At 69.9% G+C, this 57,671-nt stretch carries 34 protein-coding genes and 6 pseudogenes (2 of these 40 cut by a window edge); 19 read left to right on the top strand and 21 right to left on the bottom strand.

The window, feature by feature from the left end:
• Positions 1 to 497: the 3' end of an o-succinylbenzoate synthase gene (gene menC / locus A6A06_RS26215; RefSeq protein WP_073763890.1), read on the top strand. Its footprint begins 613 nt before the window's first position; the window shows 497 of its 1,110 coding nt (coding positions 614–1,110); its start codon lies beyond the left edge, outside the window; its stop codon occupies positions 495 to 497.
• 114 nt (positions 498 to 611) lie between these two features.
• Here the strand turns inward: menC and A6A06_RS26210 are convergent, their stop codons facing one another.
• The gene (locus tag A6A06_RS26210) at positions 612 to 1,895 is read right to left on the bottom strand and encodes a hypothetical protein (RefSeq protein ID WP_073763888.1); all 1,284 of its coding nucleotides are present in this window, start codon (positions 1,893 to 1,895) and stop codon (positions 612 to 614) included.
• A gap of 384 nt (positions 1,896 to 2,279) precedes the next feature.
• Between A6A06_RS26210 and A6A06_RS26205 the strand changes: the two genes are divergently transcribed.
• Positions 2,280 to 3,035: a LuxR C-terminal-related transcriptional regulator gene (locus A6A06_RS26205; protein ID WP_073763886.1), complete on the top strand. Its 756-nt coding sequence runs from the start codon at positions 2,280 to 2,282 to the stop codon at positions 3,033 to 3,035.
• A 112-nt stretch (positions 3,036 to 3,147) separates the two neighbouring features.
• On the opposite strand, the gene A6A06_RS42085 is transcribed toward A6A06_RS26205, so the two are convergent.
• Complete coding sequence (locus A6A06_RS42085; protein ID WP_199931159.1) at positions 3,148 to 3,312, bottom strand: hypothetical protein; 165 nt, start codon at positions 3,310 to 3,312, stop codon at positions 3,148 to 3,150.
• A gap of 1 nt (position 3,313) precedes the next feature.
• Here A6A06_RS42085 and A6A06_RS26200 point away from each other — a divergent pair.
• Positions 3,314 to 4,087: pseudogene (locus tag A6A06_RS26200) on the top strand (hypothetical protein); the annotation flags it as partial.
• Positions 4,088 to 4,241: 154 nt separating this feature from the next.
• Positions 4,242 to 5,876 carry a PucR family transcriptional regulator gene (locus A6A06_RS26195; RefSeq protein WP_073763882.1) on the top strand — a complete coding sequence of 545 codons (1,635 nt, stop codon included), beginning with the start codon at positions 4,242 to 4,244 and terminating at the stop codon, positions 5,874 to 5,876.
• 118 nt (positions 5,877 to 5,994) lie between these two features.
• On the opposite strand, the gene A6A06_RS26190 is transcribed toward A6A06_RS26195, so the two are convergent.
• Positions 5,995 to 7,107, bottom strand: coding sequence for a serine hydrolase domain-containing protein (locus A6A06_RS26190; protein ID WP_242440942.1), 1,113 nt, complete (start codon positions 7,105 to 7,107; stop codon positions 5,995 to 5,997).
• A 634-nt stretch (positions 7,108 to 7,741) separates the two neighbouring features.
• Between A6A06_RS26190 and A6A06_RS26185 the strand changes: the two genes are divergently transcribed.
• Positions 7,742 to 8,434 (top strand): response regulator transcription factor, encoded by a 693-nt coding sequence (locus A6A06_RS26185; protein WP_242440941.1) that lies wholly within the window; start codon positions 7,742 to 7,744, stop codon positions 8,432 to 8,434.
• Between the two features lie 99 nt (positions 8,435 to 8,533).
• Here A6A06_RS26185 and A6A06_RS42080 read toward each other — a convergent pair whose 3' ends face one another.
• A complete protein-coding gene (locus A6A06_RS42080) occupies positions 8,534 to 8,986 on the bottom strand; it encodes a hypothetical protein (RefSeq protein ID WP_073763880.1) in 453 nt (150 codons plus the stop codon).
• A 133-nt stretch (positions 8,987 to 9,119) separates the two neighbouring features.
• Here A6A06_RS42080 and A6A06_RS42075 point away from each other — a divergent pair, with 133 nt between their 5' ends.
• A complete protein-coding gene (locus tag A6A06_RS42075; RefSeq protein ID WP_242440940.1) occupies positions 9,120 to 9,884 on the top strand; it encodes an aldehyde dehydrogenase family protein in 765 nt (254 codons plus the stop codon).
• An 86-nt stretch (positions 9,885 to 9,970) separates the two neighbouring features.
• Here the strand turns inward: A6A06_RS42075 and A6A06_RS26170 are convergent, their stop codons facing one another.
• On the bottom strand, positions 9,971 to 11,284 hold the full coding sequence (locus A6A06_RS26170) for an MFS transporter (RefSeq protein ID WP_073763878.1): 1,314 nt from the start codon (positions 11,282 to 11,284) through the stop codon (positions 9,971 to 9,973).
• A gap of 65 nt (positions 11,285 to 11,349) precedes the next feature.
• Between A6A06_RS26170 and A6A06_RS26165 the strand changes: the two genes are divergently transcribed.
• Positions 11,350 to 11,811, top strand: a complete 462-nt coding sequence (locus A6A06_RS26165; RefSeq protein ID WP_073763876.1) for a MarR family winged helix-turn-helix transcriptional regulator — start codon at positions 11,350 to 11,352, stop codon at positions 11,809 to 11,811.
• A 71-nt stretch (positions 11,812 to 11,882) separates the two neighbouring features.
• Here A6A06_RS26165 and A6A06_RS26160 read toward each other — a convergent pair whose 3' ends face one another.
• Positions 11,883 to 12,986: a Gfo/Idh/MocA family protein gene (locus tag A6A06_RS26160; RefSeq protein ID WP_274535889.1), complete on the bottom strand. Its 1,104-nt coding sequence runs from the start codon at positions 12,984 to 12,986 to the stop codon at positions 11,883 to 11,885.
• Positions 12,987 to 13,287: 301 nt separating this feature from the next.
• Between A6A06_RS26160 and A6A06_RS26155 the strand changes: the two genes are divergently transcribed.
• Positions 13,288 to 14,328: a helix-turn-helix transcriptional regulator gene (locus A6A06_RS26155; protein WP_073763872.1), complete on the top strand. Its 1,041-nt coding sequence runs from the start codon at positions 13,288 to 13,290 to the stop codon at positions 14,326 to 14,328.
• 394 nt (positions 14,329 to 14,722) lie between these two features.
• On the opposite strand, the gene A6A06_RS26150 is transcribed toward A6A06_RS26155, so the two are convergent.
• A complete protein-coding gene (locus A6A06_RS26150) occupies positions 14,723 to 15,058 on the bottom strand; it encodes an ArsR/SmtB family transcription factor (protein WP_073763870.1) in 336 nt (111 codons plus the stop codon).
• A gap of 170 nt (positions 15,059 to 15,228) precedes the next feature.
• On the opposite strand from A6A06_RS26150, the gene A6A06_RS26145 reads away from it, so the two are divergent.
• Positions 15,229 to 16,371, top strand: coding sequence for an FAD-dependent monooxygenase (locus A6A06_RS26145; protein WP_073763868.1), 1,143 nt, complete (start codon positions 15,229 to 15,231; stop codon positions 16,369 to 16,371).
• Between the two features lie 72 nt (positions 16,372 to 16,443).
• On the top strand, positions 16,444 to 16,818 hold the full coding sequence (locus A6A06_RS26140; RefSeq protein ID WP_199931157.1) for a hypothetical protein: 375 nt from the start codon (positions 16,444 to 16,446) through the stop codon (positions 16,816 to 16,818).
• A 348-nt stretch (positions 16,819 to 17,166) separates the two neighbouring features.
• On the opposite strand, the gene A6A06_RS26135 is transcribed toward A6A06_RS26140, so the two are convergent.
• Positions 17,167 to 18,264 carry a transposase gene (locus A6A06_RS26135; RefSeq protein ID WP_073763866.1) on the bottom strand — a complete coding sequence of 366 codons (1,098 nt, stop codon included), beginning with the start codon at positions 18,262 to 18,264 and terminating at the stop codon, positions 17,167 to 17,169.
• Positions 18,265 to 18,565: 301 nt separating this feature from the next.
• Between A6A06_RS26135 and A6A06_RS26130 the strand changes: the two genes are divergently transcribed.
• On the top strand, positions 18,566 to 20,077 hold the full coding sequence (locus tag A6A06_RS26130; RefSeq protein WP_079194348.1) for an MFS transporter: 1,512 nt from the start codon (positions 18,566 to 18,568) through the stop codon (positions 20,075 to 20,077).
• A gap of 85 nt (positions 20,078 to 20,162) precedes the next feature.
• Positions 20,163 to 20,606, top strand: a complete 444-nt coding sequence (locus A6A06_RS26125; RefSeq protein WP_073764630.1) for a MarR family winged helix-turn-helix transcriptional regulator — start codon at positions 20,163 to 20,165, stop codon at positions 20,604 to 20,606.
• A gap of 174 nt (positions 20,607 to 20,780) precedes the next feature.
• Here the strand turns inward: A6A06_RS26125 and A6A06_RS26120 are convergent, their stop codons facing one another.
• From A6A06_RS26120 to A6A06_RS26110, 3 genes are all read right to left on the bottom strand, one after another.
• A complete protein-coding gene (locus tag A6A06_RS26120; RefSeq protein ID WP_073763864.1) occupies positions 20,781 to 22,088 on the bottom strand; it encodes a flavin-containing monooxygenase in 1,308 nt (435 codons plus the stop codon).
• 89 nt (positions 22,089 to 22,177) lie between these two features.
• Positions 22,178 to 23,530, bottom strand: a complete 1,353-nt coding sequence (locus tag A6A06_RS26115; protein WP_079194347.1) for a phytoene desaturase family protein — start codon at positions 23,528 to 23,530, stop codon at positions 22,178 to 22,180.
• A gap of 1 nt (position 23,531) precedes the next feature.
• A complete protein-coding gene (locus A6A06_RS26110) occupies positions 23,532 to 30,653 on the bottom strand; it encodes a hybrid non-ribosomal peptide synthetase/type I polyketide synthase (RefSeq protein ID WP_073763860.1) in 7,122 nt (2,373 codons plus the stop codon).
• A gap of 739 nt (positions 30,654 to 31,392) precedes the next feature.
• Here A6A06_RS26110 and A6A06_RS42070 point away from each other — a divergent pair.
• Positions 31,393 to 31,509, top strand: a pseudogene (locus tag A6A06_RS42070) (IS5/IS1182 family transposase); the annotation flags it as partial.
• Between the two features lie 152 nt (positions 31,510 to 31,661).
• On the opposite strand, the pseudogene A6A06_RS26100 reads toward A6A06_RS42070, so the two are convergent.
• Positions 31,662 to 32,119, bottom strand: a pseudogene (locus A6A06_RS26100) (transposase); the annotation flags it as partial.
• A 122-nt stretch (positions 32,120 to 32,241) separates the two neighbouring features.
• Positions 32,242 to 33,657, bottom strand: a complete 1,416-nt coding sequence (locus tag A6A06_RS26095; RefSeq protein ID WP_199931156.1) for a cation:proton antiporter domain-containing protein — start codon at positions 33,655 to 33,657, stop codon at positions 32,242 to 32,244.
• A gap of 390 nt (positions 33,658 to 34,047) precedes the next feature.
• Here A6A06_RS26095 and A6A06_RS26090 point away from each other — a divergent pair, with 390 nt between their 5' ends.
• From A6A06_RS26090 to A6A06_RS26065, 6 genes are all read left to right on the top strand, one after another.
• Positions 34,048 to 35,586 (top strand): amino acid adenylation domain-containing protein, encoded by a 1,539-nt coding sequence (locus A6A06_RS26090; protein WP_073763858.1) that lies wholly within the window; start codon positions 34,048 to 34,050, stop codon positions 35,584 to 35,586.
• Between the two features lie 4 nt (positions 35,587 to 35,590).
• A complete protein-coding gene (locus tag A6A06_RS26085) occupies positions 35,591 to 35,860 on the top strand; it encodes a phosphopantetheine-binding protein (RefSeq protein ID WP_073763856.1) in 270 nt (89 codons plus the stop codon).
• 74 nt (positions 35,861 to 35,934) lie between these two features.
• On the top strand, positions 35,935 to 36,891 hold the full coding sequence (locus A6A06_RS26080; RefSeq protein WP_073763855.1) for a chlorinating enzyme: 957 nt from the start codon (positions 35,935 to 35,937) through the stop codon (positions 36,889 to 36,891).
• A 77-nt stretch (positions 36,892 to 36,968) separates the two neighbouring features.
• A complete protein-coding gene (locus tag A6A06_RS26075; protein WP_079194343.1) occupies positions 36,969 to 37,622 on the top strand; it encodes a hypothetical protein in 654 nt (217 codons plus the stop codon).
• Positions 37,609 to 38,613, top strand: coding sequence for a DMT family transporter (locus A6A06_RS26070; protein WP_199931155.1), 1,005 nt, complete (start codon positions 37,609 to 37,611; stop codon positions 38,611 to 38,613). Before A6A06_RS26075 ends, A6A06_RS26070 begins: the two co-directional genes overlap by 14 nt.
• Positions 38,610 to 39,350: a thioesterase II family protein gene (locus A6A06_RS26065; protein WP_073763853.1), complete on the top strand. Its 741-nt coding sequence runs from the start codon at positions 38,610 to 38,612 to the stop codon at positions 39,348 to 39,350. Before A6A06_RS26070 ends, A6A06_RS26065 begins: the two co-directional genes overlap by 4 nt.
• 57 nt (positions 39,351 to 39,407) lie before the next feature.
• On the opposite strand, the gene A6A06_RS26060 is transcribed toward A6A06_RS26065, so the two are convergent.
• From A6A06_RS26060 to sbnB, 8 genes and pseudogenes are all read right to left on the bottom strand, one after another.
• Complete coding sequence (locus tag A6A06_RS26060) at positions 39,408 to 40,880, bottom strand: phytoene desaturase family protein (RefSeq protein ID WP_073763851.1); 1,473 nt, start codon at positions 40,878 to 40,880, stop codon at positions 39,408 to 39,410.
• Between the two features lie 37 nt (positions 40,881 to 40,917).
• On the bottom strand, positions 40,918 to 41,676 hold the full coding sequence (locus tag A6A06_RS26055) for a GNAT family N-acetyltransferase (RefSeq protein WP_199931154.1): 759 nt from the start codon (positions 41,674 to 41,676) through the stop codon (positions 40,918 to 40,920).
• Positions 41,673 to 43,556, bottom strand: a pseudogene (locus A6A06_RS44025) (condensation domain-containing protein); the annotation flags it as partial. The gene A6A06_RS26055 and the pseudogene A6A06_RS44025, both read right to left, overlap by 4 nt.
• A 21-nt stretch (positions 43,557 to 43,577) precedes the next feature.
• Positions 43,578 to 44,753 (bottom strand): annotated as a pseudogene (locus A6A06_RS44020) (amino acid adenylation domain-containing protein); the annotation flags it as partial.
• A 144-nt stretch (positions 44,754 to 44,897) separates the two neighbouring features.
• Positions 44,898 to 48,767 (bottom strand): annotated as a pseudogene (locus A6A06_RS44015) (condensation domain-containing protein); the annotation flags it as partial.
• Positions 48,757 to 55,227 (bottom strand): non-ribosomal peptide synthetase, encoded by a 6,471-nt coding sequence (locus A6A06_RS26045; protein ID WP_199931153.1) that lies wholly within the window; start codon positions 55,225 to 55,227, stop codon positions 48,757 to 48,759. The pseudogene A6A06_RS44015 and the gene A6A06_RS26045, both read right to left, overlap by 11 nt.
• Positions 55,224 to 56,723 (bottom strand): hypothetical protein, encoded by a 1,500-nt coding sequence (locus A6A06_RS42065; RefSeq protein WP_073763845.1) that lies wholly within the window; start codon positions 56,721 to 56,723, stop codon positions 55,224 to 55,226. Before A6A06_RS42065 ends, A6A06_RS26045 begins: the two co-directional genes overlap by 4 nt.
• Positions 56,724 to 56,790: 67 nt before the next feature.
• Positions 56,791 to 57,671, bottom strand: partial view of a 2,3-diaminopropionate biosynthesis protein SbnB gene (sbnB, locus tag A6A06_RS26035; RefSeq protein WP_073763843.1) — the 3' portion only. Its footprint extends 121 nt past the window's final position; the window shows 881 of its 1,002 coding nt (coding positions 122–1,002); the start codon falls outside the window, past its right edge; its stop codon occupies positions 56,791 to 56,793.

Genomic DNA, 57,671 nt, shown 5'->3' with positions numbered 1-57,671 from the left:
AACTCGACGACTTCGACCTCCTGCTGATCGAACAGCCGCTGCCCAACGACGACATGGCCCAGCACGTCGAACTGGCGAAGCTGCTGCGCACCCCGGTCTGCCTGGACGAATCCATCGAGTCCGCCGCCGACGCCGCGGCGGCCATCTCCCTCGGCGCCTGCTCCGTCATCAACATCAAGCCGGCCCGTGTCGGCGGCTATCTCGAAGCCCGCCGCATCCACGACCTCGCCCGCGCCCACGGCATCCCCGTGTGGTGCGGCGGCATGCTGGAGACCGGCATCGGCCGCGCCGCCAACGTCGCCCTGGCCGCCCTGCCCGGCTTCACCCTCCCCGGCGACACCTCCGGCTCCCGCCGCTACTTCGCCACCGACATCACGGAGCCGTTCGTCCTCGCCGACGGCCACCTCCAGGTTCCCACCGGCCCCGGCCTCGGCGTCGAACCGCTGCCCGACGTTCTCAACGAGGTCACCACCTCCAGCGAATGGATCGCGCTGTAGGCGACGGCGACGTACAGCGGGTGGCAACGGTGTACCGCGGGCGGCGACGGCGTACTGCGGGATCCGGGACACGCCTCCCGGGACCCCGCAGCTCCGTATGCGCGCGGTCGGCGCCTACTCCGTCAAGGACTTCGCGAAAAGCCCGTAGAGCTTCTGGTACGCCGCGTCCTGCGTCGGAATGAGCACCAGTACCCGAATGGTCAGGTTGCCCTTGGCCGGGACGATGTGGACGCCCTCGGGAGGCGAACCGAGAAGGACGTTCCCGTCGGAGCCGTCATCGATGATCAGCCCCCAGAAGCTGGTCTCGAATTCCGGGGCCAGGACCGAGCCGTCAGGCAGCTGCCCGAAGCCGACGTTCCAATGCTTCACATCGGTTTCCCCGGCATACATGGTGATGTCGTAGGAGTGGATGTACTTGTGGCTCTGCCAGTCCTGCCAGGAAGAGTTGAATTTCCATTCCACCTTGAGGTTCTTGTTGGCCGCCGTGAAGTTCACGGTGTCCGGTTCCGATTCCTGGCTCCCCTGGACGGCCTTCGCGGTCACACTGTGTTTACCGATCGACCAGCCGCCATCGGGGGCAAAACTCCACAGGTTGCTGGACACCTTGGCGGTACCGAGCTGGGTGCCGCCCTCGGTGAGCGTCACCGTGTCGGCGTTGAACGCGACCCCGTCGACGGCGACACCGCTGTCCACCTCCACGCCCTCCTTGGGCGCCCTGATGTCCACGACGGGCGTCGGCAGCGTGATGTAGAAACGCAGCGGCGCCTTGCCGGACAGCACGTCGTCGCGTACGGCGATGGCGGAGAGGTCGTGCTGGCCGAGCGGCCAGTCGGCGTCCGGAGCGTACTCCCACCTGCTGTCCTTGACCGGGCAGGTACCCAGCAGCCTGGACCCTTCGTAGAGCAGCACCTGCTGGACGTCGGGGGCCGCGTTGCCCTGGATCGCCTGCCGGCGGTCCTGGATCTGCGCGCTGGGCGCGGGGGCGGTGAACACCGGCAGCGGCACCGGCTTGTTGAAGGCGAGTGCGGACTGGGCCTGGTCGTTCCAGGTCTGGGTGGGACTCCCGGAGAGCGGGGTCCGCGTCAGGTCGGTGATCGAAGAGTTGGCGGGTACGGGCAGTTGGGAGCCGCCCTGGTTGGTCCTCGTGAAGAGAATGTTGTCCCGGTCGGTGTTGTTGACGACACTGCTCACACCGTCGTCGCTCTGATCGAAACCGTAGTCGCTGAAGTTGTTCGCCGTGCCACTGGCCGGGATGACGAGGATTTTGGTGCGCGGCCCGCCCCCGTTGTAATTGATGTCGGCGAACAAGGAGAAAGCGTTCTGCGGTGCGGCTTCCTTCCCCCGGCCGGTGATGACGTACGGTTCGTCGGCAGACTTGCCATTCCCGTTGAAGGTCATCGGCGTCCCCATCCGGTTGCTGGTTCGGTCAACGCAAGGCTGCCCGCGGCCTGCGGAACCGTCAATTACGGAAGACTTGTTCGACCATGTTCAGGCCATACGGGGCACTGGCTCGATTCCGGGTGCCGAACGGCCGGAAAGCACGGGGCACACAGATGCGGGAGACACATGGCGATGAGCTGCGCGAAGACGCGGCCACCCCGTTGATTGGCTGATCCCCACAGGAATCCGCGCTTCTGTTGTCCATTTCCCCAACATGTGACTGCGCGTCGGATCCGAGACTCGACCCATGACAGCAGTCACCCCCCGCCCCCTCCACGACGCCCCGGGGCTCCGGGCCGTCGCCGCCTTCGGCCCACCGGCCGCGGTGGAGTGTGCCTCGACATGAACGGGTCTTCCTCACGAGGCACCGACGTCGCCGTCCTGGCGTCCACGCCCCTCACCGTTTTCGGCATCAGCGCGCTGCTGAGCGCGCGGTCGCACCTGACCGTTGTCGCCTGCGCCCCCACCGCGGAGGAACTCTTCGCGCAGATCGCCCGCAGCGCTCCGCACGCGGTGATCGTCGAGACCTCCTCGGTCCCGGACGCGGCCCGCTTACGCTCCCTGATCGACGAACTGCGGCACCGCGCGGGCAACATCGTCGTCGTGGCCCTCGCGGAACACCCCCGTCAGGTGATCACGGTGCTACGGGCCGGCGCGCGCGGCTTCGTGCTCAAGGACTCCCCGTCCGACGAGATCGTCCGAAGCGTCGGCCAGGCGGTGGGCGGCTCGGTACCGGTCTCGCCACGGGCACTCCCTTACCTGGTCTCCGAGATCGTTTCCCCCACCCCTGCCCCCAGGCTCTCCCTCCGCGAGAGCGAAGTGCTCCACCTGGTCGCCCAGGGGCTCTCGAACCGGAGGATCGCCGAGAAACTCCACCTGTCCGAGGCCACGGTCAAAACCCATATGCGCCGCATCTTCCACAAGCTGGAGGTCGGCGACCGCGCTTCGGCCGTGGCCCGCGCGATGTCCCGGGACCTCCTCGGTTCGCTGGAGGAACGTCCTGCAACCAGGAGCGGGGCTTCCGAGGCGGCCGAGGCACCCGAGGCGCCCCAAGGCCCGGGAAACCGGCCAGGTTTTGAACCGGAGGGGGCGCTGTGACCAGGCAGGCCGACGGGCCGACGGGCATGCAGGCAGACAGATAGGCAAGCGGCCGGCCGCTGTACGGGACGCGCAGCCATGCGCCCCGTACAGCCGAACCGGCAGCGTCAGCTCAAGAAAGCCCCCAGAACTGCCGCAGCGCGCTGTCCGTAAGGACCTCCTGCGGTCTGCCTTCCCCGACGTTCCGGCCGTCCCGGAGCAGGATGCAGTGGTCGACGATCTCGCGGTCCTTGGCGGTGAGCCGCCGCCAGGCACCGCGGTGGGACCAGCGGCCCATGCCGGTCGGCCTCGGCAAGGGCAAGCCCGGGACGGAGACCTATACCTCGCCCTCTTCGCACCACGGAGTCGCGGTGGAGCTGACGAACGGCGAGCTGGTCACCACGCTGGGATCGGAGAAGGTCCGCAAGGGCATCGTCGTGCTCGGCAGGAACCGTGCGGAGATCACGCGGAACGAGGAGTGCCCAGCGGTGCACGGTGAAGCGACCGCCCAGGGCGAGGCGGTGGTCATCGGCTGCGAGGACGGTGTGCTGATCTACCGGAACGGGAAGATCACCAAGGTCGACAGCCCCACCGCGTACGGAAGGATCGGCCACCAGAAGGGGGCTGCGGACTCGCCCGTCGTCCTCGGCGACTACAAGCAGAACCCGGAAGCCGAACTGGAACGGCCCCGGAAGGTGTCTTTGATCAACACCGGGACCGGGCAGCTGAAGCTCGTGGACCTGGGCACCAGCTACAGTTCCAAGTCGCTCGCGCGGGGCCCGCGGAGCGAGGCCCTGGTGCTGGGCACCGACGGGCGGATCCACGTCATCGATCCGGAGACCGGCAAGGTGACCAGGACCATCCCCGTGATCGGCAGATGGAGCGAGCCGATGGACTGGCAGAAGTCCCGGCCGGAGATCTTCGTACGCGGCAGGACGGCCTTCGTCACCGACCCCGGGAACAAGCGGATCCATGCCGTGGATCTCGCGTCCGGGAAGACGAAGGCGACGGGCACGTTCGAGCAGCAGCCCAACGAGATCACGGGGGTGGCCGCGGGCGGCGGGCAGCCGTAGGTGGTGGAACGGGCAGCCGCAGGTTGTGGAAATGGACAACAGGAACGTACGTTCCTGTTGGGATCAGCCAGTCAACCAGGTGCTTTCAGGAAGCAACCTGGGCTGTCCGGGCAGCAGCCCGTTCGGATCCGGGCCGATGCGGTGAGGAGCATCCATGGACGCCTGTACCCTCGGCGACCTGATCGACATCGTCGGCAGCCCGCCTCTGCGGCTCCACACCGCCCCCGCCGGATTCGCCACCCCGGTCACCGAAGCCCTGCTGTACGACGCGCACGCCCCGCTGCCCCACGCGCCCGGCGCCCTGCTGCTCGCGGTCGGCGTGCGGGCCGCCGCGGCCGGGCCGCTGGTACGGGCCGCCGCGGAGGCCGGAATGGCCGGGGTCGTGGTGCGGGGCACGGTCGGGCCGCCGGTCAGCGAGGCCGAGGTGTACGGCATGGCGCTGCTGGCCATCGACGAGGACGCGGCCTGGCACCACGTACACCTGATGCTGGCCTCGGCGATCGGGGCCCGGTCCGCCCACGGCGCCGGGGTGGGGGACCTGTTCGCGCTGGCCGACGCGATTGCGGCGGCGACCGGTGGGGCGACGGCCGTGGAGGACCCGCGCCAGCGGATCCTGGCCTACTCCACCGTGCCCGGCCAGCCGGTCGACGAGGACCGCCGCCAAGGCATCCTCGGCCTCCAGGTACCGGGCAGCGTGGACAATTCGGAACAGGTCCGGCTGGTGTTCGCCTCGGACGGGCCGGTGCGGCTGCCCCCGCTCACCGCGGGCGATCTGCCGCGGCTGGCCACCGCGGTGCGGGCCAGCGGCGAGACCCTCGGCTCGGTCTGGGTGATCGACGGCGGCACGCTCGCGCCGGACGCCGAGGAGAGCCTGGCCCAGGGCGCGTCCACCGCGGCACTGCTCCTGCTGCGCGCCCGCGCGGCCCAGGAACTGGCCCGCCACCAGAACACCGACCTCCTGCGCCGCCTTCTGGACGGTTCGGCGGACACCTCGACGGCAGCACACCGCCTCGGGTGGGACTCGGTCCGCGTGGCCGCGTTCGTACTGGACTTCGCGGCGAGCGTGGCCGACGCCGAGCGGACCTCGCTCAGGCTGCTGGACGTCGTACGCCTGCAGTGCGAGGCGCGCTACGGGCGGCACGCGTGCGTCCTCCTGGACGGGGTGGTGTACGCGTTGCTGCCCGCGCCCGGGGAGAAGGGCGGGGGGCGCGCGCCGCAGGAACGGAAGACGGTCCACCAGCGGCACCGGCAGCTGGCGGAGGACATCGTGCGCCGGGCCGGACGGTCGCTTCGGGTGCCGGTACGGGCGGCGCTCGGCGAGGTCGCGCCGGACCTCGGCGGTGTGGCGGACTCGCGTGCGGACGCGGACCTGGTCCTGCGGCTGCTGCACGACGCCCTGCCGGTGGCCACGGTCGACGAGCTGCGTCCCCGGGTGACGCTGCTACGGCTTGCCGAAGTGATGCGGGAGCAGCGGGGGTTGCGGGCCGGAGCCTGGCGGCGGGTGCTGGCGGCGGATGCCGAGCACGGCACCGACTACGCCCGCACCCTGGTGTCCTGGTTCGACGCGGGCTGCGACGTGGCCGGCGCCGCGAAGCTGCTCTCCGTCCATCCCAACACCTGCCGCTACCGCCTGAAGCAGGCCGGGCGGCAGCTGGGGATCGACCTGGAGGACGCCGATGAACGGCTCGTTCTGTGGCTGCAGTTGAGGGCGCTTGCGGGGATCAGCGGGGCTGCCGGGGGTGGGGCCGTATCCAGCTCCAGTGCCGCGGATGCTCCTCGCGTTCCTTGAGGTGCGCCGACAGGCGTGACGCGCGCCGGGATCGAGTCACCTGGGCAGCACCGGCTTGCCCGCCCAGGTGACTCTTCTCAGGGGGTTCTCAGCGGCTCTTAGCGGCTCTCGGTGACTTTCAGCGAAGATCGCGGATGAGGTCGCCGATGATGGAGTCCACCTTGTCCGAGTCGAACGATTCCGAGCCGATCAACAGGGTCACGGCCCGTTTGCCGTCATCGGTGACTGCGTTCCGGAATTTGTGGCCGCTCTCCATATGGCCGCTGTGTCCCCAGGTGACGAATCCCGGGGCCTTCTCATAGCGCTCGACCCCCAGACCGTAGTGCTCGCCGGGGAAGCTGTCGGGAACGGTCCGCTTCATTTCGGCGAGCTGCGCCGGAGCCAGCAGTTTCCCGGCGAACAGCGCGCTCCAGAAAGCGGTCGCGTCGGCACCGGTGGAAATCAGCGCGCCTGACGCGCCGGCCCCGGAGGTGTTCCATTCGGTCTTGTCCGCCAGCTGCCCCGCCCGGTCCACGTAGCCCCGCATGTCGGGCTTGGGGATCGTGGTCCGGTCGCCGGGCCAGTAGGTCTCGCGCAGTCCGAGGGGCTCGATGATCCGCTGCTCGATCTCGCAGGCGATGCTGCGACCGGTGACCTTCGTGACGATCATGCCGGCCAGGTTGTAGTTGGTGTTGGAGTAGGCGAAGCCGTCCCGGTTCCTGTCATCGGGCGGGGGCAGCTTCAGCGTCTGCCGGACCGTCTCCAGGGGCTCCATGTGCTCCCAGCGGTGGGCTTCGAGGTCGTCCCATGCGTCCAGGTAATCGGGCAGGCCGCTGGTGTGCTGAAGCAGCTGCCGGATCGTGATCTTGCGTCCGTCGTAGTGCTCGGTGCGGATGAGGCCGGGCAGATGGTCGTCCACGGTGTCGTCGAGCTTGAGCTTGCCTTCGCCGACGAGCTGAAGCACGACCGTGGCCACCCACGTCTTGGTGTTGCTGGCAATACGGCTGTGCTCGTTGCCGACGACCTTGCGGCCCGTCTTGAGGTCGGCGAGGCCGATGCCGCCGTTCCAGACGCCGCAGTGCGGGCTTTTCACCGTCACGCTGATCCCCGATGCGCCGACGTGCTCCAGTGCCTTCAGCGCTGTCCGGATGGGTTGGGTGTCACACCGTGGTGTGGCGGCCGACGCGGTGGGCGCCGTCACCAGAGAGGCTGTGAATGCCAGGGCCACGACGGCACTGGTCCCGTATCGCATGGTGTCTCCTTTTAAGGTGCTGATGCGTGCCGCGGTCAGTCGGCCCTGGGGCAGCAGCCGGCGGCCACAGCGGCGGCGGTCCCGCGGCGGACGCGGTCGCCGGGGCTGCCCGTCGTACGCCTGCTGGACCGCACGCTCGCCGGAATGCGCATGCGGACAGAGTTGTGCCTGCCCCGGCTGATTGCATGCGGCGTCCGTCCAGAGATTCCGCGCATGATTTGTGCGTCAGGCCAAAGAGACGAGGACGCCCGGCGGTGGCGTTGCCCGTCCGGGGTACGTGATCGACGCAACGGCTCCACAGCGCGGGCGGCCGGAGCCGGAGACGCGCCTCCGCCGCAGGACGCCGCATCCCGGGCGCGCCCGGTCTCTCAGCCGTGTCCACCCGAAGATGGACACCGATATCCAACCCTGTGCCCCCCTTGATCCACTTCCGAACCTTGTTGAATCTTGAGATACGGCAGCTCCTCCGCCGTAACGCCGAGTGGCGTCGGCGGGCTGCCGGATCCTCGATTCGAGAGTTCTCGGATGTGTACGGTGCGCGCAGACGGGGGTTGGAAAGGATGTCGATCCCTTGAATGTTTCTGCTCTGGCGAATTCTCCGCAGATTCCGAAAGGCCACGCCGCGGTGGTCGCGGTGGGTGAATCCGACGTTTCCGGGCGGCAGGACGAGCGGCCGCCGTCCGACGGGCCGGGTGAGTGCGCGGCCGTGCTGGATGCGGCGCTGATGGTCCGGCAGGCCACGCGGGGTTTCTACCGTCACTTCGCGACGGCCGAAGCGGCTTTCGACGTACTCGCCGTTTCCTCCTCCGATTCCTCGGTCACGGCCCCCGACGCCTGCGGACGCGACTTCCGTGAACTGGTGCATCCCAGCGTGCGGCAGCCGCTCGTCCGGCAGTTCGAGCGGCTGCTGGCCGGCCGCTGCGACTGGTTCACCGCGCAGGTGGTGGCACTGGGGTCGAACGGTGACGCGTTCACCGGCAGCCTCACGGCCACCGCGGTGAGCGGCGACGCTGCCGAACCGGGCGGGGTTCTCGTCATGATGCGGTCGGGGCAGCGCGCGGAGGGCGCCGCGGTCGTGGCGCCGCGGAAGATCATGTTCAGCGCGGTCGACGCGCGGATTCTGGAGGGAATCGCGGCGGGCCTGTCCACGATTCCCCTGGCGTCCCGGTTGTATCTCAGCCGGCAGGGGGTCGAATACCACGTCACCGGACTGCTGCGGAAACTGAAGGCCCCCAACCGTGCGGCCCTGGTCTCCCGCGCGTACGCGATGGGGGTGCTGACGGTGGGAACCTGGCCACCCCGTGTCGTGGACGGCCTCGTCGAGTAACCCGCCCCGCCCCCCCCCGGAATACGCTCCGCCATCAGTCATGGAAAGGCCCCGGCTGATCCCGTACCGGATCAGCCGGGGCCCTGTTCCGATGTGCTCTCACTCGGGGCGCAACAGGTCCGCGATGACCAGGGCGACGACCTTGCCGCGCCAGTAGTCGTTGGTGTCGATGTCACGGAGCGACACTTCCACCGCCACCTGGGAGTCGTCCCGGCCGCTGTTCACGTCGAACTTCACGACTCCGCGCCCCCAGGGGCGTTCGTTGTTGGTGCCGTTTTGCTGCACGAATTCCACATCGAAGGACTGCAGGGCCACATCGATGACGAGATTCCGGTGGCCGTCCCTGCGAATTGCCTCGTCGAACTTGACCAACCGCTCGCTCGTGAACTTCTCGCCGGTGCCCCGCACGTCAATCTCAAAGGCGACCGTCCTGAATGCGAGTGCCATGGCATTGACCTTCAGAAAGAAATCGCGGGCACTTATGGCGATGATATCCTGCCAACGAGCGGCCAATATGGAGAAGTCCGTCAGCTTTGGAAAAGAAGAGTTCACGCCATCAAACTCCGGGCGCGAAATGCCGTGTTGCGAGCCGGCCGTGCGTGACGGGGATTCACTCGTGAGGCGGTGTAATGCGGGAGGGGGCTCTCGGGTACGTATACCGCGCCACCAGGGCGATCATCGCGATATGGATCGTGGCGGTGGAGCAGGCCGGTCGCGTCGATCACTATGCTCCGCCTTCGAACTGGGCGGCAAGGCTCCGCTGATCGTCTTCGACGACGCCGATCTGGACGTCGTGGTGCCCCAGCTGGTGATGAGCTGCATCCTGATGAACGGGCAGTTCTGCTGCACCGGTTCGCGTGTGCTCGCTCAGCGCGGCATCGCCGACGAGCTGCGTACCCGGCTGGCCGCCGGGCTGGAGGCGGTCGAGGTGGGACCCGCGGAGGATCCCTCCAGCCGGCTGGGGCCGCTGATCGACAAGGCGGGCGTCGTCAGGGGCGACCGCATGGTCGAGGAGGCCGCGTCGTCCTACGCCGAGGTCATCGTCAGGGGCGGCCCCGTGACCGACCCCGAGCTGTCCGGCGGCGCGTTCTACCGCCCCGCGCTGCTTGAGGTGGAGCGGCTCGACGTCCCCCTGGTGCAGCAGGAGGTGTTCGGCCCGGTCCAGACCTTCGAGGTCTTCGAGGACGAGGCCGACGCGGTCCGGCGGGCGAACGCCACGGAGTTCGGCCTCGCCGCTTCGGTGTTCACCCGCGACGACTTCCGGGCCCGCCGGGTCGGACGCGACCTGCGTTTCGGCGGGATCCGGGTCAACTGCTGGGGCGCGATGTCCGTGCACTTCGAGCAGGGCGGCGTGAAGCAGAGCGGATACGGTCTGCTGTGCGGCCCGTCGGCCATCACCGAGTTCCAGAACCTCAAGCTGTACGCGGCTGTCGCACCGCAACCGTCCTGAGCCCGAGTGACCCGGGCCCAGGACGGCCCCTGCCCGCCTCCCGGCTCCCGCCTCCCGGCTACGCCGTCCTTCCTCCGCGGCCCCGACTACCGCTTCCTGGCCGCGAGGAAGGGCGCGGCGGCCAGCACCAGCGCGATGGCGGCCGCCCCGATCAGCAGGGCGCTCCGGAAGCCGGGGAGGGTGGGCACGGGTATGCCGTCGTGTGTCCGGGTCAGCTGCGCGAGGACGGTGCCCACCACCGCGCTGGAGAGGCTGGTGCCCACGAAGCGCAGCATCGTGTTGAGCCCGTTGGCGGCCCCGGTCTCCGCGGCGTCCACGGCGTTCATGATCATGCCGGGCATCGCGGAGTAGGCCATGCCGATCCCGGCACCCACCACCGTAACCATGATCATGATCTGCCAGAGGTGGCCGAGCAGTACGGTGCCCGCCACGCAGCCCAGGCCTGTCAGGGCCAGGCCGCCCAGCAGGGTGGCGCGCGGCCCACGGCGGGCCGTGAGGCGTGCCGCGAGCGGCGAGACGGCCATCATGGCCAGGCCGAGCGGCGCCATGACCAGTCCCGCGAGGACGAGGGACGCGCCGAGGCCGTATCCGGTGCCGGTGGGCAGCTGCATGAGCTGCGGCAGCGCCAGGGACAGCGCGTAGTAGGCCACGCCGACGCCGACCGCGGCGATGTTGGCCAGCATCACCGGCCGGCGCACACAGGCGCGCAGGTCGACGAGGGGGTCCGCGCGGTGCAGTTCCAGGGCGACGAACCCGGCCAGCAGGATGCCCGCGCCCAGCAGCAGGCCGAGCGTCGCGGCGCCGGTCCAGCCCCAGGCACTGCCGTTGACGACGGCCAGGAGCAGGCACACCAGGGCCATGGACAGGGCGAGCGCACCGGGGACGTCGAAACGGCCGTCGGTGTCGGCGGGGGTGCGCGGCACCACCGCCATGACCAGGAGGGCGGAGAGGGCGCCGAGGAGGGCGGTGGCCATGAACAGGGCGTGCCAGTCGGCGTGTTGGGCGAGGAAGGCGGCTCCCGGCAGGCAGAGAGCGCCGCCGACGCCGACCGAGGAACTCATCATGCCCGTCGCGGACGGCAGGCGGTGTACGGGCAGCGTGTCCCGCATGATGCCGATGCCCAGCGGAACAGCGCCGATGGCCATGCCCTGCAGCGCGCGGGCGACAACCATCGGCACCAGGCTGGACGTGACCGCCGCCAGCACGGAACCGGCGGTCATCAGCACCAGGCAGGTCATCATCAAGCGACGCTTGCCGTACAGGTCTCCCAGGCGGCCGGTGATCGGAGTCGACACGGCTGCCGCGAGGAGGGTGGCCGTGGTGACCCAGGTCGCGTTGCGGGCCGAGGTGCCGAGCAGCTGCGGGAGCTGCGCCACGATCGGCAGCAGGAGCGACTGCATGATGGCGACGCATACGCCGGCGAAGGCCAGCGCGGCGATCGTGGCGGCCCCGAGAGAGACACCCCATGCCCCCTCGTCACCCGCAGCCCGACTCCGGGCGTGAGCACGCCCTGGACGAGCTGTCCCGGGCCGCCTACAGTCTCAGCGCGGCCGACGCGCGGCTGCGGGGGCGCGCCACCCGCACGCCCGGCGCGCTCTCCCTCACCCACGCGCGCGCCCTGCGGGCGCTCGCCCGGAACGGCCCTCTCTCCATCCGCGAACTGGCCGCCGCGACGGAGACCACGCCCCCCGGCGCCACCCAACTGGTCAACGGCCTCGTGGCCGCCGGATACGTCACCCGCGAACAGACTCCGGGCCGCAAGGCCGTCGCGGTCGCCCTCACCGCCAGCGGCCGGGATCGCCACGACGAGCGGCAGGCGATTCTGCAGCGCGCTCTGGACACCGCCCTCGCCGACTACGACGTGGCCGCCCTCGACTCGGCTGCGGAGGTGCTGCGGCAACTGTCGGCCATCTACGACCGCCTCTGAACCTGCCTGAGTCGGTCCGGCATCCACCCGGAACGCTCGTCGTCAAAGGTGGCCGAATAGCGGACAAGTGATCACATCGGTCGCCGGTCGACGTACTGACTGTGCTCCTCTTCTGGCGAGATCCCTCCTGCCCTTTGGCTTGAACCGCCTGCCGTGGAGTCGAACTGGCGGCGCATCGATTCCAGGATCGTGGTCACCGCCCGGGTGCGGGAGAGCCGGCATCTGCGCGGCGGCCGGCCGGTGCGGACGGCCTCGGTCATGTCGCGGTACACCTCGGTACGCAGTTCCGGGAGGTGCAGGGCCGGGCGGTCCACGGGCCCGTCGGCCCCGTCGGTGACGAGGCGGCCGTCCTCGATGATCAGGCTCTGGTCCACGTCGAGGACGGCGACCCGCTCGATACGGGTGGGGGACTCGCAGGTGAGGGAGAAGCTCAGTACGCCGCCGGCGGCGAAGCGCACCACTCCGGCCACCCGGCCCCCGGTGCTCCCCGCGGGTTCCTGCAGGCCCTCGACGTGGACGTCGGCCAGCGGGCCGAGCAACTGGCAGACGAGGTCGAGGTAGTGCGTGCCCGGACGCGTGATGATCCTGGACATGGCCTCGGCCGTACCGCACTGGGCGCAGTGCCCGGGGGGTGCGGGGGGCCGGTAGCGCGAGACCGCCACCGTGGCCGTGGCGCTGCTCCGCCAGCGCCCGTGCCACACGTCCGGCGGGAGGCCGTACCGGTAGGGCAGCATGACTCCGGCCGGGCGGCCGGTCCGTTCGGACAGGGCCACGAGCTGGTCCAGCTCGGCGGTCGAGTGGGTCGCTATGCCCTCCAGCAGCACCGCCTTGCCGGCTTCGAGGGCCTGCCGGGCAAGGCGCCGCTGGGTGCTTCCCGGGGCGGAGAAGGACACCAGCTGCACGGTGGTGTCGCTGAGCAGCTGTTCCCAGGAGAGGTACTCGGCGGTGGGGCCGGAGTGTCCGACCCCGGGGTTCTGCTGCAGGGTGCCGCGGAGCTCCGCGGCGTCCACGTGTGCGAGGGCTTCGACGTGCCGCTGGTTCAAGCCTCCGGGGCCGACCAGTGCAACACCGACTCGGTTCACAGGTACAGCCCTTCCGTAGTTGACTTCCTGGTGCGGCGCCACGGCAGGGTCGAGCCCGCCCGTGTCGCCGTGAGCGGCGATGGATCCCCGCATTGTTCTGGCTGCCGGGGGAGGCGAGCAGGGCTTTCGCCTACGGGGATCAGCCATGGCGCCAGGCCGCCAGATATACCGTGCGTCTCACCCGGAGCGGCTGGGCAGGTTAACAGTTGCCAACGGCAATTCATAGAAGCGAAATAGCGTATTACGCATTGTTGTTTGCAATTCAACATGAACGTGTCTGGATCCTGCCTTGTCTGAATGTGTGTGCCATGAAAGGTTCCATTCGGGTCATGATCGCTTGCTGAGTCCGTCCCCCACTGTCCGGGGTGGGCCGTGATTGTGGAACGGAGCGAGGATGGTGAGGGGAAACCCGACCCCCGAGGAGCTGCGGCAGCGGCTCTACGAACTCGCGTTACAGCAGGGAAGCTGGACGACGAGTGAGGCCGCCGTCCTGCTGGGCGCCGTGGAAGAGGAGATCGAGGAGGCCGCGGACAGTCTGGAGGGCGTCGGGCTGTTACGCCCCGCTCCCCGCAAGCCCAGCGGGTACGCCGTCGTGGCGCCGGAGGTCGCGCTGAGCCGGTTGTTCGCGCAGGAGGGACAGCAGCTCGCCCGGCACCAGGAGCAACTGGCGCACACCCGTGAGGCCATGGTCTCCGTCGCGCGGGACTACCTGGGCGTCCGGCCGTCCCCGGCCCGTACGCTGGCCGTCGAAGCGATTCCCACCACCGAGCACGAGGAGTCCTTCCTGGACCGCGCGGCCGACGTCGCACGGCAGGAGGTCTGGCTGATGCACGGAGGCCCCACGCCCTCGGCCGCGTCCATGGACGAGATGCTCCTGCGGTGCCTGGGCATGCTGAGTTCGGGTGTCGCCGTCCGCGCCCTCTTCCTGCACCAGCAGGCGGGCGACCGCCTGGTGTCGGGCCATGTGCAGGAACTGGCCCACGCGGGTGCCCAGGTACGTGTCGCCTCCCACCTGCCCCAGCGCATGCTGATCATCGACTGGGACCTCGCGCTCGTCCCGGTGGACCCGGAGAACAGCGCGCAGGGCTTCTGGGCCGTGCACGGCACCGAGCTGGTGCCCGCCCTGCGCGCCGCGTACGACCACTGCTGGATGGCCGCTTCCGCCGCCGGGTCGCACGCCGCGGAGGGCGCCTCGTCCCAGCGGCTGAGCGCGGTGGAGGAAGCGGTGATCCGGATGCTCGCCGAAGGCATGAAGGACGAGACCATCGCGCGCCGGGTGGGCGTCTCCTCACGGACCCTCAGCCGACTGATCTCCACCCTGCTCGACCGGCTGGGCGTACAGACCCGCTTCCAGGCGGCTCTCGAACTGAGCCGCAGGGGCTGGCTCGGCGATTCGGCAGGCGACGACGGCCTGCCACAAGAAGGAGCGGCCTGACCGGTCAGGCCGCGCCCGCCCGGCGGCTCCCCGCCGAGGTGCGCGGAAGGCTGCAGTGCGCCGGCGATGTCAGGCGCCTGGCTCTTCGCTTCACGGATCGCGTGGATCGGTGGCCCGGTAGCCGTCCCACAACGGGCCGCCGGCGCCGTCGAGCACCTCGTGAGCCACAGCAACAAGCTGTGCGGGCAGGGGACGAGCTCGCCCGGGGCCTCGGTACGTGTCAGGTCGTCGAGCAGGGCGGAAGTGCTCGGCGCCGATCACGAGCGCGGGACGGTGGCCGAAGCGACACCGGTCCCATTCGTGCCCGCGTCGTGCTCGGCTCCCTGCGAGCGGCGCGAGCTGGATTCGGTCGAGCTCGTGGCTCAGGGCCGACTCGGACTGCCCTCCGGTGTGCTCAGAGAGGAGCGGTGTCGGCCGGGGGCTCTGCTCCCAGGAGCGCGAGCAGCCCGGGGAATCTCTTCTCGATGTCCGCGCGTCGCAGTCGGATGCCCTTGCGGTTGCCGTAGTCGATCTCGTCGATGAGACCTGCCTCGCGCAGGACCCGGAAGTGGTGGGTCTGGGTCTGCTTCGAGACCGGAAGATCGAACGAGTTGCAGCCCCGCTCGCTGTCGCTGCGGTCGGCGGCCAGCTCCGTCATCACCGAACGGCGGTGCTTATCGGCGAGGGCGCGAAACACCTCACCCAGGTCGAGCGCATCGGTCTCCGGGCCGGCCAGGTTCTTCCCGGTCACACGGCACCCCCTTCAGGTACGACTTGCATCGTACCTGAAGGGCATGCTTCCCTGAGGTACGAAATTCTTCGTACCTTGGTCCGGTTGCACCGTCCCGTGCCGCCGCGCCCTCAGACCCGGCCCGGCACTCGCCGGGGACCTGGTCATCGACACTCCGAGAGGTCATCGTCATGAAGAAGCCCGAGGTGCTGATAGTCGGTGCCGGAATCGCAGGGCCCGCACTCGCGTACTGGCTCTCCCGCAATGGATACCGGCCGACGGTCGTCGAGCACGCCCGGCAACTGCGCTCCGGTGGTAGCGCGATCGTCGTGAAGGGGCCCGCGATCCCGGTCGCCGAGCGCATGGGCATCCTCCCGCAGCTCCGCGAGCTCGCCACCCGCAATCGGTCGCTGACCCTGCTCGACCCCGACGGCAGGCGAATCCTGCACCTCCCGCTCACCTCGGACAAGGCGCCGACGGTCGAGGTGACCCGAGCCGACCTGTCCGAGGTGCTCCACCGGTCGGCGCGGAGAGAGGCCGAGTTCTTGTTCGACGACACGGTCACCGCTCTCGACCAGGATGAAAGCGGGGTGGACGTCACCTTCCGGAGGTCCGCGCCACGGCGCTTCGACTTGGTCGTCGGTGCCGACGGGATGCACTCCACCGTACGGCGCCTGGTCTTCGGACCCGAGCGGCAGTTCGCGAGCGACCTGGGCCTGTACGGCGCGACCGTCCCGCTGGAACCCGATGCCATCGAGGACCCGAGCGAGATGACGATGCTGACCGTGCCGAACCGGATGCTGGTCCTCCACCCCTCGCGGACCACCCCGCTCGCGATCTTCACCTTCCGGGCCGCACAGCCGGCGCCCCACGACCGCAAGAACACCGCCCTGCACAAGCAGACCGTGGCCGACGCCTACGCCGACGTGCGGTGGCGGGCACCGGAACTCGTGGCGGCGTTCCTCGACCACCCGGCTCCGTTCTTCGACCCCCTGACCACCGTCCGGGTGCCCTCGTGGTCCCGCGGACGGGTCGTACTGCTCGGGGACGCGGCGGCGGCGACAGCCCTGCTGGGTGACGGGTCCAGCATGGCGATGGCGGGCGCGTACGCCCTCGCAGAAGAGCTCGCCGCCCATCCCGGTGACCACGCCCGCGCCTTCGCCGCCTACGAGTCGCGGCTCCGCCGCGAGGTAGGCCCGCGGCAGCGACGCGTCGGTCCGCTCTCCAGGCTGATGGTGCCCCGCACCCGGCCGGGCCTCGCGGTGCGCAACGCGGTGGGCCGCGCGGTCGGTCGCACGAACCGGACCGCCTCTCGCGAAGCCGCGAACCGGTAGACCGGGTCCGCACCGACCGCTCACCGGTCGGTGCGCAGCTCCGCGGCAGCTCCCAGCCGGGCCGGCGCCGCCATGTCCGACGAGCCCGGCTCGGCGTGGCAGGCCATCGCCGATGCGGCAGACCGGCTGCTGTCGCCCCACCCACCGTTCCCGGCGCTCGCCACGACAAGGGTGCTGCCGGTGGCTACGCCCCGCGACGCGGAGGTGAAGTCCTGGGCGGACAAGGCGTATCAAGGCGCCGACGGCATCATCCGGCTGCCCTTCCGCGGCCTGCGCCTCAACCTGCGGCAACGCCGGCACAACAGCACCCACGCCAGGATCCGCTGCCTCGACGAGCAAATGGCCGCCCTGAAGGGCTGGCGCCTCCCGCGGAAACTCCGCTGTAGCACCAACCGGGTCACAGCCACCGTGAAGACCATCCCCGACCTTCGTCACGCCCCAACCTGAGGTGGGAAAATGCTCAGCGCCTCCGGCCCGGCAGCACAGCGAGAGTCACGGCGCTTGTGACGGATCTCCGCGGCATCGCGACGCCCGACACTCCCCCAAGCTCTTCGCGCAGGGGGCCGCCACGCGCACGCACCGAACGCCGCTCCGTCCTCCACGGAGATCCATCAGAAACGCCCTAACCTGGATCTTGCATAAGGGTCCGTCAGCAAGCTGACGGACCCTTTCTGCTCGTTCAGAGCGGAGATTTCGGCTTGTGGGCATGCTGGTGGCCCGGCTGTCGCGTCGGGTGGGCGCCGGGTTCCACTGCTCCGGCGGGTGGAGCTGCTCACAGGGGCGGGAACGTGCAGGTCAGCCAGGGTTTGGGAGAGCGTGGAGCCGGTCCGGGGCATCGGTGATCACGTCGGTCCATGGCCAGTGCTTGGCGAGACGGGGGATGCGGCGGCGGCCGGTGCTGACGAGCTGGGCGGCGGCGGAAAACAGCCTCAGTCGCAGGCGGCGGGGCTCCCACAGGCGGGCGTTGCCGGTCATGGCGAGCATCGGCATCCAGGCCGGCAGGTCGAGGGCGATCTGCACGATCTCCAGCCAGATCTGGTTCTGCGCCGCATCGCGCAGGGGCAGGTTGCGCAGGCCGGTGGCGCGGGCGGCGCGGATACGGTCCTCGGCACGTGCCCGCTGACGGTGACGCAGCTCCAGTTCCGCGATCGGCGTGTGGATGGTGTTGGTGGCGAAGCGCGTCAGCCGCATCCCGTCGGCGTCGGCGAAGCGCAACTGGGCGCCGGGATGCGGCCGTTCCTCGCGCACGATCAGCCGCAGCCCCTTGGGCCAGCCGGTCAGGCAGTCGCCGGCCAGTTCGGTGACCCAGGCGCCGTCGCGGACCTCGCCGTCGGGTTCGCCGGACCCGCCCCGGCCATGGTCGACGAATCCCGTCAGCGGGTGGTGGCCGAAGGTCTTCTTCCAGGTCGCGGTGGCGTCCTGCTTCTCGGAGTGTGCCAGGACGAGGACGCCGTCCAGGTCCACGATCACCTGCCCGTCGGCGTCCGGCGCCGCCTCACCGGCCAACCGCCGGACATGTTCGCGGACTTCGGCACGGGCCATGCGGATCGCCACAAGGGCCCGCTCCCCGCCCGATGCAAGCTTGTCCATCAGCCGGGAGACCGTCGGGTCGCAGGCCACCGGCCCGAACACGGCCGGCTCGGCCCGCAGCATGGCGACATTGGCCAGGCAGTCCCCGCCCAGCGCGACCGCCAGCGCCACATCCAGCAGGATCTTGCCCGGATCGTGCACCGCCTGTGGCCGTCGCCACGGCGCCGGCGCCGCCGATATCGCCGTATCCAGACCGCTCTTGCGGACCGATTCCACCAGCAGCACGGCTCCGGCCCGGGAGACCACTCCACGACCGCCGCCCTCGACGCGGACAGACGGGTAGGGCCCGATGCGCTTCTTCACCTCGGAAGTGCTTCTTTCCTCGCAGCCAACAGGGCCCTCAGTAAGTCCTATCGCTGCAGGTCAGGAGCGTTTCTCACATGTGTGATCAAGCCTCGGACAGCGGCGGCGCATCCGGACCGGGAAACCCGGGGTCGCGCACTCCGGTCATGTCGACCGGCCGCCAGACCTTCAGTGGGCGGGCGAGTGGGCGTACAGTGGGAAACTGCGTGCGAATTGCATGCAGTTTTTTCAGGGGAGATCTGATGGGCGGCGACACCATGGCATTGCTCGGCACACGACGGCCCCACTCCGAGGTCCGGTGATGAGCGGGGTGCGTCGCAGCGCACTGATCGGGCCGGTTCTCGTACTGGCCACGCTGGTTTCGAGCATCGTCAGCTCGTTCGGTGCCCCGCTCATCCCCACTGTCGCCCAGGACTTCGATGTGTCGCTGAATGCGGCGCAGTGGTCGCTGACGGTCGCGCTGCTGGTCGGAACGGTCGGCTCACCAGTGCTGGGCCGGCTCGGGGACGGTCCCGGACGGCGGGCGACGCTGCTCGGCGGCCTGGCCGTGGTCACCGCGGGCGGTGTCGTGGCCGCGTTGGCCGACGGCATGGGAATGCTGCTGGTCGGCCGTGGGCTGCAAGGTGTCGGGCTGGGGCTGGCACCCCTGGCGATCGCGACGGCCAGGGACGCCCTGCCGCAGGCCAAGGTGGCGCCGACGATCGCGCTGCTGTCGGTCTCGGCCGCGGCAGGCCTGGGCGCCGGATACCCGATCAGCGGGTTGATCGCCGGGACATGGGGTCTCTCGGGCGCGTACTGGTTCGGGACCGTCGTGTCCGGCCTGACCCTGGCGTGCGTCGCCGTGATCGTGCCGCCGAGCCGGGAGCGGCACGACCCCGGCCGACTCGACTGGCCGGGCGCCGTTCTGCTCGCGCTGGCACTGGTCTCCGCGATGGTGGGCGTGTCCCAGGGCTCGGAGTGGGGCTGGGGCTCGCCTGCGATCACCGGATTGCTGGTGGCCGGGGCTCTGTTGCTGGTGATCTGGAGCGTCCAGCAGCTGCGCGCGGCCGGCCCGCTGGTCCGGCTGCGGCTGCTGCGCCACCCCTCGGTGCTGTCCGGGGACGCCTGCGCCCTGGTGCTGGGTGTCGCGATGTACATGGTGCTCACGGGGATGACGGAGTTCGTTCAATCCCCGCGCTCGGGCGGATTCGGGTTCTCCGCGTCCGCTCTGGTGGCCGGGCTCGTGCTGATCCCGCTCTCCGTCCTCATGTTCGCCAGCTCGCGCGTCCTGCCGAGCCTGGTGGCCCGCATGGGAATCAGGGCGGTGTTGACGCTGGGCTGTCTCGTCGCGGCACTCGGTTCCGGCTTCTTCGCCCTCTTCCACGGAAGTCTGTGGCAGGCCTTCGTGATGACCGGCATCCTCGGTGTGGGCCTGGGCACGACCTTTGCCGCAATTCCCGGCCTGATCGCGCAGTCTGTTCCGGCCCGGGAGACGGGCAGCGCCATCGGCTTCTTCCAGGTGCTCCGCTTCGTCGGCTACTCCCTGGGCAGCGCACTGACCGCTGCCGTCCTGGCCGCCCACCTCGGCGGCACAGGCCACCCGACGGAGGGCGGCTACACGTCGGTGCTGTGGACCTCCAGCGGCATCTGCGTCGTCGCCGCTGCGCTCGCCTGGTTCCTGCCAGCTGGTTCTCCCCAGCCGACGCCAATGGAGGAGACGCCGACGGAGTCCGATCGTGCACGGACCGGCGCCGACGACGGTGAGCCACGCGCCGGAGCGCAGCCCGAGCAGCTCGACGGTGCGCACGCGGGAGGGGCGAACGGTGGCCGGTAGGAGTCCACGACGTGCCCCTCGACAACGACTCTGCCGCGGCCCCCGGGAGGACACGATGTATGCGAGCCACACGTATCATGCCCCCATGGCGGACATAGCTTTGGCGCGGGATCTGGAGCAAGCACTGGGACGGTTGCTGTTGAGGCGGAACCGCAGCGCGCTGTACGACGCGGTCCTCGACGCCGCTCCGGTCGGGGTCGATCGCCAGACCTACCCTGTGCTCAGCGGTTTGGCCCGGCTCGGGCCGCAGACCGCGGCCCGCCTGGCCGACGAGGTGGGAATCGACCGCTCCGGAACGAGCCGCTATGCCGACCGGCTCGAAGCCACGGGGCTGCTCGCGCGCAGTCCCGATCCCAACGACGGGCGGAGCACGCTGCTTTCGCTGACCCCGAAGGGAACCGAAGCTGTGGCGTTGCTCCGGGACGCGCTCACCAAGCACCTCGCGGGCAGGATCCAGGACTGGCCCGACTGGCAGACGCAAGCACTCATCGACGGGATCCACCTGCTCGTCGACGCACCCCAGGGCTGACGGTTTCCCGGGACCAGAACCGAACTCCCCGGCCGTTGCCAGGGAGACCGGGGAGGACCGGGGAGGACGTGGGAGGACCCGACACGGGGTCGGGCCCTCCACCCTGCCGACCGGCTGGCGCGGCCTCACACGACCGCGCTCAACCGGTCGGCAGCTTCATCGGAAACGCCGGGGTCAGTACCGGGCTGACCACACACGCGCCGCCGCTTGGGGCGATTCGTGACGAAGCATGTTGTCCAGCTGGATTTGCCGGGCGACGAACTCGCCGTTGGTGCGCGTGGAGCCGATGAGGAGCGAACGCACCACCCTGCCCTCCGGCAGCCCCGCGTAGTACAGGCCGGACAGTGCACCCACCCCCCGGGTGTGAACGGGCACGCCTTCCTCGTCCAGCACGGCGGCGGGCAGGAGCCGGTAGTCGGGGACGAACCCCGTCGCCCAGACGATCGTCGAGATGTCGTTGTCGAGCAGATTCAGCTCCGGCCCGTAGCTCGACAGAAGGTCCGTATCGACGACGGTGGCGGGTGTCCGAGGGGGGGCCTCCAGCCCCCGCTCCGCGATCGCCGCGTCGATCGCCTTCAGCAGTTCCTGCTCGGCGCCGGCGGCGGCCTCCGCGATCTGCCGGACGTTCTCGTCCAACAGCAGGACGTCTTCTTTCGCGTTCCGCACGGAGCCGACGAGTCGCACGCCCTGCCTCGCGAGGATCGACAGGTTCAGGTCCCTCCCGCCGTCCCGGCCGCTGAGCACCGACGCCCCGGGTATGGAAGGTGAGAGGCCGCGTCCTACCGCCGCGGATTCGAAGTCGCCCTGGACCGAAATGAAGCGCAGCCAGTCGAGCACGCACAGGCCTCGGTAGAAGCGCGGCGCGGTCTTGTGCCGGCCGACGGCGAGGTACACGTCCCGGCCCGATTCCCGCAGGTCCTCGGCCACTTGCTGACCGCTGCTCCCGGCCCCCACGACGAGGACGGCGCCGTCGGGCAGGGACTGCGGATTGCGGTACTGGGAACTGTGGATCTGCGTGACGGAAGGGTCGATGCGGGCAGACAGGTCGGGTATGCGCGGGGAAGAGTACCCGCCCAGGGCCGCGACGAGGTTGCGGGACTCGATGGCCTCGTCGTCACCGTCGACATGGACGCGGAAACGCGCGCCGTCGTACGCGGGGTTGTCGATCGGGGCTTCGACGGATTTCACACGGGTTTTCTCCCGGACGCGAAGACCCATTTCGGAGACGTACCGCTTGAGCCGTTCCGCGACTTCACGCGCCGGCATGAAGCCCTCCGGGTCGTCCCCGTCGTAGGGGCGCCCGGGGAAGTCGACCAGCCGGTTGGGCGTGTTGACGTAGAGGCTGTCCCAGCGTCCGTGCGCCCATGCCTGGCCTATTTCGCCCTGTTCCAAAACCAGGGAATCATAGCCGAGCAGAGCGAGCGAGCCTGCTACGCCACACCCCTGCTGCCCGCCACCGATGATCAGTGTCTCGACGAACATATAAAGCCACTTCTCTCGTTAGTGTGCCTGATTTCTTCAGTCCTGCGGCGCCGTCTGCACGCGAACCATCGGGCAGTTCGCCCTGCGGGTCAGGCGGTACGGGCACGCCCGGCCTCCGGAGCGACCAGCTCGGCAGCCTGAAGACCGGAGAGCACGGCCGCACTCGCGTGGTAGGCGGGCGGGCCGACCGTGTTGCCGACGTGGTAAACGCCGGTCGCGGCGTCGCGGATGGCCGGCTTGCCCGTACCGGCGGGCAGGATGTCCTGGATGGAAACGCGCCGCAGACCGTGCTCGTTCATGAACTGCGTGGGCGAGACGAGCCGCTGGAAGACGATGGCGGAGGCGAATCCGGGAATCATCCTGTCCAGTTCGCCCGTGATGTAGTTCCGTACCGCTGTGCTCGTCGGCTCGTCGAGTTCCTCGACTCCCCGCGGATAGTAGAAGTACACGTTGAAGGACCGGTACGCCTCGGTGGCAGCGCAGGGGAAGATGTGGAACCCGAACCGGCCCGGGAAGCGTCCCGCGTCGAGGGCGGCCATGCTCCGGCCGAGCCCGGCCGGCAGGCTGCCGACGGTGTGGACGCCGGAAGGGAACGGCGCTTCGGGGCGCGTGGCGATATGCAGCGTCGCCAACTGCAGCCCGGAGCGGGGCTCGTTGCTGCTGAACCGCTCCTTCCCGGAGACGACGGTTCGCGTGTGGAATTCTCCGCGTGACGTCGTGACCGCCTTGCCCCCGTCGGTGTCGTGGATCCCGTGGACGTCGGTGTCGTAGTGAATGCTGCCGCCGAGCCGGGACAGCCGCTCGACCAGGGCCTCGGTGATCTGCTCGGGGCCCTCGACGGGGGTGATCAGGTTGTCGTACCCGTAGTCGGGGTTCTTGCTCGTCCCCTGCAGGAACCAGTCGAGCCGGTGCTTTGCGGGGTCGAGGCCGGATACGTACGACGGCAGCGTCCGGAAGTCCGCGTACCCGGGGTCGCGCACGGTCGCTTCGAGAAGCTGTGCCGCACTCTCGAACTTCTCATCGAAGCCCGGCCTGCTGACGGCCTCGGCCAGGCGGTCGCTGTCGGCCTTGTGGCGCGCCAGCGTTTCCTGGGTCTCGGGCGTCGGCGGGAGCACGTACTTTTCGTCTCCCACGTGCCAGACGGACGCGTGCTCGTCGAAGGTGAGGCTCACCCCGATCTCGGAGAGATACCGCCGCATGCTGGATCCGAAGTCGTTGCAGGCGAGCGTGAACTTGTACCCGTTGATGTGGGTGCTTCCGCACAGCCCGCCGGGCACGCTCCGCCGTTCGAGAACGGTCACCGAGCGCCCCCGCTGCAGGAGCGAGATGGCGCTGACGAGGCCGGCCAGGCCCGCGCCGATGACGATCACGTCAGGAACAGCCGCGTGATCACTCTGTTGTGCAGCGTCTTGCTGTGCCGGTTCTGCGTCGCGTGTGGTCATGTCAGCGCGCACCTTCCCTCTGAGTCAGGCGATCATTGAGCAGCTTGGTGATCTGACCGATCTGTGGTTCGTCCATCACCGAGAAGTGGTTTCCGGGGATGGTGTGCATCTCGATGCCGCCCCGGCAGTAGTGCTCCCACCAGGTGTCCGCGTGGGGATCGAGGACCGTGTCGCGCTCCTCGGCCCGGAAGTAGACGGCCTGCACGGGGCAAGGCTTCGGGTAGTAGCGCGCCAGCGCGAGGTTCGTCTGCATCACCACGCCCCTGATCAGCGGGTCTTCGGCGATCGCCGTTCGCAGAGCCGATGTGGATTCGGGCGCGATGCCGAGCAGCGTGTCGACCATCTTCTCCACGTCCTCGACGTCCTTGAGCGCGTGCGAGTCGTCCGAGGTCACGGTGTCGATCATGACGACCAGAGGCGTGTCGATGCCGCGTTCGATCAGCTGGTGCGCCATCTCGTAAGAGACCACTCCGCCGGAGGAGTGTCCGCCGATGATGTGCGGCCCTTCCGGCTGGACCGCCAGCAGCTCGTCAACGTAGCGCGCGGCCATCTCGGGGATGCTCTCGTACGGCTTCTCGCCCTCCTCAAGTCCGACGGCACGGAATGCGTAGACCGAGCGGTCGCTGCCGAGGTTCTTCGCGAACGCCTGGTACGTGAAGACCGTTCCGCCGATGGGCTGGGCCATGAAGACCGGCGTCCGGTCGGGCTTGCCCCGCTGCAGCTCGGTCAGGATTCCCGACCTCGCCTCGCTCTGGGCCGCGCCCTGCCCCGCGAGCTGTTGCAGGTGGCTGACCAGCTCGCCGAAGGTGGGATGCTCCAACAGCAGGTGCGCACCTACCGGGGTGCCGAGTTCCAGGCGCATCCGCGAGCTGAACTCGACGGCCAGCAGGGAGTGCCCACCCTGGTCGAAGAAGTTGTCGTCCTGCGCGGGATCCGCGACGCCGAGCAGGTCGGCCCACACGGTGGTGAGCGTGGTCGTGACCTCGGCGCCGTCGGTGACCGTCGTCGGCGGGCGCTCGGCCGTCGCCGGCGGTGCGCTCTTCTTCGCGGCGACCGCCTGCCGTTCGAACGGGTAGGTCGGCAGCTGGACCCGAGCGTGTGGTGCGTCGGAGTCGAAGGCTTCCCAGTCGATGTCGACGCCGTCGCACCACAGCTGCCCGACGGTCTCCAGCAATGTGTCCCGCTCGGTGCGTTCCGCCGTGGGCGCGGGCAGGGGCGACAGCGCGCGTCGGGCCGTCGCGGCCTGCGGGTGCAGTCGCGCGAGCGTGGCCATCGTCCTGCCCGGCCCGACCTCAAGCAGCACGGTGTTGTCGTCGCCCGATTCCAGGAGCGTCGCGAGCCCCTTCTCGAAAAGGACGGTCTGGCGCAGATGCTTCGCCCAGTACATCGGATCCGTGATCCCGGACTGCGGGAGCCACTCGCCGGTGACGTTGGACACGACCGGCACTCTCGGCGCGTGGCAGGCGATGGTGGCCGCCGAGCGGGCGAACTCGTCCAGGAAGGGTTCCACCAGCGGTGAGTGCAGCCCCGCCTTGATGGGGAGCCGCCGTGCTCGGATGCCGTCGGCTTCGAGCGTCGACCGGAACGCTTCGACCGCGTCCAGCGGCCCGGACACCGTATGGGAGCGGGGTCCGTTCCGCGCCGCTACGGTCAAGGGGTCGGGCAGCCGAGCGGTCAGGCTGTCGCCGTCCAGCGCTACGGCCAGCATCGCCGATTCGGGCAGCTCGTCGCACAGCTTGCCACGCAGGGCAACGAGGTGGGCCGCGTCCTGGAGAGACAGCATCCCGGAGACGCAGGCGGCGCTGTACTCGCCGAGGCTGTGGCCGACGCAAGCGTCCGGGCGGATGCCCCACGAGTCGAACAGGCATGCCAGCGCGTACTCCGTCGCGAAGATGGCCGCCATGTTCCTCGACGGGCGCAGGAGGAGTTCCTCGGCTGCTGCCGCGTCCTTGTCACCGGGGAAGACGAGTTCCCTGATGTCGATGCCGAGGCTTGTGGCGAACAGCTCCGCGCACTGGTCGAGCGCCGCACGGTAGACCTGATGGTTCTCGTAGACGTCCTGGCCCATGCCGACGTGCTGGGTGGTGACCCCGGGAAACATGAAGACCAGCCGGAGGGAGCTGCCCGGATCGGCCACCCCCGTGAGCGCCTGGTGCTGCTCCTCGGGGCGCAGGGCCGAGGCGGCCTCTTCCGCGGTCCGGCAGACGACGGCGCGCCGGTGCCTGAGTGCGCTCCGCCCGTGCCGCAGGGTGAAGGCGACGTTGTCGAGCCGGGGATCCTCCTTGCTCAGATGCTCGGCCAGCCCCTGGGAGACGGTGTCGAGAGCAACTGGTGTGCGAGCCGACAGCGGGATCAGCTCGCTCCGGGCGTTGTTGCGGGTCGGGCCGGGCGAGGGGGGTTCTTCCACGACGAGGTGGGCGTTGGTCCCGCCCATGCCGAACGCGCTGACCGCTGCCCTGCGCGGTCCCGGGCCTGCTTCGGGCCAGGGGATGGTGGTGTCGTTGACATAGAACGGGCTGTTCGGTTTGCCCAGCTCGGCGTTCGGACGCCGGAAGTGCAGCGTCGCCGGTATGACTCCGTTCTTCACTGCCAGTGTGGCCTTGATGAGGCCGGTGACCCCGGCGGCCGCGTCGAGATGCCCCAGGTTGCTCTTGGCCGAACCGAGGGCGCAGAACCCGGCTCGGTCGGTGTCGGCGCGCACGGCCTGGGTCAGCGCACTGACCTCGACGGAGTCGCCGAGAACGGTGGCGGTGCCGTGCGTCTCGATGTAGGAGATGCTCTCGGCCGTGACACCGGAGGCTTCCCAGGCTGAACGGACGACCTGGCGCTGCCCCTCGATGCTCGGTGCGAAGAAGCCGACCTTGAGGGAGCCGTCATTGTTGATGGCCGATCCCCGTATCACCGCGTGCACGGTGTCGTGATCTGCGAGGGCCCGGTTCAGGGGCTTGAGTACGACGATGCCGACGCCGTTGCCGGGCAGGGTGCCCTGTGCGTCCGCGTCGAAGGGGCGGCAGACGCCGTCCGGCGACAGGATGCCGCCGTCCTCGTAGCGGTAGCCCGCGCTCTGCGTCAGCCCCACGCCCCCTGCGAGAGCCATGTCGCAGTCGCCGTCGATGAGACCGCGGCACGCCATGTGGACGGCGACGAGCGACGTGGAGCAGGCTGTCTGCACGTCGACCGCGGGGCCGGTCAGGCCCAGCCGGTACGCGACCTGGGTGGCGAGGTTCTGCCACGGGTTGCCGTTGATGAGGCGCCGTTCGGACGTGCTGCCGGGCTCGGCTCCCGCGGCGGCGAAACGTTCCGCCCAGTCGCGGGGGAACGACGAGCCGCCGTAGACCCCGACACTGGGCAGTCCCTGCGTCTTCGGGCCGTATCCGGAGTCCTCCAGAGCAGCCCAGGCGGTCTCCAGGAACCGGCGCATCTGGGGATCCATGAGGTCCGCGTCCGCGGGGCTGAGTTCGAACAGCCGGGAGTCGAATCCGTCGCGGTCGGCGAGGATGCCGGCCGAGGGAACCCAGTCCGGTTCTTCGGGACCGTCGATGCCGTGCGTGATGCCTTCCCGGCCGTCGCGGAGCAGTGACCAGAGTTCGTCGACACTGCGCGCGCCGGGGAACTGTCCCGACATACCGATGACGGCGATTGCCCGGTCGTCGCCCGGGATCTCCGGCTCGGGCCGGCGTGGCGCGGCCGGGCGTGCTGCTGCCGGCACGTTTTCGACCAGGTCGGCGAGGTGAGCGGAGTACGTGCGCAGTGTCGGGTAGTTGAAGACGTCGATCAACGCCAGGTCGAGGACGTCGAACTGCTCGGTGACCCTTCGGTGGATCTCCGGGACGTGGAGTGAGGAGCCGCCGACGTCGAAGAGCGTGTCGTCCAAGCCGATGTCGGTGACGCCGATCGTCTCTTCCCAGATCGTCCTGACCGCCTCGACCAGCGCCGCCGTACCGCCCGAGATCCGCCGGTCCGGTGGCGTGTCCCGGGCCGGGCGGCCGGTCGTGCGGGTTGTCGCCGGACCGGTCTCCTCCGGCTGTGCCACCCAGTTCCCGACCTGGCGGTCCGGGGCTTCGACGCCCGATTCGAGCAGGCCGCACAGCCCGTTCAGGAGGCGGGTCATCGAGTCTTCGGCAAACAGGTCCGCGCGGTATTCCAGCTCCAGCCGGAGTCCGGGCTCCGCGTCGACACGGTTTGCGATCATGTGCAGCGTCAGGTCCCACTTCGCGCCGATGGGCCGGCCGTGCCGGTACTCGACGTCGATGCCCGCCGAAGTGAAGCTGCGGCGCTGCACCTCCTGCGACACGATCCCGACCTGGAAGATCGGTGTGGGGCCGGCTGCCCGGGAGCCTCCGAACTGGTCGACGAGGTGGGGGAAAGGGACGCCCTGGTGGTCGTGGGCGCCCAGTACGGTGCCCCGTACCCGGCTCAGCAGCTCTCGTACGCTCCCCGGGCCGGAGATGTCGCTGCGCAGCGGGACCATGTTGAGGAAGTAGCCGACCGTCCGGTCGAAGCCGGCCGGGCGGTTGGCCAGCGGGGCGCCGACCACGACGTCGCTGGTTCCCGTCCAGCGGGCGAGCGCCGCCTGGTACGCCGCGAGCACGATCATGAAGGACGTGAGGTGTTCCATGCTGCCCAGCTCGCGCATCCGCCGCACGGTCGTGGGCGAGAGGGTCGCCTGGACGACGGCGGCCGGGCCGGTGGCAGAGGCGGGCCGTTCGTGGTCGAGAGGCAGCTCCAGCTCTGCCGGCGCTCCGTCCAGTTGCCCGCGCCAGTAGGAGATGCTCGGCGCGAAGCCGTCGGTGCGGAGCTGCTGGTTCTGCCAGGCGGCGAAGTCCGCGAAGGGGCGGGCGGGTTCGAACTCGGGGTTCGCGTGCCCCGCCGCTGCGGCGTATGCCTGTGTGAACTCCTCGAACAGCACGTCCAGCGACCACCCGTCAACGGCGACGTGGTGGACGACCAGGACGAGGACATGGGTCTTCGGCTCCACCCGGAGCAGGGCCGCTCGCAGCAGGGGGCCGTGAGCCAGATCGAAGGGCTTGCGGGTCAGCTGCTCTACCAGATCGTTCTGGACCACTGGAGCATCTGTTCCCGACTCGGATGTCAGTTCGTGCAGTTCGAGGGGGATCCGCGTCGGCTCGCTGACGATCTGCTGCAGCTTCCCCTCGACCATCTGCAGATTCGTGCGGAGCGCCGCATGACGGCGGACGAGTTCGGTAAGGGTGTCCTGCACCTTCCCCGGCTCGACGGATCCGCGGATGGTCAGGAGGGCGGTCTCACTGTAGGCGCGATCCTCGGGCGCAAGCTGCTCCTGGAGCCACAACCCGAACTGTCCCGACGTCGCCGCGACCGGGTCGCTCTCGTCATGGGCGTCGATCGTGACCTGGTGGGCCGAGGTCGGACCCTTGCCGTCGGCTCGGTCTTCGATCAGTGTCGCCAGTTCCCTGACAGTGATGCCGCCCAGGACGCACGAGAACGGTAGGTCCGCGCCGTGGTTTCTGCGTATCCAGTCGACGATCCGGCCTGCCATCAGCGAGTCGCCGCCGAGGGAGTAGAAGTCGTCACCGGTACCGACGGGCGTGATCCCCATCAGCTCCTGCCAGTACGCGACCAGGCCGCGCTCGGTTTCCGTCCGTGGCGCGACGTACTCCGTCGACAGGTTCTGCCGGCTGTTCTCCGGCGCTGGAAGGGCGTTCCGGTCGACCTTGTTGTTGGGCGTGAGCGGAAAGCGTGGCATGGGCACGAACGCCGTCGGCATCATGTAGTACGGCAGTCGCTCGGAAACGTGCCGGCGTAGCTCGCTCGCGGCCGGTGGTTCGGCGCTCGAACAGGTTAGGTATGCGGCCAGTCGCTTCTTGCCGGGCTCGTCCTCGCGGAGGAGAACCACCACGTCATTGACGTCCGGGTGAGACGCGAGAGTGTTCTCGATCTCGTTGAGTTCGATGCGGTGGCCGCGCAGCTTGACCTGGTGATCCACTCGGCCGACGAATTCGAAGTCGCCCTCGGAGTTCATGCGGCACAGATCCCCGGTGCGGTACATACGGGCGCCGGGAACGAACGGGTCGGGAAGATAGCGCTCGGTGGTGAGCTCAGGGCGCCCCAGGTAACCTGCACCCACCGGAGCCCCGGAGATGTACAGCTCTCCCGGTTCGCCGTCGGCCACCGGCTTGCCTGAAGAGTCCAGCAGGTGGATCCGGGCGTTCCTGACGGGCCGTCCGAACGGTGGCAGGCCGCCGGCCGGCGGCTCCGAAGGCAGGAACTTCGTCGCGACACACACGGTGCACTCCGTGGGGCCGTAGATCTGCAGCACGTCGAACGGAATGTGCGGCGGCAGCCAGGTGGTGACCTGCTCGCCGCCCGTGACCAGGCACCGCAGGGCGGTCTCGGCCGGCCACTCCTCGGCGAGGCATGCCTCTGCCACTCTCGTGGTCAGGAAGCCGACAGTGATCTGGTTGTCGACGAACCAGCGCACCGTCGCGGCCGGCGAAATGACGACCTCGCGGTGAACGACGTACACCACGGCTCCCGCGGCGAGCGGCGCGAAGATGTCGAGGATCGCCGCGTCGAATCCGAGGTTGGTCGCATGCGCCATCCGGCTGTCCGCGTCGACCACACCGGATTCCAGGCACCACTGGACGAAGTTGCTGATGTTCGCGTGGGTGAGCAGCGCGGCCTTGGGGGTTCCGGTCGATCCGGAAGTGTAGAGCGCGTACGCGATATCGTCGCCCGAAACATCGACGGGAAATTCGGCAGACATTCCCGTCGCGTCTCGTGACGCGTGCATGTCAAGGAGTAATGCCTGTTCTGGTTCGACCCCGACCTTCTCCGCCACGTCCGTCGTGGTGACCGTGAGCGTCAGGCCGCTGTCTTCCCTGATGAAGGCCAGCCGGGAAACGGGCTGTTCGAGCGCGAGCGGCACACAGGTCGCACCTACCTTGAGGATCGCCAGCAGGGACGCCACAGCGTCGATTCCCCGAGGCAGGCACACCCCGACGAGATCGCCGCGCTGCACGTTCCTGGCCAGAAGCTCGGCGGCGATGGTGTCGCTCCGTCGGACCAGGTCGGCATAGGTCACCGACTCGGCTCCGTCGACTACGGCCGGATCGTCGCCGTTTATCGCTGCTTGTTTTTCCACCAGGAGATGGACTGGAGTGTCGGGGCCGGCCGTGGCCGCACGTCCAGGAGCCAACGGCAATTCATCGGCATCCTGAGTCCCCGTCATCTTGGTTTCCGTCAACGGTCGCTGCTCCGCTGCTCTGCTCATGACTGTTTCTCCTCTTCGTACCGTCTCAACAACGAACTACCGGGGATTGTCACTGGATTTTGGGGTGCTCCCCGTCACGTGTATCGCCGCCGGCCCGACACCGGGACATCGGCCACGCCGGGTGAGGTCCACCGTCAGCCGCGCGAGGCCGCGCCCTGCGAGGTGAGGCAAGCGAGCACGCGCTACGCCCTCCCGGTACCTGGCTCGCGATGATTTCCCTGTTGGCGTGTCACGCGAAGTGGCCTGGTCGGAAGGCTTGGTGGGTCAGCGGTCTGTGTGGGAGTGGTTACAGGAGCGGCCGAGGCGGCCGGCAAGAGTGGGCCCGAGGGGCAAGAGCACTCCGCCGCAGGTGCTTGTGGCCTGGCCGCCCGCCGCAGGTGCTTGCGGTGGCCTGGCCGCCCGCCACAGGTGCTTGCGGTGACCTGGCCGCCCTTTTGACCAGCACGTTCCTGTCCATACGACCCCCGTCATGTCCATGCGATGTGCACAGGTCGGAGGACACTAACACGCTTCGTGTGTATCGCACGCAAAATCCCGGAACGGGGAGCTGAACTGCCCAGTACGTCGGGTAGTTGGGAGTTGAAGCCTGCCGTCCGGGAGCTTGCCGGGCGGGGTGAACGTGCAGGCCCTCGCCGCCCCCTTCGGTCGGCTGCGGTGGGCCTCACCGGCCCTGCCCGGCGCCGTCCACGATGTCCGCGCGGCGCGCGAGCACGGCATTGCCGACGCTCGCCGGAGTCGGTGGCCGGTCTTGGTACCGTGGCCTGAGCTCGGGCAGGTTGAGGGCCCGAGTGTCGTCTCGGGTGGACGCCGGGTTCCACTGCTCCGACTGGAGGGTTCTCTCGTAGGGACGGGTGAATCCGCTGGTCAGCCGGGATCCGGCAGGACGGTGAGCCGGTCGAGATGGACGGTCACCGTCCCGTCGGCATCGGGCGCTTGCCGGTCAGCCAACTGCCGGACGCATCCCCGCGCTTTCGGACCGCGCGGAACGGATGGCCTTGCAGAGCTCGGTCGCCGGAGGCGGCGAGGGCGTCGATCAGGCGGGAGACCGTCGGATCCGACGCGACCGCCCCGAACACGGCCGGCTCGGCCCGCAGCATGCCGACATCGGTGAGGCAGTCCCCGCCCAGCGCCACCGCCATGGCGACGTCCAGCAGAATCTTCCCCGGATCGTGGACGGCCCGCGGCTTCCGCCACGGTGTCAGCGCCGCGGATATCGCGGTGTCCAAGCCGGCCTTGCGGACGGTCTCGACGAGTAGCACGCTCCCGGCCTGCGAGACCACCGTCCCGCCGCCGCCCTCGATGCGGACACGCGGGTACGACCCGATGCGCTTCTTCACCTGGAGAGTGCTTCTTTCCGTGCAGCCAACAGGACCCCAGGCACATCCCATCGTTGCAGGTCAGGAACACTCTCCGGTTATTTGATCAAGCCTTGGACACCCCACCTCGTGAAAGCGCGAGGCTAATCCCCTGAGTTCGATCTCGCTGGGAGGGCGGCCCGGGGCACCGGGGCACTGTCCCCCCTCTCGGAGCGGGCCGGCGATGGCTGAGCGGAGCTGAAGCCGAGGCCGCGCAGCAGGGGACTGGTCATGACCGTGGTGACCAGCGCGACGATGGTGAGGATGCCCAGGAGGGACTGATCGATGATCTTGGCCTGGTAGCCGATCTGCAGAACGACGAGTTCGGTGAGGCCCCGGGAATTCAGCAGCACCCCGAGGGCGAGAGCGGGACGCCACCTCATACCCGTCAGTACGGCGCACAGGCTGGGACCGATGATCTTGGCGGCGACCGCGGTGAACAGCAGTGCGGCAAGCGCGAGGAGCAGGGGGCCGTCCCAGCGCAGGATGCCGAGGTCGGTGGTGAGACCGAAACTGAAGAAGAAGAAAGGCAACAGGAGTGGGGTCACCGCGCCGGCCATGCGGTCCGCGACAGCGACGGCCCCCCGGTTCCCGGTCGGCCAGGCCAGCCCGACCAGCAGGGCGCCGATGAGCTGATGAACCCCTACGGCGGCGGTCAGGGCGGAGGCCGCCGTAACACCGACCGCCAGGAGAACGGCGGCTGTGGTGGAGAAGCCTTCCCCATGCTTGACGTGTTCACCACTCTCCCTTTCCGGCCATCGTGTCAGTGTCTGACGGAGCGGGCCGAGGAAGAAGGCGACCACCGCGACGGCCAGCAGGGTGTTGATGAGCAGCTGAGCAGGGTCCGAGCCGTGGGCCAGGGTGAGGATGGCGGCCAGCACCAGCCAGCTTCCCCCGTCGCCCACCGCGGCGGCGAACAGGCTCAACTGGCCGGGCTGCGTGTAGGTCAGTCTGAGGTCCTGCAGGATGCGGGCCAGTACCGGGAAGGCGGTGATGCTCAGGGCGCAGCCGAGGAACAGTACGAAAGCAAGGGGGTGCCCATCGTCGCCGTTGAGGGTGTCCAGCAGGGGCAGGGCGGCGACCGTGCCGGCGGCGAAGGGCACCAGGACGGACGCCTGACTGACCAGAAGTGCTTGCTTGGCCGCCCCCTTGAGGCGGACTCCGGCCAGTTCTCGGCCTACGCCGAACATGAAGAGCACCAGGCCCAGTTGGGAGAGCCCGTTCAGCATCGGCAGGACCGGTTCCGGGAAGAGCCAGTCGGCGGCGGCCGGGGACGCGCGACCGAGAAGAGACGGGCCCATGGCGAGCCCCGCGCAGATCTCGCCGATGACCGGGGGCTGCCCGAGACGCCGGGCGAGCACGCCTCCCAGCTGCGCGGCTGCCAGGACGACGGCAGCGCTGACGAAGAAGTGGCCGGTTGTGTCCAGACCCAGTGACGGCGGTGACCCGGACACCGGCCGGGCGTTCTCCGCCGTGACGCGGGCGGCGACGATTCCGATCAGAGCAAGCGGAAGGATCATCGTCGCGGCAAGAGCGGCCAACCGCCATTTACCCAACATTGTCCCTTTGGTTAAGGAGGTCATTTCAAGCCAATTCCCATCCGGTAGAGACAGAGGCAGTTCCCGGGCAAGTTATTTTCTGGCCAGCGCGAGATGAGGCCGAAAAGATGCTTTCTCCTGCATGGGGCTCATTGTTCAGCGGCGCACAGGCAGGGAGTAGATCGCACGGGTAAACCATTTGTGATCACATGTAATCAACATCACATGTACTTGCATCGGGCACGGGTTGGCCTTGATTGTGGAGCACTGCACAGACGTCGAGCCGCGTTGGACTGATGGATTCATCACACCCAATGGAGCGTTGTGGCAAAAGAGACCCCACCCCCCTCGCCGGCAGATGCAGAGCTTGAGTTGACCCTGGTCGACTTATTTTCCAAGGCGGCCACGGGAGCATTAGGCCGTATTGCCTTGCGAGTTGATGACGAAAAAATCTCTTATGGCCTCCTCTCGTCCTGGGCCGAGGGCGTCGCAGGACTTCTCCGTGACGTCGGGGTGAAAAGGGGCGACCGTGTGGCACTGCGCATGCCGACGGGCGCGAACGCCATAGCCGCCATGCTGGGAATCCTTCGGACCGGCGCCGCTTATGTCCCCCTGGACGTCCGCAATCCGCCCGATCGCAACGCGTTCATCGTCGCCGACAGTCGGGTATCTGCGCTGGTCGGAGATCCCGGGGACACCTTCGGATACACCGGCCCCCTGGTCACCGAGGAGAGCGTGGCAGCCCTGCGGGAGCACCGGGCGCCCGCGAAACCCGGGCCGGAGCTGCCGGGGCCAAAGGACGTCGCGTACATCATCTACACCTCCGGCACCACGGGCCGTCCCAAAGGTGTCCCCATCCGGCACGGCAGCGTCACGGCTCTCCTCGCGGCGACTTCCCGCCTGTTCCGATTCTCTGCGGACGACCGATGGCTGCTTTTCCACTCCATGGCCTTTGACTTCTCGGTCTGGGAGATGTGGGGGGCGCTTTCCACCGGCGCGGAACTGGTCGTCCTGCCGTACTGGACGGCCCGTACCCCGGGAAAGACCGCTCGGTTCGTTCGCGACCGAGGCATCACGGTGCTGAATCAGACGCCAACCGCCTTCAGCGCACTGACCGCCGCAGTCCTGGATGACGGCGCGGACCTGCCGGATCTTCGGTACGTCGTCTTCGGCGGCGAGAAGCTCACGCCTGCCGTGGTGCGCCCGTGGGGAAAGCGCTTCGGTCTGGAGCGGCCGCGCCTGGTCAACATGTACGGCATCACCGAGACGACGGTGCACGCCACGTTCCACCAACTGACCGAGGACGACCTGTCGGGAGACGATTCGGTCATCGGCAGGCCACTGCCCGGCTTCACCCACCGGATCGTCACCGAGGACGGACGGGACGCCGGCCCGGGTGAGCAGGGCGAACTGTGGCTGGCCGGGCCGCAGGTGAGCGAGGGGTACCACAACCGCCCCGAGCTCACCTCCGAACGCTTCACCCCGGGCCCCACGCTCGACCACGGCGGTCCGCCGCCCCGCTACTACCACTCCGGCGACCTGGTCAGTCAGCTGCCCGGAGGAGACCTGGTCTACCACGGCCGGGCCGATCTGCAGGTGAAACTTCGGGGCCATCGCATCGAGCTCAGCGACGTGGAGGCCGCAGTGCGCGCGCACCCCGACGCGGTTGACGCGGTGGTGTGGGTGCAGGATTTCGCACCGGGTGACAGTCGGCTGGTGTGCGCCTATACAGCACGAGCCGCCCAGGAAGACACCGGGCTCGACGCCCGTGCGCTGCGTCGCCATGTGAAGTCGGTCCTGCCGTCCTACATGCATCCCGCACATTATCTGGCGCTGCCGGAACTGCCGCGCACCATCAATGGAAAGGTCGACCGGGCCGCAGCGGTCCGGGCATTCGAGGAGAGGAGATGACGGAATGTCGGAAACCCTGAGCGATACCCCGGAGGCGAAGAGTGTCGAGGAGGTGGAGCAGGCGACCCTGAAATGGGTGTCCGAGCTGCTCGAAGAGCCTCAGGCGCGCCTGGAGGACAACTTCCTGGACCTGGGCGGGCACTCCATGCTTGCCCTGCAGCTGAGCCAGCGGGCGAAGGCCGAGTTCGGCGCTGAATACGACATAAAGGTGCTCTTCGAGGAGAGCATCGCGGACGTCGCTGCTGATCTGTCGGTCCGTACTCGGCGCGGCTGAACGGATAGACCCCTGCCTCTCCGGCACGGAAGGCACGATGAGCGGTAGATCAGCCAACTGAAGGGTGGAAACACGTGAGCACCAGTGCCAGGACTGACTTTCGACTCGGGGCCGACGAGCTGAAGAAATTTGAGCGCGACGGCTTCATCGGTCCCATCAAGATCTATGAGCCGGAAGAAATGGACGAGCGGTGGAACAGCATACGTCGCCAGCTGCCCGACCGGTCTCGTGCCATTTACCCCGATGACGCGCTCGGAGCCGTCACCAATATCTCCAACTACGACCGTCATCTCGACGTCGACCTGCTCTCCGAGCACATCATGAACGAGCGAATCGTCGACCGAGTGGCTTCGATCCTGGGCCCGGATGTCCTGTGCTGGCGCACCGAGTTCTTTCCCAAGTACCCGGGGGACGAGGGGACCGACTGGCACCAGGCGTCCACCTTCGCCAACGCCAGCAAGAAGCCGCAGATCATGTGGCCGTCCGAAGAGGGCCGGCCCGCCTTCGGCGGCACCATCACGGTGTGGACCGCTTTCACCGACTCGACGCTGGAGAACGGTTGCCTCCAGCTCATGCCCGGAACCCACCAGCACATGAACTACGACGAGTCGTTGGCAATGGACTACGACCCGAACGCGATCAACAGCCGCGAGAAGGACGGCGTCAAGCGCGGCTTCTTCGGGTACGACTACCGCCAGCTCCAGAAGGACCCCAACTGGACCCCCGACGAGTCGCAAGCGTTCCCGCTGGTGATGAAGAAGGGCGAGTGCGTCATCTTCTGGTCGACCCTGATGCACGCCTCGCTGCCGCATACCGGGAGCAACAAGGACTACCGCATGGGCTTTGCCGCCCGTTACGTGCCCACCCAGGTACATGTTTACCCCGGGACGGAGACCGTGGCCGAATACGGCGGTGGCATCCCGCTCGACAAGTACGGTGCAGTCGTCGTCTCGGGTGAGGAAACATACGGCATCAACCGCATCGCCAAGGAGAGCCGGACGGGCTACTCCTTCACCCCGCGCCGCTTCTGAGGGACTGTGATATGGCTGGGGCGGCCCTCTCTTCGGGCCGCCCCAGCACACCCCAACTGACTTACCCGGAGACTTCGTTGCAGCGTCACATCTATCTCGAGGACACGTACCGGTTCACTGTCACCACGCAGGTGGTCGACGCGGGAACCGGTGAGCTGGGCAGCTGGTTCACCCTGCAGGACAACATTTTCCATCCGCAGGGCGGCGGACAGCCGAGCGATATGGGAACGGTCGACGAGACGACGACGCGGCCCTTCAAAGCGCCCGAGGCCGACGAGCACGTCGTACGCCTCTCGTGTGAACGGCTCTTCACCATTGGCGACGAGGTCACCAGCTCCATCGACCCCGAGACGCGCCGCCGCCACGCCGCCCTCCACACCTGCGGTCATGTCGTGGACGGATTCGTACGGGAACTCGGCTTTCACCACCGGGTGAGCAACCACTTCCCGGGCCAGGCCCGCATCGAGTTCGACGCCGGCGACGACAAGCCGGACCTGCAGCAGCTCGCGGCGACCGTGGAGGAACGCACCCGGCAGGCCATCGACGCCGATCGCAAGGTGTACGCGAGTGAGCGCGGAGACCTGCGCATCATCGGCATCGACGGCCTGCACGAGGACCCGTGCGGCGGCACCCATATCGACTCGCTCGGACAGCTGACGGGATTCTCGCTGCGCTCGGTCAAGGTCAAGGGCGGCGTCCTGAAGGTGGGTTACGTCGTTGAGCACGCCTGACCGCGCCGCGGAGCGCTCCGCTGAGGTGTGCGTCGCCGACAAAACCGCGGTCGGCCCGCTGCCTGAAGCACCCGCCGCAAAGCCGGCCAAGACCTGGCTCACCGATATCGGGGTGCTGGGCGTGGCGATCGTGTGGGGCTCCACCTATGTGGCGATGCAGTGGTCGGGACGGTTCATCTCCGTCCCCGCCTTCCTGTTCCTGCGCTTCGCGATGGGCGCCCTGGTCATCACCCTGCTGTCCTTGCGCAGCTGGCGCAGAGTCACCCGGGAAGAGGTGTTTCTGGGCGCACTGTTCGGGTGCTTGCTCTTCGGCATCCTGTTCCTGGAGACACTGGGCGTTCGCTACACTTCCGCGTCCAATGCCGGGTTTCTGATCACCTTGTCGGTGATGCTCGTCCCCCTGATCGAGCGGATCTTCCTGCGGGTGCGGGTTGCGGGCGCCGTTTATCCACTCACGCTGCTTTCCCTCGTGGGCTGCGCACTGCTCACCCTCAGCCACGGGTTCTCGGTACAGGGCGGTGACCTGATCATCCTCGCTGCCGCGGTCATCCGGGCCGCGCAGATCGTGCTCTTCGGCTCACGGTCCAAGGGCCGCGAACTCTCACTCATCCGCGTCACCGGTATCGAGCTGTGGGTGGTCGCTCTCGGCGGGCTGCTGCTCTCGCTCGTCCGGCCGAGTCAGTCCTGGCACGAGGTGACACATCTACCGGGCAGCGCTTGGCTGGTCATCGCCTACCTGGGCGTGGCCGGCACTGCGTTCGCCTTCCTCACTCAGCTGTACGCCGCGCGGGTGTCCAGCCCCACGCGGGTGGGCCTGGTGCTGTCCACTGAGCCGTTCTTCGCCGCGGTATTCGCGGTCGTGCTTCTCAGTGAACACCTGGGCCCGGCCCAACTGGCCGGAGGAGCACTGGTGCTGCTGTCGGCCTATCTGGGGCGCTGGGTCGATGCCCGGCGGCGCACGTCCCCACCTGCACCGGAGGTCACGCAGTGAAACGCTATCCCCTGGTCATGCTTCATCATTCGGGCGGAACCGCCCAGGTCTTCGACGGGCTGGTCCATGCACTCCCGTCATGGATCGAGCCCATCCCGCTGGAGCTGCCGGGCCGAAGCCGTCGCTGGCGGGAGGACCCGGTCCGCACCGCCGAGGACGCCGTGGGCGATCTCGTTACGCGATTGGCGAAGGCCCAGGTGACAGGGGACTTCGCGCTCTTCGGCCACAGCATGGGCGCCTATCTCGGGCTTTGTCTTGCCGCAAGGCTGGAGCAGGCCCCGGGGCAGCCACGTTGCTCGACGTTGTTCGCCTCCTCGAACGCCGGCCCCCTCAACGCGCGGCCGCTTTTCGCCGGTGACCCGCTGGAGGCCGACGACGAGGAGGTGCTGCGCGTCGGGGCCCGTTTCGGCGGGCTGGCCCCGCAAATCCTGGAGCACGAGCAGCTGCGTCAGCACGCGACTCGCCTGCTGAGGAACGACTTCGCCGTATGCGACTCCTTTGTACGCACCTTGCGAGGTACGAAGACCGAAAGTCACCTGGTGGTGTGCTGCGGGACGGACGATCTCTTCACCGACGACCAGTTGGCCGCCTGGCGGCTGAGTTCCGCGGCGGAGACGGACATCGTGCGATTTTCCGGCGGCCACTTCTACCTCGTCGATCAGGCGGACGCAGTGGCCCAGGTCATCGCCGAGCGGCTGTCGAGCATATCGAGCGATTCGGTCCTCTCAAGGCGGTAGGACTGGACCGGCCGTCATGAACTCTCCGATGACGAATGGGCCTTGCTGTCGCGGCTGTTACCCCCGTCCGGGCGGGCGGGCGGGGGACAGCGGGGGCGCGGCGCGCAACCCGAACTCCCTGCGCAGTGCCGAGCGGGCGGCCAGGTAGCCGGACATGCCGTGCACCCCCGGCCCGGGAGGGGTGGACGCGGAGCACAGGTACACCCCGCGCAGCGGAGTGCGGTACGGGTCCCAGCGCGGCACGGGGCGGAACAGCGTCTGCTTCAGGGTCATGGCGCCCGCGGCGATGTCACCGCCCACGTAGTTGGGGTTGTACCGCTCCAGGGCGGCGGCGCTCATGGACCGCCGCTCCACCACCGTGTCGGCGAAGCCCGGCGCGTACTGCTCGATCCGTTCCGTCACCAGGTCGCCGGGGTCGGTCGGGTCGCCGTTGGGCACATGCGCGTAGGCCCACACGGGCCGGTATCCGTTCGCCCCGATACGGCCGGGGTCGGTGGCGGCCGGGTCCGCCACGAGGACGAACGGAGCCCCGCCGCGCCGGCCGCGCGCGGTCAGCGACTCCTGGCGGAAGATGTCCTGTTGCCGCCCGCCGAGATGGACGGTTCCGGCCCGGCCCACCATCGGGTCGGCCCACGGGACCGGAGCCGATACGAGGTAGTCCACTTTGGCCGCGCCGGGGCCGTAGCGGAAGGAACGCAGCCCCGCGCGGTAGCCGCGCGGCAGCAGCGGACCCGCTACCGACAGGAACTCCTTGGGGCCGATGTCGAGCAGCACGGCCCGCGCCCCCCGCAGTTCCCGCAGGTCGGTGATCCGCTGCCCGGTCGTGATCGTGCCGCCGTGCGCCGTCACGTCCGCGGTCAGCGCCTCGGCGATCCGCGCGCTGCCGCCCCGCGGCACCGGCCAGCCGGTGCCGTGCGCGAGGTGGCCCAGGAGCAGAGCGGTCGCGGCCGACGCGAGGGTGGGCATCCGGCCCACCACGTGGGCCGCGACACCGGCCAGCAGCGCCGCCGCCTCTTCCGTGGCGAAGGCCCGCCGGGCCAGCGGTGTGCCGTGCCCGAGCATGCCCCGTGCCAGCAGCAACGGCGCCAGCAGGTTCTCCGGGAGGCGGCGCTGCCCGTTGAGGACGAAATCCACCACCTGCCCGCTGTGTGCCAGCAGCGGCTCCATCAGGGCCCGCCAGGCCGGCCCGTCCCGCCCCAGGCCCGCGCAGGCGGCGTCCAGGTCGTGATGGGCGAGCGCGGCCCGCCCGTCCGCGAGCGGGTGCGCGTAACTGATCTCCGGCTGGAGCAGTTCCACGCCCCGCGCCCGCAGGTCGAACTCCCGGAAGAACGGGGAGGCGGTGGCCATCGGATGCACGGCGGAGCAGATGTCGTGCACCACGTCCTCCTGGAAGAGGGACGTGGTCCGCAGTCCGCCACCGGCCTCCGGCGCCGCCTCGTACACCTCGACGCGCAAGCCGGCCCGTGCCATGGTGACCGCTGCCGACAGGCCGTTCGGCCCGCTGCCGACCACGACGACATCCGCTGTCATGTGCCTTTGCCCTCCCTCTCCCGCTCTCCGGACCGGCTCAGGAGCCGGGTTCGTACACGAAGGGCTTCGTCCAGGTCACGACCTCGAAACCCAGCTTGCGCAAGGTGGGTTCGGAGGTCGGCAGCGCGTCCACGAAGACGTGGGTACGCCCCCGCTCACGCGCCTGCCGCAGCCTGCTGCCGACCAGTGCGGTGAACAGCCCCTGCCGCCGGTGCTCCGGGACGGTCCGGCCGCCCGCCAGCTCCGCGTAGCTGCCGCCCTGCCGGAAGTAGGCCCGGCCGCACGAGGCCGGCTTCCCGTCGACGTAGGCGATGTGGATGCTCAACGCCTCCGGGTCGTCCTGCAGTTCGGCGGCGAGCCGCTGCCGTTCCTCCTCGGCGTTCTTGCGGCCGAGCGCGCGGGCGATCTGTGCGTAGTCCGCCAGCCCCTGCTCGTCCGTCACGGGCCGGATGTCCCGGCCCGCCGCGTCGAAGGAGGCCAGGTCCGCGCCGTCCAGGGGCAGGACCAGCACGCTCTCCTGGTCGTCCGGCTCGAACCCGGCGGCGGTGAGCCGGCCGGCCAGGTCCGCCGGGGTGTCGTGGCCGTACAACTTCCATTCCAGGGTGTAGTTGTGCGACTGGGCCAGTGCGGTCTCCTCCCGGATGACGTCGTCCAGCTCCGCGGGAGCGCAGCCGGCGTACACGATCCGGCACTCGGAGCCGTCCGTCGCGTGCTCGCGGACGATGCCCCGTTCGGTGCTCGCCCCCAAGGCCCGGCGCTCCTCGTCGAGCCCCGCCAGAATGTCCTCGCTGTTCACGTGGTCGCGTTCCCTTCCCACGTCGGAATGTCGGCGATCGGGCGTTCCTCGATCATGGAGTCGAGAATAGAGCAGAGCCGGTCCAGCAGGCCCTGCGCGCGATCCTCGGTGAAGACCTCGCTGTTGTAGGTCAGGGCGAGTTCGAGTCCCTGGGCGGAGCGGATGAAGACGAACTGCAGGTCCGCCTCCTTCGAGCGGCGCGGCAGGTCCCGTGCCCGGAACAGGACGCCGCCCTTGTGCCGCGGCTCCTCCTCGCCGTCCAGCTGGTCCATCGCCACCATCACGTCGAACAGCGGGCTGCGGTCACGGCCGCGTTCCCAGCCGAGGTCGCGCATGATCCAGCCGTACGGGTACTCCTGGTGCTGGAAGGCCCGCAGCATGTCCTGCTGGGTACGGCCCAGGACGCTGCCCGTGTCGTCGCCGGGCAGCAGCCGGAACCGCAGCGGGACGGTGTTGACGTGGAACCCGATCTGACCTTCCAGGTCCACCCGGTCGCGGCCGCTGGTGTAGGTGCCCATGGTGATGTCCGACTGCCCGGTCTCGCCCAGCAGCAGGAGGCCGACGGCGGCGCGGGCGACCACGAACTCGGTGACGTCCTGCCGGCTCGCCAGGGAGGCGAACCGCTCGGCCCGGCCGGCGTCCAGGGGACGCCGCAGCCGGACACCGGCCAGGGCGCTCACCGGCGGCCGGGGGAAGTCGGTGACCAGCGGCACGTCGGGAGAGGCGCCGTCCAGCTCGCGCTTCCAGTACTCCAGGTGCGCGCGCCGCACCTGCGCCGTCAGCCGCTCGTCACGCCAGGCCGCGATGTCCTTGTACTGCACGGGGAGTTCCGGCAGCGCGGCCGGGCGGCCGGTCACCAGCGCGTCGTACAGCTCCTGCCATTCCCGGTGGAGCACGGCGGCCGAGATCCCGTCCGAGACCAACTGGTGCACCGACGTCAGCAGGGCGTACCGGTCCTCACCGGTGTGCAGCAGGTCGGCCCGCACCAGGGGCTCCGCGGTGATGTCGAACGGCACGTGGACGCGCGCGTCGACGAACTCCCGTACGGCGCCGTCCGGGTCGGGCCGGTCCGTCAGGTCGTGCACCCGGAACGCCGGGGTGAGCGCACCCGCCGCGTGCACGATCTGGACCGGAGGCTGGACGCTCGTACCGAAGGTGGTCCGCAGGGTCTCGTGCCGGTCCGCCAGGGCGGCGAAGGCGCGTTCCAGCAGGGCGGGGTCCACCGGGCCGTGCAGCTCGATGAGGTCGTTGCGGTTGAACGCGGCGCGCTGGGCGTGCGTGTAGCGCTCCTCGACGGTCAGCAGCAGGCGCTGGGTGGGGGCGGACGCGTACGTGCCGGGGCCGCCGAGGGACCGGATCGCCCCCTGCTCGCCGGTGCCGGTGGTCCCGTCCAGCAGGGTGGCCAGCCCGGCCACGGTGGGGTGGGAGAAGAACCGCTCCAGTCCCGGGTCGGCACCCAGCCGGCCGCGGACCCTGGCCAGCACCTGGATGGCGCGCAGCGAGTTGCCGCCGACGTCGAAGAAGCGGTCCGTCACCCCCACCGAGTCCAGCCCCAGCACCTCCGCCCAGATCTCGGCCAGCACCCGCTCGGCGTCCGTACGGGGAGCGACGGCGGCCGCGGTGCTCCGCTCGGCCCGCAGACCGGCGAGCGTCGGGCGGTCGACCTTGCCGTTCGAGGTGAGCGGCAGCTGCTCCAGCACGATGAACTCGCTCGGCACCATGTGGTGCGGCAGTTCGCGCCGCACGTGGTCGCGGCAGCCGTCCACCGTGCCGCCGTCCTCCAGGACGAGGTACGCGTGGAGCTGCTTGTCCTGCCCCGCCCCCGCGAGCTTCTTGACGACCACCGCCGCCTGTTTGACGCCGGGCGCCGCGTCCACCCGCCGTTCGATCTCTCCGAGGTCGACGCGGAAGCCGCGCACCTTGACCTGGCTGTCGGTCCGGCCGAAGTACTCCAGGTTCCCCTCGTCCGTCCAGCGGCCGTTGTCACCGGTCCGGTACATCCGCCGCCCCGGCTCGAACGGGTCCGTCAGGAACGCGCGGGCCGTCTGCTCGGGCGCGTTCAGGTAGCCACGGCTCACGCAGATGCCGGAGACGTAGATCTCTCCCCGCGCGCCCTGCGGGACGACCCGCAGATGCTCGTCCAGGACGTAGATCAGGGTGTTGGGCACGGGACGGCCCAGGGACACGGTCTCGCTGGTCACGGGCCGGTCCATCACGTGGTGGGTCACGTCGTCGGACGCCTCGGTCGGGCCGTAGGCGTTGACCACCGGAATCCGCGGGTACGCCCGCAGCCACCGGTTCACCTGACGGGGCAGGCACGCCTCACCCGTGACCATCAGGTACCGCAGGTGCTCCAGCGTGACCTGCCGGTCGGCGCGGTCCCAGGCGTCGAGCATCGCTTCGAGATAGGACGGGACCACCTCCAGAACGGTGACCTCCTCGGCCTCGACGCGCTCGGCGAAGCGGACCGGGTCGAGCTGGAGGGACTCCGCCGCGACGACGGTGCGGCCGCCGGCGAACGGAGCGGCGAACATCTGCCACAACGAGATGTCGAAGCTGTTGGAGGCGTTCTGGACGATGACGCTGTCCTCGGTGATCCCCAGGTCGGCGATCTTGGCGTGCAGGTGGTTCAGCATGCCGAGGTGTTCGACCATCACGCCCTTGGGCTTCCCGGTCGACCCCGAGGTGTAGATCACGTAGGCGAGCCCGGACTCGTCCGCGTCCAGCCCCGGATCGCTGCCGTCACCGTGCTGCCCGGTCTGCTCGGTCAGCTCGGCCCGGCGGCACCCCGCGGGGACGTGCTCCGCCAGCCCCTCCGGCGCCTGCCGGGGATCGAGGGCCACGACCCGCACGTCCGAGGACTCCAGCATCCCGCGGATGAAGGCGGCCGGGTAACTGGGATCGACGGGGAGGTACGCCGCACCGCACTTCCAGAGGGCGAGGATCGACTCCACCATCAGCACCGAACGGTCCATCACCAGCGCCACGACCTCGCCGCTGCGCACGTCCAGCTCGTCGGCGAAGTACCGGGCGAGCCGGTTGGCGCGGGTGTTGAGTTCGGCGAAGGTGCGCCGGCCGGCCGGGTCGGTGGCACTGGACAGGGCGAGCCGGTCGGGTGTCGCCGCCGCGAAGTGCTCGATGGCCCGGTGGATCCGCAGACCGCGGTCGAATTCCAGTTCCCGGTGGCCCAGGGTGCGTACCCGCAGCTCTTCACGGGCGGTCAGCAGCGGGAGCCGGCCCAGGGGAGTGTCCGGATCGGCCAGCGCCGTGTCCAGCAGGGCTTCGAACGCCTCCCAGAGCCCGTCCACGGTGGCCGGGTCGAAGAGCCGGGTGTCGAAGCGGACGGCCGCCCCCAGCGTCCCCTGCTGCTCGGCCAGCATGATGTTGAGGGGGAAGACGCTCGTCTCCAGGGTCACGTCGACCGGCTCGACGCCCAGCCCGGTGGCGGCCATCGCCTCCAGCGGCCCGGCCCCGGCACCCGCGAACTGCTCGAACTCGATCAGGACGTCGAACAGGTCCGGCGTATGCGTCCGCCCCCGCTCCTGGAGGTCGCGGACCAGTTCCTCGTACGGGTGGGACAGATGGCGCAGACCGTCGTTGAAGGTGCCGCGCACCTGCCGGTACAGGGCGTCGAAGCCCGCTTCGGCATCGACGCTCAGCCGCAGCGGCAGGGTCCGCACCAGCATGCCGACGAGCTGTTCCAGGGACTCCTCGCCGCGGTCCGCCACCGAGGTGCCCAGCACCAGCTCACCGTGCTCGCTGTAACGGGCCAGGACAGCGGCGAAGGCGCTGACGACGGAGGTGAAGGGGGTGCCGCCCCGGGACCGGGCGAAGGACTTGAGCCGCTGCCACAGGTCGGCGGGCAGGGCGTAGTCGCGGTACGCGCCGGTGTAGGCACGGCCTTCCGCGGAGCCGGCCCGGGTGGGCAGGGACAGCGCCGGGGGTACGGAGTCGAAGGTGTCGAGCCAGTACGCGGCGGCCTGCTCGCGCCGGTCCTGCGCGCGCCGCGCCTCCCGCACGTGGTGGTCGCGGTAGTCGGCGCCCACCGGCGGCAGCGCGGCCCGCGTACCCGCGACGGCGGCGGCGTACAGCTCGGACAGATCGCGCACCAGCAGCCCCAGGGACCAGCCGTCGGCCACGAGGTGATGGGTGCTGAGGCTGAGCAGGTGGCGCTCGTCCCGGAAACCGGTGAGCTGCACGCGCAGCAACGGACCGTTCTCCAGGTCGAAGGGGCGCGCCGCGAACTCCCGGACCAGGCCGACGGCCGCGGGGCCCTCCGGGAAGGCGGAGGACTCGGTGCGCACCTCGACGGCGACCGTCCCCGGACCGGCCGGTGCCACCTGCTGGACGAGCTGCTCGCCCTCCAGCCGGAACGCGGCGCGCAGGCCGTCGTGGCGGGCGGCCAGGCCGTCCACCGCTTTCTGGAGCGCGGCGGTGTCCACCGGGCCGGTGAGTTCGAAGCTCCGGGTGAGGTTGAAGGCGACCGAGCCGCCCTCGAACTGGGAGGCCAGCCAGACGTTCAGCTGGGCCGCGGAGGCCGGGAAGAAGCCGGGCACGGCCGGGGGAGCGGCCTCTTCGGCGGCTTCCTCCGCGACGTCCGGTACGGCCTCCGGCTCCGGGGCCAGGAGCGTGTCGAGGTGGCCGGTGAGGTCCTCGGGGGTGTCGTAGTCGAAGAGGGTCAGGACGTCGAGTTCGACGCCGAAGAGCTTCTGGACCCGGTTGACCACCTGCAGGCCGCTGATGGAGTCGCCGCCCAGGTCGAAGAAGGAGTCCGAGGGGGAGACGGCCTCCGTTCCGAGGACGTCCCGCCAGACTCCCGTCACCGTTTCCAGGACGTCGGAGGGGCGCGGCACGGACCCTTGCCCGGCCGCTCCGGCTGCTTCGGCCGACCCGCCCGGGGCGGCCACGGTGCCCCTCGCGGTCACCACGTCGGCGTCGTCGAGCCAGCAGCGGATCTTGTCGAACTGGTAGGCGGGCAGTTCGATCCGCCGCCCCTCGCCCGCGGTGCTCGCCCAGTTCCAGTCGGCGCCACCGGTGTAGAGATCACGCAGCAGGGAGGCGGGCCCCGCGGTCACGGACACCACCCGGTACCCGGCCCCGCCCCGCGCGGCGAGCGCGCCGGAGACGGTGGACAGGGGGCCGGCCTCGACGAAGAGCACCGGCTGGGCGCCCACCAGCTTTCCGAGCAGCCGGTCGACGCGCGCGTCCAGGTCGGCGGGTTCGGTCGGTTGCGCGGCACGTTCCGCGTGCGCCAGGCGCAGTGCCTCGGCGAGCGGAACCCGGCCCGCCGCGGCGTCGATCACGTGCTTGCCCGCGCCCTCTCCCACCACGTGGCGGAAGTCGAAGCCGATCTCGCGCAGCAGCCCGTGCAGGGCGTACTGGAAGGCGAACTGCCCGTCGGCTGACGTGCCGTCGGCTTCCGCGGCCCGCTCGCACTGTGCGTAGAGCTCGTCGAAACGCGGATGGGCGCCGCGGAAGGCGGAGACCTGACCGGCGTCGGCGGGGCAGCGCCCGGAGACCAGCAGAACGGTCACCGGGCCGGTGGCCGACGGATCGCCCGGCGGTTCGGCCAGGGCCCGGGAGAGCCCGCCGAGATCGTCGGCGGTCACCGCGTACCGGTACGGGTGGTGGTCGCGTCCCTCCGCCAGGGTGCGCTGGATGTCCGCGATCCGCAGCTGCGGATCGTCCTCGATACGGGCGCGCAGCGCGGCGATGTTGGCGGCCAGCGCGGTCGGCGTTCTGGCGGAGAACGGGAGCCAGTACCCGTCGGGCGGCGTGTCCGCGGGAGCCTCGCCCGGCGCGGGCGCCTCTTCCAGAATCGCGTGCACATTGGTGCCCATGACGCCGAAGGAGCTGATCCCCGCCCGTCGTACCCCGCCCGCGGGCTCCCAGGGCGTGAGCTGCCGGGTGACCGAGACGGCCGACTCCGAAAAGTCGATCAGAGGGCTGAGGGCCTCGGTGTGCAGGCTGGGGAAGAGCTGCCCGTACCGGAGCGCCAGCACGGCCTTCACCAGGCCGACCAGCCCGGAGACGCTCCAGGTGTGGCCGATGTTGCTCTTCACCGAGGAGAGCGCGACGGAGTGCTTCGCGGCGGCGGTCGGGCCGAAGGCCAGGTCGAGGGCTTCGATCTCGATGGGGTCGCCGAGCCGGGTGGCGGTCCCGTGGGCCTCGACGTACGAGACGGTGGCGGGGTCGACGCCGGCCTTCCGCCACGCCCGCGTGATCACCTCGGCCTGCGCCGCGCTGTCGGGAGCGGTGAGGGAACTGGACCGGTCGGCGACGTTGTTGGCCGCGATGCCCTTGATGACGGCGCGCACGGGGTCCCCGTCGCGCAGGGCGTCGTCCAGCGGCTTGAGCAGGACGGCGACCACGGCCTCGCCGGACCCGGTGCCGTCCGCCTCGGCGGAGAAGGCCCGGGTCTTGCCGTCCGCCGACCGGATGCCCAGGTCCAGGCCGCCGTCGTCCTGGACCGGATCGCCGAACAGGTTCAGGTTCACCCCGCCGACCAGCGCCATCTCGGCGTCGCCGAGCACCAGGTCGTTGACCGCGTGATGCACGGCGAGCAACCCCGACGAGCAGGACGAGTCGACCATGGCGGCCGGCCCGGACAGCCCGAAGAAGCGGGCGAGGCGGCCGGCCGTGGCGGCCACGTGCACGCCCATCACCATCGGGGCCTCGATGGTGCGGACGAGCTGGTGGTACGCGATCCGGGTGTCGCCCACGTACACCGAGACCCGGCGGCCGTTGAGGGCGGCCGGACGCTGGGCCGCGTCCTCCACCGCCTGGTAGGCGGTCTGGAGCAGCAGCCGGTGCTCCGGGGCCATCACCTGCGCCTCACCGCGGGAAATGCCGAAGAAGGCGTGGTCGAAGGAGTCGATGTCCTCGATGTAACCGTTGAGCTGGAAGTCCTCGTCCACCGGCATCGAGGTGCGGCCGCGGCGCCCGGCCGAGATCTCGCGGACGCTGTCCCGCCCCTCGCGCAGGTTCTCCAGGAACTGACGGGTGTCGTCGGCCTCGGGCAGCCGTACGGCCATGCCGACGACGGCGATGTCCCGGGCCCCGGCAGCCGCCGGGAACTGATCAGAAGTCATGCTCGGAAACCTCGTCTTCCGTGTGGTCCTGGGTCTCACGGGCGGCCGCCGGTTCGGCCAGCTGCGCCTGCAGAGCGATCGTGGGGTGGCTGAACAACTGCGCGACCCGGAAGGCGGCGGGGAACTCCTCCTCCAGCAGTGCGTGGAGCCTCAGCAGCTTCAGCGAGGTGCCGCCGAGCTCGAAGAAGACCTGGTCGACACCGGAGACGCGGCGGCCCAGGGCCGACTGCCAGGCTTCCTGGATGCGCAGTTCGGCCGCGGTGCGGGGGGCTTTTCCGGCGACGGGCGAGTCGTCGAGGAACGCGGGCGCGGGCAGGGCCCGGCGGTCCGGCTTGCCGTTCGCGTTCGTGGGGATGCGGTCGAGCGCGATGAACTCGCCGGGGACCATGGCCTGCGGAAGCTGCCCGGTCAGGTACTGCCGCAGCCGTCCCCCCAGCCCGTCGCCCTCGGCACCGGCGTCCGGCACCACGTAGGCCACGAGGTGGTACTCGTCCTGCGGGCTCTTGTGGGCCGTCACCACACAGCCCGACACCTGGGGGTGGCCCACCAGCGCCGCCTCGATCTCGGCCGGGTGGATACGCACGCCGCTGATCTTGATCTGGTGGTCCGCGCGCCCGACGATCTCCAGCAGCCCGTCCGGACGCAGCCGCCCCACGTCCCCGGTGCGGTACAGGAGGTCCTGTTCGTCGGCACGGTACGGGTTGGGGAAGAAGGCCGCGGACCCGGGATCGTTCAGATAGCCCAGGGTCCGGTACGGGGTACGGATGACGATCTCGCCGGGTTCACCGGTACCGCAGACGACATCGCCGCGCATCACGAACGCCTGGCACTGCGGCAGCGGCGTACCGACCGGCAGCACCGGCGGAAGCGGCCCGCCCGCCGGGACGCGGTACGCGAACTTCGCCATCGTGGTCTCGGTGGGGCCGTACAGGTTCACGATCTCCCCGCGTTCCGGGAGGACCTCCCGCAACCGCTCCACCAGGGCCGCCTTCAGCGGCTCGCCCGCCAGGAAGGCCAGGCGCAGTCCGGGCAGGCGGGTCGTGGCCGGTACGTCCAGGAGCCAGGACTGCAGCACCGTCGGCGCGGCGTGCAGCACACTGACCCGCTCGCGCTCCAGCCAGGCGAACACCGCCTTGCCGCCCAGCAGGTCCGAGGGCTCGGGTACGACCGTGGTGCCGCCGGAGACCAGGGCGAGCAGCGTGTCGCGCAGCATCACGTCGAAGGAGGGGCTGGTCAGCTGGGCACACCGGTCCCCGTCCGCGATGCCGAACTCACCGCTCTGCCAGCGCAGGAAGTGACTCAGCGACGCGTGCCGCCCCAGCACGCCACGCGGAGTGCCGGTCGTACCGGAGGTGAAGAAGAGGTACGCGGGCGTGTCCGGGGCGACGGCGGGGAGCTGCTCGGCGGGGGCCTCCTCCGTCAGCGCTCCGGTGTACGCGTCCACCAGGACCACCGGCAGTCCGCTGTCGTCGGCACTGTCGGCGCCGTCCGCGAACAGATCGGCGGTCCGCACCACGAGTTCGGGCCGTCCGGCGCTCAGCAGGTGGTCCCGGCGGCCCGGGGGCAACGCCGGGTCCAGCGGGAAGAAGACGGCGCCACTGCGCAGTACGCCCAGCATCGCCACGTAGAACCCGGGGCCGCGCGGCCCGGTCACCGCCACCACCCGGCCCGGTGCGCACCCTTCGGCGACCAGGCGCCGGGCCAGGTCCTCGGAGCGCCGGACCAGTTCCGCGTACGACAGGGAGCGGTTCCCCTGGACGAGCGCCGGACGCCCGGGGGCGCGTGCGGCCTGAGCCGCGATCAGTTCGGTGACCGGCGGCTGCGGGGGTTCCTCGATCGCCGTGCGCAAGGCGGCTTCCGCACCGGCGGCTCCGGGCAGGACCAGCGAGTACGCGGCGAGCGGCCGCTCCGGGGCTTCGGCGATCTGCTCCAGCAGGGCGCCGAGCTGGTGCACCAGCGTCTCGGCGCGGGCCGTGGAGAACAGGCTGGATTTGTGCACCAGCTCGATGTGCAGGCGCTCTCCGCCCGCGTCGTCCGCCTCGTCCCACACGTAGAAGGTGAGCGGGAACTTGGCCTCCGCTTCGAAGAGCTGGTCGTCGAACTCGACCCCCAGCCCTTCGATTTGGGCGTCCTCGCGCAGGCTGCCCAGGTAGTTGAGCAACACGTCGAAGACGGGGGTGCGGTCCAGCTGCCGGGCCGGGTTGAGCCGCTCGACCAGCAGCTCGAAGGGCGCCGACTGATGCGCGTACGCCTCCTGGACACCGCTGCTCACCCGCTTCAGCAGGTCGGTGAAGACCGGCTCGCCGGACAGGTCGGTGCGCAGGACCAGCGTGTTGAGGAAGAGACCCATGATCCCCTCCAGCTCGACGCTCTGCCGGTTGGCCACCGGGTAGCCGACGCTCACGTCCTGCTGGTCACCGAGCCGGGACAGCAGCAGGTTCACGGCCGCCATGGTCACCTCGAACGGGGTCGTCGAGGTCCGTACGGCCAGATCGCGGAGCTTGCGGGCCGTGGTGGCGGGGAGGGCCAGCGCTGTCCTGCCGCAGGACCTTCCGGCGGCCTCCGGGTCCGGAACGTCGGTCGGCAGCTCCAGCGCGGGGGCACCGGCGAGCCGCTCCGTCCAGTACCGCAGATCGGCGTCGACGGCCTGGCGGTGTCCCTCGTCGCGTACGGCCGCGGCGTAGTCGATGTACTGCACCCGCAGGTCGGGCAGCGGTTCGCAGGCGCCGCCCGTACGCCGGGTGTAGAGGGCCGACAGCTCCCGCATCATCAGCCGCGTCGACCAGCCGTCACCGGCGATGTGGTGGAGCGTGGTCAGCAGCCGGTGTTCGGTGTCGTGCACCTTGAACAGCAGGAAGCGCACCGGGGACTCTTCCCGCAGCCGGAACGGCCGGGCGCCGTCCTCGTGCACCGCACGGGCGACGGCCTCCTCCGCCTCCCGCGGGCCGAGGTGCGACAGGTCGGTCTGCGAGAAGGGGAGTGCCAGGTCGGCGAGGGGCCGCTGGAAGGGCTGCCCGTCGTCGGAGCCGTAGGCCACGCGCAGGATCTCGTGCCGCTCGAACAGATCGGACAGCGCCGCCCGGAGCGCCTCGGTGTCGAGCCGGCCGTGGAAGGTGGCGAGCGTGGGGATGTGGTACGCCGTGCTCTCCGGGGCGAGCATGTACAGGAACCACATGCGCTCCTGGGCGTAGGACAGGACGTGCCGCCCGGCGCGGGCCACCGGCTCCAGGGCCGCTCGCGAGCCCGCGGCAGCACCGTCCACGAGCCGTGCCTGCGCGGCCACGGTCCGGTGCGTGAAGACCGCCGCCGCCTGCAAGTCCAGCCCGAAGTGCTCGCTGATCCGGCTGTTGAGCTGGAGTGCGGTCAGGGAGTGCCCGCCGAGTACGAAGAAGTCGTCCGTGACGCCGACCCGTTCGACGGACAGCAACGACTGCCAGATACCGGTCAGGGCCCGCTCGGTCGGCGTGGACGCCTCGACGTACTCGGTGGTCGCGACTTCCGCGCCGGACAGCCGGGTGAGCGCCTCGCGGTCCACCTTGCCGTTGCGCGTGACCGGAAAGGTGTCCGTGCGGATGTAGTGCGAGGGCACCATGTAGCGCGGCAGGCGCTGCTCCAGGGCGTCCCGCAGCCGGTCGGCGGGCGGGCAGTCCTGGCCGGCCTCCACATACGCGTACAGGAGGTCCGTGCCGAGGGAGTCGCGCCGCGGCAGGACGACGGCGCGTTCCACCGCGGGCTGGTCGCGCAGTGCCTGCTCGATCTCGCCCAGTTCGACGCGGTGTCCGCGGATCTTCACCTGGTTGTCGCGCCGTCCCAGGTAGCGCACTTCGCCGTTGGGCAGCCAGTGCGCCAGGTCCCCGGTGCGGTAGATCCGCTCGTCCGGGAGGAAGGCGGCCGTGATGAACCGCTCGGCGGTCAGCTCGGGGCGGCCGAGGTAGCCGCGGGCCAGCTGGACGCCGCCGATGCACAGTTCGCCCGTGACGCCGACGGGGCACGGCTGCCCCGCCTCGTCGATGACGTAGAGGCGGTTGCCGGGGGCGGGGCGGCCGATGCTGACGGGCCGCTCCCCGTCCTCGACGTGCAGCGTCGTGACGTCCACGGCGGCCTCGGTGGGGCCGTAGTAGTTGAACAGGCGCGTGCCCGTACCGCCGGTCGCGGAGCGGAACCGGCCGGCGAGGTCGCGGTCCAGCTCTTCGCCGCTGCACACGCAGCTGCGCACGCCGGCGAAGGCGTCGGGCACGGCTGCCAGGTACTGGCTCAGCATCGAGGGAACGAAGTGCACGACGGTGACGCCGTGCCGCCCGACGGTCTCCCGGATGAGCTGCGGGTCGGATTCGCCGCCCGGCCGGAGCATGACCTGGGTGGCGCCGATGATCCCCGGCAGGAGCAGTTCCCATACGGAGACGTCGAAGGAGTACGGGGTCTTCTGGAGGAAGACGTCGTCCGCGCCCAGCCCGAGGTCGTCCGTCATCCAGCGGAGCCGGTTGACGATCGCGCGGTGCTCGATGAGCGCCCCCTTGGGGCGGCCGGTCGAGCCGGAGGTGTAGATGCAGTAGGCCAGGTCGTCGGGGCCCGCCAGCGGCGGCGGATCGTCCGTGCGCGGGGACAGCGCGTCCTGGCCGGTGATGTCCAGGGACGGCAGGCCGTCGGGGAGGGGCACGGCGGCCCCGCCGCGGGACAGCACCAGCCTGCTGCCGCTGTCGTCGAGGACGGTCCGCACCCGGTCCGACGGGTCGGCGGTGTTGACGGGCAGGTAGGCGCCGCCTGCCTTGAGCACGGCCTGCACGGCGACGGTCAGGTCCACCGAGCGTTCCAGGTACAGGGCGACCAGTGTGCCCGCGCCGACCCCGTAGGACTCCCGCAGGGTCCAGGCGAGCCGGTTGGCGCGGGAGTTGAGTTCGGCGAAGGTCAGCGACCCGTGCTCGTCGACCGTCGCGACGGCGTCCGGGGTGCGGGCCGCCTGCTGCTCGAAGAGCTGCGGGAGGGGGGTGCCGAGGTCGTAGTGCGTTCCGGCGCGGTTGAAGCCGTGCACCACCCGGTGACGCTCCTCCTCGCCCATCAGCGCCACGGTCTCCACGGCCCGGTCGGGGCGGGCCGACGCGTCCTCCAGCAGGACGCCGAAGTGCTCCAGCAGCCGCTGGACCCGGTCGGCGTCGAACAGCTCGGTGGAGTACTCCGCCGAGACCCGCAGGCCCGTGGACGTCTCCTCGAAGAAGACGGTCAGGTCCATCTTGCTGTGCCCGTTGTCGGCCTTGAGGGCGTCGAAGCGCAGTCCGGCCGTGGATTCCGCCGGTTGGCCCCAGCCGTGGTCGAAGATGACCATCACGTCGAACAGCGGGTTGCGACCGGCTTCGGTGGTGCCACCGGCATCCCGTACGACCTGGTCGAACGGGTACTCGTGGTGGCGCAGGGCACCCTGGAGGGTGTCCTGGACGGTGCGCAGCAGGTCGCGGAAGCTCGTACCCGGCCGGACGGTGTCGCGCAGCGCGATGCTGTTGATGTAGCAGCCGATCTGGTCGTACAGCTCCGGCACCGGCCGCGTCACGGCGGGGGTGCCGAGCACGATGTCGCGCCGGCCGGTGTACCGCAGCAACTGGACGCGGAGCGCGGCGGACAGGCCCGCGAAGAGCGTGACCCGCTCCTGTCGGCACAGCGCCTTGAGCGCCTGGAGCGTGTCCTGCCCGATGACGCGGCCGGTGACGGCTCCCCGGTAGCTGCGGGCGGCGGGGCGCGGCCGGTCGGCAGGCAGGTCCAGCGGGACGACGCCCTCCCCGAACCGCTCCTGCCAGTACGCGCGCGACGCGTCGAAGGAGCCGCCGTGCAGGTGGGCCTGCTGCCAGTTCGCGTAGTCCTTGTACTGGATCTGCGGCGGTCCGGTCTCCGGCTCCTCGCCGCGGACGAGCGCGTCGTAGGCCGAGGTCACCTGGTCGAGCAGCACCGTCATCGACCAGCCGTCCACCGCGATGTGGTGTGCGGTGACCACCAGGACGTGCTCGTCCTCGCCCGTGCGCACCAGCAGGACGCGCATCAGACGGCCCGCCGCGAGGTCGAACGCCCCGGCGGTGAACCCCTCGACGAGGTGCTCCGCGCCGCCGTCGGCGACCTGGTAGGTCCAGTCCAGCGTGGCGTCGGCGACGGGGCGCTGCCGCGGAATCCCGTCCACCACCGCGAACGCCGTGCGCAGCGACTCGTGGCGGGCGAGCAGGGCCTCGAAGGCGCGCCGCAGCGCGACGGCGTCGAGAGCGCCGCTCAGCCGGTAGACGGCCGGCACCGTATAGGCGCCGTGGGCGCCGCCCGCCTGCGTCGTCAGCCAGATCGAGAGCTGGCCCGACGACAGGGGGTACCAGTCGGCGGTCGGAGCGCGGGTGATCTCGTGCGGGCTCGGGCTGTTGTCCACGCTCACGGCTTCCTCACTCTGCGGGGAGACGGTCGGCTGCGGTCCGGGGAGGGATGAAGGCGTCACCGGACGGGCTCCCCGACGGGCCGGTCCGCCAGGTCGGCGCGGGCGATGACCACGCCTCCGCACTCGGTACGGCAGATCAGTTCCAGGGCCCGGTACTGCTCCCAGCCGGGCAGCGCGTTCCGTACCAGGGGTATGACCTCGCGGAGGAAGCGGGCGGCGGGGTATTCCCGGTCCGTGGTGTGTTCCGGACGGCCGGCCGGTTTGGCCACGATGTCCTCGACGGCGGTCTCGCGCACCACCTTGGCGTACTGCGACCAGCGCGCGGGGGGCACGGCGCCGCGCTCGTGCATCAGGTGGAACAGGCGCTGGGGCTCGGCCCCGTCGTCCGCCGGGCGGACCCAGATGTCTTCCAGGTACTCCTGGTCGACCCAGGCGCGCTGCCAGGCCCGGTGGCGGCCGCGTGCGGCCCGCTGCGCACGCGCGTGCAGTTCGGAGCGGTCGGGCAGCACGATCAGGTCGGCGCCCCGCGTTCCGTTGGAGTACATCGGCACACTGGTGAAAGGCCACTGTTCGGACTCGGTCACCAGGACGTACACCAGAGCCGCGACGAGGAGGCAGCCGACGGCGGTGAGCACCACCGCTCCGGTTCCGCCGCCGGAGAAGACCGGGCGGGCGGGCTCCTCGCCGGTGACGAGGGACGTGAGCCACGGCCAGTCGAGGAGCAGCAGGTAACACCACATCTGCACCCAGTAGGCGGGCATCATCATGCACAGGATGCCGACGTGCAGGCAGACCCAGGTCAGGATCAGCGGCATCCGCGCCTCACCGCTGAACACGGCGACAATGGAACCCAGTTCGATGGCGAGCGTGCCCCAGGCGGCGAGCCGGCACAGGGCCGGGCTGCCCATCACCAGGCGGGAGAGCCACGGCCAGCGGGCGACGGGCGACGACTGCTCCAGGTAGAAGCGGAGCGCGGAACCGTCCCGCCAGCCGGACCAGCCGTAGCGGACCTTGGCCACTCCGCCGGCGAACATGGTGTACGCGAGGCAGATCAGCAGCAGCGCCGGGGCGAAGCCCGAAGTCAGGACGGAGGACTCCGGCACCAGCAGGGGCCAGGCGGTGTGCTGGGCGAGCAGGCCGTCGAGGGAGAAGTCGTACGAGACCGAGAAGCTCATGCACAGCAGCGCGTAGACCGCCGAGTGCGTGGAGTGGTTGGCTCCCAGCGCACCGGCGTTGACCGCGTGGAGGAAGGCGAATCCCAGGAACGTCAGGGCGCCGGTGGCGGGCTGGAGGAAGCCGGCCGCGGCGGCGACCCACACCACCACCGTGAGCCTGGTGACGAGGGTGAGCACCCCGGGGCCGACCTGCTTGATGCCGAGCAGCCGCAGCACGCCGACCGGAGTGTAGAACGCCGGCGCGGTCTTGCCGGCGACCTGCGCGGCGGCGAGCGGTGACGGCCGGTCGACGAGACAGATGACCAGGAGGCCCGCGTAGAAGACCGCTCTAAGGATTCCCGGAATCGGCGGCATTTCGTTGAGCCACCAGTGCGTGATCATGTTGAAGGTCCACCTCAGGAGGGTTCCGGCTGGATGGTCGGCGCGGCCGCTCGGCCGCGGGGCACCGTCACCAGCGGTGCGTCTCCGCGAAGAAGCCGGGGATCTCCACCGCGGTGCCCGCCTCCTGCGCACGGCCGAGGACGTGGGCACCGACCGCGAGGTCGAGCACACCGAGCCCGAACGGGGAGAAGACCACGGGCACGTCGGTGGGCGGCGTCACCTCGCCGTTCAGTACGGCGGCCAGCGTGCCGGTCACGAAGTCCCGGCCTCCGGTGGCCTGTTCGGCCAGGTGCGGAGAGGTGTTGGCCTTCATGCAGTGCTCGACGTCGTCGAAGAAGTTGGCCGCCTCGGTGATGACTCCGGGGGCGAGGTCACGCAGCGAGATGTTGAGCACGAGCTGTCCCGGCTTGAAGGGCGTGTGCACGTACGGGGTCGCCACCGTGGTGGCGAACACCACGGTGTCGGCCGCCAGCGCGGCATCCGGACCGGCGACGAACTCGGCCCGCGCCCCCAGGTTCTCCCGGATGTGCTGCACCAAGGAGTGCCCGGACGCCGGGTCCAGGTCGTGCACCAGGTACGTGTCGGGGCGTACGCCCGCGGCATGCACGTAGTCACAGATGTTGCGCGCGATGATGCCCGCACCGACCACGGAGAGCGTGCTGCCCGCGTACCCGCCGGGGCGCAGCGCCGTGGCGGCGACGGCGGCGGAGGCGGCGGTGCGCGCCGAGCTGATGGTCGCGGCCTCCAGGCAGGCCGTCGGGTAGCCGGTCTCGTAGTCGTTGAGGACGAGCACGGCGGAGGCCCGGGGCCGCCCCGCGGCGGTGTTGGCCGGGAAGCTGGATATCCACTTGATGCCCGCGCGCTGGACGTCCGCGCCCAGGAAGGAGGGCAGGGCGATGATGCGGGCGTCGGGCTTGTCGGGGAACCGCAGGAAATAGCTGTCCGGGT

The organism is Streptomyces sp. CB02923, assembly GCF_001905005.1.
Classification (GTDB): domain Bacteria; phylum Actinomycetota; class Actinomycetes; order Streptomycetales; family Streptomycetaceae; genus Streptomyces.
The sequence above is the reverse complement of the archived record's forward strand: the minus strand, read 5'-3'. Positions and strand labels throughout refer to the sequence as shown.

Coding starts and splice junctions, on each gene's coding strand:
- A6A06_RS26210 (WP_073763888.1), bottom strand. CDS start 1,895: ATGACCTTCAACGGGAATGGCAAGTCTGCCGACGAACCGTACGTCATC.
- A6A06_RS26205 (WP_073763886.1), top strand. CDS start 2,280: ATGAACGGGTCTTCCTCACGAGGCACCGACGTCGCCGTCCTGGCGTCC.
- A6A06_RS42085 (WP_199931159.1), bottom strand. CDS start 3,312: ATGGGCCGCTGGTCCCACCGCGGTGCCTGGCGGCGGCTCACCGCCAAG.
- A6A06_RS26195 (WP_073763882.1), top strand. CDS start 4,242: ATGGACGCCTGTACCCTCGGCGACCTGATCGACATCGTCGGCAGCCCG.
- A6A06_RS26190 (WP_242440942.1), bottom strand. CDS start 7,107: ATGCGATACGGGACCAGTGCCGTCGTGGCCCTGGCATTCACAGCCTCT.
- A6A06_RS42075 (WP_242440940.1), top strand. CDS start 9,120: ATGGATCGTGGCGGTGGAGCAGGCCGGTCGCGTCGATCACTATGCTCC.
- A6A06_RS26170 (WP_073763878.1), bottom strand. CDS start 11,284: ATGCAGTCGCTCCTGCTGCCGATCGTGGCGCAGCTCCCGCAGCTGCTC.
- A6A06_RS26165 (WP_073763876.1), top strand. CDS start 11,350: ATGCCCCCTCGTCACCCGCAGCCCGACTCCGGGCGTGAGCACGCCCTG.
- A6A06_RS26160 (WP_274535889.1), bottom strand. CDS start 12,986: ATGCGGGGATCCATCGCCGCTCACGGCGACACGGGCGGGCTCGACCCT.
- A6A06_RS26155 (WP_073763872.1), top strand. CDS start 13,288: ATGGTGAGGGGAAACCCGACCCCCGAGGAGCTGCGGCAGCGGCTCTAC.
- A6A06_RS26145 (WP_073763868.1), top strand. CDS start 15,229: ATGAAGAAGCCCGAGGTGCTGATAGTCGGTGCCGGAATCGCAGGGCCC.
- A6A06_RS26140 (WP_199931157.1), top strand. CDS start 16,444: ATGTCCGACGAGCCCGGCTCGGCGTGGCAGGCCATCGCCGATGCGGCA.
- A6A06_RS26130 (WP_079194348.1), top strand. CDS start 18,566: ATGAGCGGGGTGCGTCGCAGCGCACTGATCGGGCCGGTTCTCGTACTG.
- A6A06_RS26125 (WP_073764630.1), top strand. CDS start 20,163: ATGGCGGACATAGCTTTGGCGCGGGATCTGGAGCAAGCACTGGGACGG.
- A6A06_RS26120 (WP_073763864.1), bottom strand. CDS start 22,088: ATGTTCGTCGAGACACTGATCATCGGTGGCGGGCAGCAGGGGTGTGGC.
- A6A06_RS26115 (WP_079194347.1), bottom strand. CDS start 23,530: ATGACCACACGCGACGCAGAACCGGCACAGCAAGACGCTGCACAACAG.
- A6A06_RS26095 (WP_199931156.1), bottom strand. CDS start 33,657: ATGATCCTTCCGCTTGCTCTGATCGGAATCGTCGCCGCCCGCGTCACG.
- A6A06_RS26085 (WP_073763856.1), top strand. CDS start 35,591: ATGTCGGAAACCCTGAGCGATACCCCGGAGGCGAAGAGTGTCGAGGAG.
- A6A06_RS26060 (WP_073763851.1), bottom strand. CDS start 40,880: ATGACAGCGGATGTCGTCGTGGTCGGCAGCGGGCCGAACGGCCTGTCG.
- A6A06_RS42065 (WP_073763845.1), bottom strand. CDS start 56,723: ATGATCACGCACTGGTGGCTCAACGAAATGCCGCCGATTCCGGGAATC.